The sequence below is a fragment of the Flavobacterium sp. FG68 genome (assembly GCF_057808895.1).
Genome location: NZ_JBMDIY010000042.1, coordinates 1 through 51,212, shown reverse-complemented (window position 1 = coordinate 51,212; position 51,212 = coordinate 1). Strand labels below are relative to the sequence as shown.

The following is a 51,212-nucleotide window of genomic DNA, read 5'->3' as shown; positions in this document are numbered from 1 at the left end:
ACTAATTATAAAAATGTAGCTTAACTTTTTCTCCAGTTTTTGTTTGCATATCCAAAGAGCTGTCAGACAATACAATAGACGAAGTAGATAAGGTTAATAGAAAACTTTCGACAAGTTCATTTACTATAGATAATGAAATCAGAAAAAAGCATTATTTTAATAAAAACGGTACAATAAAATATTCTGAAATTATAACCAGATTAGATCTTAGTCAAAACGATTCAGTTGGATATTATAAAGATAAATATGAAAAAATAGTAAACGGTAAAGTGGTTATCACAAAAGAATATACTATTATCAACTAACTAAGTTACATCATTTTCCCTTCTTTAGCATATTCCTTTTTAATTCCCTGAAGCAAATGATTCAGGTTGATGCTTTTATTTTGATCTTCTAAAGTTCTCAAACAGGCATACTGAATGATATTTACAATATTGGCGCCCGTAATATCGTATTTTTTTGAAAGTTCGCTAAGATTTACATCTTCGGCAATCTTAATTCCTTTTGGCAGATTATTTTGCCACAGTTTTAAACGTTCGCCGTAAGAAGGCACTTCAAACTCAATTATAGATTGAAATCTTCGGGTAAAAGCGGTATCAATATTTGCTTTAAAATTAGAAGCCAGAATAACCAATCCCGGATGATTTTCGATACGTTGAAGCAAATACGAAACTTCCTGATTAGCATATTTATCATGTGCGTCTCTCACATTGGTTCTTTTTCCGAAAACGGCATCGGCTTCATCAAAAAACAAAATCCAGTCTTTATCTGCCGCTTTGTCAAAAAGAGAAGAAAGATTTTTTTCGGTTTCACCAATGTATTTCGAAATTACCATTGATAAATCAATTCTATAAACATCTCTTTGGGTATATTTTCCTAAAAGTGAAGCCGTAAGCGTTTTTCCTGTTCCCGGCGCACCGTAAAACATCACTCTAAAACCGGGTTTTATTTTAGATTTCATATTCCATTCATGAAGTAAAATATCATTGAATTTAAGCCATGTTTCTATTTCTTTAATTTGATTTAAAGTAGAAGTATTCAAAACCAAATCATCCCAGTCTAATTGGGTTTCGATTAATTGGGCAGGGAAAATACTGCTAAGCTGTGGTTTTAGAATTTTTCCGGTAATGAATTTCTCGATGTATTCATCTTCTAAAATCAATAAACCGCTCAGTTTAGGTTCACCATTTGGAACAGCTTCTATTTTGATGATTCTTTTCTGATAAAGAAAAGACTGATTGTGCAGATAGTCATAAAATGAAATTCGTTTATCGAGATCATTTCCCGCAATTAAAAACTGAGCCGTTTCGCCAGTTGGTAAAATGCCGCGATGGTTTTTTGTTTTTATTCCGCCAAATTCCGGTAATTCACCGCCATTTGGTAAATATTCGGCAATAATCGAACTTAAAAAATCGGGTTTCAAGTGCGGCGCAAGAGCTAGTCCCAACAAAAGAGTATCGATTTCTGTCAGGTTATTTTCAATGATGAATTCGTTTATAAACCCATTCGAATCAACTTGATTCAAAACAGGTTTTTCCATTGGGTTTTCGGCCTGAAAAAGAGTATCAAGCTGAAATACGAATTGGTTTTTTAGGTATGTGAATACATTTTCCATTTTATATTAATAATTCGATTGAAAAAAATCTATTTGATTGTTTAAAATTTCTGATTCTGTTTATGACAGGGTTTTGTTTTCATTTTGCATAGCAAATAAATTAAACCAGAACTACAACCAATGATGTCAAGATTTCAAGTTTTTATGAATCCATTCATCACGGTAGATCATTGATTGATTAACTTTATCATCAATATTTTTATTCCAGTTAATGATCAGTAAATCATCTTTTTTTGTTTTTTTTACATTTGGTTCAAATTTTCCCTCTGAGAATTTTTTAAAATCATCTGGTTTTCCTACTTCGGAATTTATATGATAATCAAGACTTAAAAAATCGACTATTTTATAGGTCTCCCAATAATCATTTATGATAGCATCATTTGGGGTGAATCCTTTTAACTCATATAATTCGATTCCTAATCTATATCCTATTAAGAAATCTGTATGAAATTCACAGTATAGATCAAGGGTCAAATTTATCATGGGTTCTATAACAGATTTATCGAGTTTGTCCTGACTTATATTTTCGAAAATAATTAAACTGAAACCAGAATCATTTACATTAAGATATAAACCACATGAAGGAGTTCCAGACGTTGAATTTTGTAGAACATAAGTGTCGTATTTGTTCTCAAGGACAGAGCTGATAATTTCATCAAAGGACTTAAAAGGTCTTACCTCATCATCCTTGAATCGATAAAAAAAGTTTAATTTTTTACCCCAAACAGATGTTTCAATGTGCTTGATAATTGTTGAAATGAAACTACTTTTTTCAATCCAGTTTTTTTTCGGTTTTTTTAGTTTAAAATCTTCTAAACGCAGGATAATTTCCATTTGACTGATTTTTATGATTGAACATTTGTTTCCCATTTTGATCCACCAATAACCCTTCTCAAGTGAGGTACCCATAAATCTTTGACAGACTCTCGTGTAAAATTATACTGTACTTTATCAAAAGTTCTTTTATCGTCTGGTTCCTTTACCCAAGGTATTTTTGGTGCAGTTATTATTTTTTTGTAATCTTCCATCTGCGTCTGCTCTTCACCACTTGGACCACGGTCTACGCTAATTGCTTTTGCCTCTACCAGATTAGAACCGTCGTATCCGTCAGCATCTCTGTCTTGTGTGAGTTTTTTTGACTTGTAGTAGTTCTTAAAAAACATTGGTCTTGGAGTTCTTGTCATGACACGATTGCGCACAAGCCATAATTCGAAAATTACCCCTCTTACAGCATTCAATTCAGCAGGAATATCGGTTGATTTTATTACATCATTATCTAAGTCTTCAAGACTGTCTGCATATTTATCAACAATTAAATCTCTGAAGTTTTCTCTGTAGGTGTCAATTTTGCTTTGTTTTTCGGTGTCTGCCCAAGTTGGATCCCATTGTAAATTTCTTCTGGATTTAAGAACGTTAGTATACATGATACGATATTTTGCAATTAAGGCATCAAAATCGGTTTCACCGCTTCTTCTCGAAGCTACCCTGTCTTCGGTATGAGAAAGATCAAAAGTATATTGCCCTTCAGTATCACTCGTTGATGTTGAAAAAGAAATTACCAATCCTTTTTCTTTCCATGAACTTAGATGCGCTCGTGTTGTACTCGAACCAATATTTATGGTGCCTTCCAATTGAGCTCTTGAAAAGAGAACATTTCCAAATGCTCTATGAGCAGTTTCGATATAGTTTAAAGTAACGCCTGTTAATCCGGCTTGTTCAGCTCGTAATCGTATGCCTGCAGCTGCACCTCTTTTAGAAGTTTTTTTAACTGCTCTTTGAACATAATTATAATCCCAAGTTTCCCCGCCATCAGTTACAGAAGAAATATTTATAACAGACGCCTGGTCAGTATTCACTTTATTTTTGATAGCCTGAGCTTCTTCAAGAGTTATTTGTCCTTCGTCTTTTTCTTTTTCCGATTCTGTATCAATTTCTGCTAAAGCTCCTGCAACTGGTCCCGATGGTGTTGCTGCTGCAGCTTCTGGCTCACTTCTTCCCATCACTCTGTCTAATAAGGCCATTCCCGTATCAACAGCTTTATTCACCAGCCACGTAAGTGCTTCATCAACCATTTGTTGTACAGAAATAATCATTTCGCCAATTCTTGCCCCAATTCCAGTTAAACCAACCTGATTAGCCAGGAATCCTATCATAACCGGCATAGCTTGTCCCATAGTTCTTTCGAGGTAATCTGCGGCTGTGGTGACATTGCCTCGGGCTAAATCAGCTACACCGTTGACAAATGAATTGACAACTTCGAGCATTTCACGCAAGTATTTTATAAAACTTTGTATCGCATTAAAGAACGCCATTGCACCGTTTATCACCGCCATAATTCCGGTTGGGTCTAACATGCTTAAAAGTCTGGCTGTAATTCTGTTCACAATGCGTTCCATGACAAAGTTTTTCACGGCATCGAGAACGGTATTCCACAAGTTACTAAGCTGTTCTTGTATTTTATCCCAAATAGCAGCCATACCTCGTTCCTGAACATCTTTAATGAATGTCCAAATACCTTCGAGTGTATTAATCATGCTGCGGATTCTGGCAACTCTTGCAGGCCCAATACGAGGATGTGCGGCGAGTTTTTCCCAGATTTTTTCCATCGAGATATTCAACACTTCCATTACCCAGGTAATAACACCTTGCAAAGAGAAATCAGTAAGTACCGGAATATTAGCATCTTTTAACTCGCTCATTAACCAGCCTGTTACACCATTTATTAAATGGGTTACAATATTGTCAAAGAATTGTATAAATCCTTGTTTAAGTGCTCGCAGTATATTTTTTAAGAAACCAATTGGATCTTTCTTAATGTCATCAATAGCTTCTAATGCTCTTGTAATGATATTTCCGATGAGGTCGAATGGGAAATTCATAATCTCAAGAATGGCTATAATAACGATTCGGACAATTTCTGCTACAAACGCAATTAATCGGCCTATAGGTTCTCCAAATTTGTCAATGATTCTCAAGAAAGCATCTATCGGATGGATGAGGTCATCGATACTCATAGAATCCCAAATGTCGGTAAACAATTGAATTATAGATTGCGGCGTCATGTTGAGTGTCGCTACTGCGGCTTCAATTTCGCCTACAATTCTGGCTATTGCACCAGATTCAACCATTTGTGCATATTGTTCTTCTCCGCCATCCATAAGGCTCATAAAACCTCGTATTAGATTTGGAACTGTGCGAGGTACAGCTTCTTGTGTAAAAGGATCTCTTCCTATAATTACTTTAATAAGCGAATAACCTCTTACAGTTGCAGCTTGAGAAGACAGCCATCCTAATAATGACTCCTTAACAAGTTCTAATACTTTTAGTGCAACGCCTGAAGCAAAATCCCAAACTCGTTGCAGAAATCCTCCAGCTTGGGCTGCAAGTGCTGAAAGATTATCAGCAATATTGACCAAATTTGCAGGCTGAATAGCATCCCAGGCTGCAGTTATGAGTCCGCGAAGCTCGCCTAATAGCGAATTGAAAGTTCCAACCTGAGTGTCAAGCCAGTCAGCAGTTTTTTGCAGCGTGCCTTTTTCACGCATTTGCTCAAGCTCTGTTTGCTTGTCTATAAGTAATAAGAAATCTTCTAATATTTCGACCGTTGTGGCGTTGACTGCTTCATCGCGTAACGGATCGTATTTGATTATTTTTTTGATTAATGACCAGGCTTTGTTTTCTGCCAGTATAGGTTCTGCTACACCAATTAAAGCTTCTTTTATCCAGGTAATAACCTGATCTACAGTTGCACTTACAAAAGAAGTTATTCTGTTAACTACTTCATTAAATTTTTCAGTAACCAAATCAATTATACCAGTATAAGGGAATGATATTTCGTCCCAAACTTCTTCAACTAAATCTAAAATACTGTCGATTGTTAATCCGAGTTCGCTTAATTTTCCTTCTACCCAGTCAAAAACCTGCTGTAGTATTCCATATTCCTGAAGCTTGTCGAATATGGCTGTTCCAAAAGGAACAAGACCCATTAAGCCTTCAACCAGGTTAATTGGAGTTCGTTCTACATCAACTTGTCGCAAGGGATCATAACCAATAATAACGGTAAAAAGAGTGTAACCCGGAACGTGTCGCGCCCCATCGATGATCCAGTCTGGAACTAAATCCAGGAACGAACCCTGAACCATTTCGGGAGTAGGGGAGATAGTAGGTTCTGGTTTTTTTCTAATGGCAGCTCCCTGCTGTACAGTATGTGTTAATTCGTGGGCGAGTAAATGCTTGCCCTCTTTCGAATTTGGATTGTATTTTCCTTCGTTAAAATAAATATTATTTCCGGTTGCAAAAGCCTGAGCACCTAATTGCTTATTCATTTGAACAGCGTTAGAGTCATTGTGTATACGGACATTGCTGAAATCGGCTCCAATGCCGGATTCCATTTCGGTTTTTACTTTTCCGGATAGTGGAGAACCTCCGCCTTTACTGCTGTTTAAATTCCATTCTAAATTTGAGTTATCGCCAGGATTGGCATCGCCAGCAGGACTTTTTTGTATTTGTTTTTCATCGTCTTTGGCTTGTTTTTCTTCTTCTTTTTTCTGCTGTACATTTTCTTCTTCCCCTTTATTTTGGATTAAAGGTTTGAGTGAAAGCGTTTTTGTTTTTGAGGTAGTTTCTGTTTTTTTGACTTCTGTCTTATTCTGAATTGTCTCCTCTTTTTTCTGGATTTTATCTTCGAGTTTATGTTGAATTAAAGTTTTTGAAGAAAAAGCCGGATTGATTTCTCGTTTTTCTGGTATTCTGGAATCAAGTTTGTTTTGGATTGATTCACCATTTAATTCTCCAACAGGTGTTATGGTTTCGGCTGCCGTTTTTTGCTGAATTTCTTTGTTTTGTTCTTCTTGCTTTTGAACATCAACCGCTAATTTCTTTTGCATTACCGGCGATGGCGAAAAGAAAGTGTCTGTTTTTGCTGTTTGTTTATTGGCAACTACTTTGTCTGCGACTCTATCGGCTTCTGCTTCAAATTTATCGTTAGATTTTCCTATATTCAATTTTGCCTGTACCCCAAAAAAAGATTCCTTCCCTTTGTCATGATGTGACGCAGAGTGCGAAGGATTCGTATTTGTTTTTTTGGTTAAAACTGGCATGAATAAATTTTATTTAATTGATACAGATGCTTTTATTAGTGCGTTACAAAATGGAGGAATTGTCAAAGAGATTGTATGTTTTCCTTTTTTTAAACCGGGTAATGAAACGAAAGTTGTTTTCTTTTTTGTTGTTGGATTAATTGTATCTCGCAATTTTCCATCTACATTAACTTCAAACGCATTGCAACCGCCTGTTTCTGAATTATCATGTAAATCTTGTGCGATGATTTTTAAACGATTCTCACATCCTTCTTCGGCAAAAAAAGTACCTGATATTTGATTAGTGAACGTACCTCCAAGAATAGCAACGAAATCTTTCCTGCTGCATGGCGGAGGTTCTTTTTTACCTCCTTTTTCTGCCACCAGTACATTGTCTAACGCTCCTATAGTTTCCGGGCCAACAAGACCGTCAATTTTATTCAAATTGTTATCTGTTTGAAAGCCTATTACCGCATTTCGTGTTTCGCTTCCAAAATCTCCGTCTGCTCCAAATTTTGGTAAACTTTGACCTGCTTCCAATAACCCCTTTTGCAATTCTGCAACATAATTCCCTTTTTGACCAGTAGAGATCAGCATTTGATTATCATTGGCTTTTTCAAGCGGAGGGTTGCCTTTAAACTGTGGATTTTGGGGTCTCTCTGCTTGTAAATCTTCAGGATGATTTTCAATAGATGATTTTTGTATTGTTCCTGATTTTTGTTTGGCTCCGGTTTGCTGCACCGTATGGGTTAGTTCATGCGCTAATAAATGTTTTCCTTCTTGAGAACTTGGATTGTATTTCCCTTCATTAAAGTAAACATGATTACCATTGGTAAAAGCCTGCGCGCCTAATTCCTGACTCATTTGAACAGCACTGGCATCGGTATGGATTTTTACATTACTGAAATCAGAGCCAAAACCAGATTCCATTTCTTTTTTGGTTTTTTTGTCTAATCCGGTTCCGCTTCCTTTTGAGCTGTCGAGCTTTCTTTCTAAAGCATTGTTCTGAATTTCAGTTTCTGAATTTTGCTCTTTCTTTTGAACCGGTTTTTCTTCTTCTTTTTTATCTTTTTTCTGAACGTTTTTGTCTTCGCCCTCGCATTCGGCACATTTTTTTTGTACTTTCTTGTCTTCCTCTTTTTCTCCCTTTTTCTGTACTTTTTTATCTTCTTCCTTATCGGATTTCTTTTGGACTTTTTTGTCTTCTTCTTTTTCTCCTTTTTTCTGTACTTTTTTATCTTCTTCCTTATCGGATTTCTTTTGAACTTTTTTGTCTTCTTCTTTTTCCTTGCCCTTTTTTTGCAAAGGCTTTTCTTGTGCCAGATCTTGTTTTTGAACTGTTGAAATGGTTTCTGAAATAGGTTTTTGCTGAATAGCTTCTTCACTTCTTGATTGCAAGAGTCCTCCCGTTTTACGTTTGTTCACTACTTTATCAGCAACATTATCTGCTTCTGTTTCGTATTTGTCTCCTACAGTGCCTGTGGTTAGTTTTTTTTGAATTTTTGGTCCAAAAAAAGGAGAAGGTGAGGGGTTAGCTATTTTTTTGTGTTCAAATTCTCTCATGATATATTATTTTACCATTTTTGGTTAATAATTTGTTTGACTAAACAAACTGCGGATTATTCGCGATAACATCTTCTTTCTCTAATGCGCTTTTGATTTGCATATACCAATACGGAAATATTTTAGAGAGCCGAAGTTCAATTTCATCAACAACATATTTTTCATATTTTTTCATTCCAAAAAAATGAGAATACCCAATAGTATCGGCATATCTTCCTTGCTCTGTTATGTTTTCTCCTTTTAATAGTATTGCAGGATTATTGTTTTTATAATTCAATAGCGATGCAAGCGTATATTGTTCTGTTAAAATACAGGTTTCATAACCTTCTTCTTTCAATACAGAAAAGTTGTTTTGATTTTCAAAATATATTTTCTCTAAATCATAATAGCTTTTTATAAATTCATCACGGAGTTTGAGATCGTTAAAACCAAAAATTCCGCAATTATAGGAATAGCCTAAATTGGGATGCCAATAAGGTAAGTTATTGGTGTATTTATTAAAAAATTCTACCTGCTTCTTATAATGGATTTCATAAGTATCTTCTTTGCGTTCTACTATTACATCATCAAAACTAAAATCTATTTTTTTCTTTATAAATATGTCAGTATCTACGTGAACAAATGGTTTTGTCTGCTGTTCCATGGCATTAATTTTAGATTTCATCCAAAGTTCTATTTTGTTGTCATTATTCACTTTAGTAACAGCACAAGGAAGCATATACAGGAACTTAAAGCCTATTTCATCTACATAAAGTTCAATTTCATCATACCACATATGGCTGTATAATATACTTAGAGCAGTCATGTAGATCGTTTCCTTTAGTTTGTCTCCCATATCCCACCTGTTATTCATAATGGGAAGTACATCAAGGCTATAAATGATCTTGTGTGTTTGTTTCATATACAGCTATTTATAGTTTTTAAAAGATACCTTCTTTCTCTAATGCATTCTTTACTTCTTTGTACCAATACGGAAACAGTTTAAAAAGCCTGTTTTCTATTTCCTGAACAATGTCACTTCTATATTTTTTTTGGCCTACAATGTGTGAGTAACCCATTTTATCTGCCAGCTGAAAATTTTCGAACAATGTTTTTTTCCACAGCAATAATGTTGGTTTAATATTATGATGAGCTAATAATGACGCAAGATTATATTGTTCTAAAACAATGCAGGGTTCTATTTTTGCTATTTTTGGATTATGATTTTTTATAAAAACTTCTTCTAAATCATAAAAAACTTTTAAAAACTGGTCCCGAAGTTCCAAATCTCTAAAACCTAATACACCACAGTTAAATGCATATCCTAAATCTGGTTTCCAATGGTCTAAATGTTGAGTATATTTATTAAAAAAATCTACACGGTATTGGTACATACCGTATAATTCGTAATCGTTTTGTTCAACAATTACCTTATCAAAATCAAAATTTATTTTTTTCTTTATAAAGACATCATTGTCAAGATGCACAAAAGGTTTGGTTTGTTTTTCCATCACATCAATTTTCGATTTCATCCAAATAACTTTGTCTTTATTACTGCTAATTTTAGTAACTCTGCAAGGAAGCATATAAAGAAACTTATACGCAGTGTCATCAGCATAAAGTTCGATATCCTGATACCATAAATGGCTGTATAGTATACTTAATGCAGTCGAATAAATCGTTTCTTTAAATTTATTCCCTTGATTCCATCGATTATTACTAACAGGAAATGCATCTAAGCTGTAAATTATTCTAGGCTCTTCCTTCATAAAATATTTTTTTTAATAGTATGAATTAAGTTTTTCTCTTCCAGAAAAGTTACATTGTTGTACAAAGAAGCTTTTCGGCTGTGTTTATATAATCGTCTCCATTCGTAATTTATTCCTGCTATTTTCGAGGTTTTTAGATGTATCTCATTGTTATGAAATTTTTTCATTTCATTAAATGAGGAGTGCCATACCATTTTGCCCAAAAGAGGTGATTGGGTAAGGCTTAATCTCGAAAAATCATTGGGGAAATTATCTACATTTATTTCCTTGCCATAGATTTTGAATTTATAAACCAATGTTTCTCCGTTTTTGGTTCTGTAAAATTTAGAGGTGTATCTCTTTATGTCAACTTTATGCTTAATTGGGTTTAAATCTTCTTCGTTTTCATACATTATATCCAAATCATTTACGCGCATTTGATAGTACTGACGAAGGTTCAAATAATCTGCGATTCCTCCGCAAAAGGCGATTTTCGACAAATCAAGATTATCGAATACAAATCCTAACGCTTTTTGCTGTTCAATAAAAATATTTTTTTTATCGTATTCTAAAAAAGAGGCATTCTCAATATTCATACTTTTAATTTTTACCAGTTAACATATATGATTCGTTTTTTCCAGGCCAATTTTATAATGCTCAAATTCCAGCTTAATTTGTCTAATAAAATATCTTGTGTTTTTCGCTCTATAATTATTACAGGACTGTCGTCTCCATTAATATTCAGTTTTCCGGGGCGTTGCAAAAATTCGTTTTGGAGCAATTCTGCCGATGATGTTTTCATTATATCCCAATTACTTAATACCGCTTGAAGCATTGCTTCTCCTTCTTTTTTCATTTCTTCAGAGAGTACAATGTTTCTTTCAATAGGTTGCGCTATTGGAATATTACATAAGAATTTTTCGAAAGCCATAGCGTTCTCATAATCCTGTTCTTTTCCTGTGGCGATGTAATGCAAAAGGTGCGTGGCAACTTCGGGATTATTTATAGTATTGTCTTTATTGAGTAGTTTGCAATTATCAAAAAGAGATTTTAAAAAGGGATGAATCAATACTAAACCTGCATTGTCAAGATATAATTCGCTAATATCTGCAGCGAATATCTCTTGTTCTTTTTCTTCTTTTTCAAGAGAAAGCTCTTTTTTATTAATTACTTCTTCGTAATTATCCGGAGTTTTTTCTTTTGAATTATTGGATAAGGCTTCGATATTTTTATCGTCGCTGTCAACAGACGCCTCTTTGTTTTTTAATAAAATCAAATCCGAATCGGGCGATGTCTTTTCATTATTTTCCTGAATTTTTTCTGATTCTATTTTTGTTTCAGTTTCAGTTTTTATTTCAGTTTCCTTTTCTATCTCTTTCTCCTTTTTTATTGAAGCTTGGTTTTTGAGAAAAGTTTCTTTTCCTGTTTCTTTTTCTTTTAAAATAATGTTGTCTAATTTTTTTTCGATAATCAAAACAATAGCATCAAGATTAGCCAGCAATTCCAGTTCGTTTTGGCTTTCAATCTGATTTTCAATTTCTTTTAGAAAAAGTGCTTTGTGTTCTAAAAAGTTATTCTTTTTATGAAATTCAAATACACTGCAAATCAATCTGGAAAGCTTTTGTTTTACAATTGCATTTTTGGTTTCCAAAAGACTTAAAACAACTATTTCCCATATTAAAAATCTTTGATTCGGAATCAATTGATTCTTTGTGATACTGGTTTCAATGTGTTTTTTTATGGCTTCAATTCTGATTATTTTGGCACTGCTGTCAGCGCTGTTTTTTTTAAGTAATATTCCTTTTGTAATAATGGTTACAATTTGATTGTCACTAAATTGTTTGATAAACCTTGTTCTTACAATTGGTTTTTGGACTGCATTTGTCCACTTAAAAGAAAAGGTTTCATCATTTAGTATTTCATCAAATGTGGTATCGTCAACTATTTTAAAATCAGGATTTAAAGTTGTCCACCAGGCATTTGTGCCAGTTTCCAGGAAATAAAAAAAGCTTTCTATTTCTTTTTCTTGTGGTTTGATGACTTTATAGCCTTCTATATTTGCATCTTTTTTTTCAAAAACTTCTTCAACTTGTTTTGTGATTTTGTTTAGGATTTGTCCTTTAAAATCTTCAAAATCCAAATTTTGATTGATGGAAATATCAAGATTAAGTTTGTCTAATTGTATGCTGTGCGAAGGGTTTTTCGAATCTAATTCATTAAAATAATTTTCTAAAAACGAGAATATTTCCTTTTGCAAAAACGCATCAATATTGTCCTTGAGATAATACCCTTTTTCTTTAGAATTGGTATTTATCTCAAGGAAAACTTTATTGATTATATGTTTATTTGAATTTACCATCAGATGTAAGGTCTCCTATTTGTATATTTAAATTAGTGAGTATAAAATCGACTTTTGGGAATACTTTTAACATGCTTGCTAAAAAGTCTTTTAATGATCCGTCCTTATCTGCATTGAATTTTATTTCTACGAAACTTTTAAATAAATTATTAAAAAGTAATCCTGCCGGGAAAATTTGTTTTTCAGAAGCCTTAAGCGTTTCCGGATCCTGACATCTCAAAATAGTGTAATACAATGAAGTATTCAGCTTTATAAGTGTTTGTACGGCAGCAATCTGATTTAAATTTTGCAATCTAATGGCAGCGGCAACAACTGCAGATATAGAATTGAAATATTCCTGTGTAAATAAATCAGATAATCTATCATTTGACTTACCGATGATGTAACTATCAAGGTCTTTTTGAACTTCTGCAAATCTGCTTTCCGTTTCAGAAATGAAGTTAATAGTATCCTTATTGAATTTATTTAAAACAGAAGTTTCTTTTAAATTAGAAGTAATGCCAATTGAATCTTTTACAAACAGGTCTGCATTGTCAAGACATCTATTTTCTTGAGGCGCTTTTCTAATCTCAATTGACCTTGGACCATCGGTTATTGGACCGCATTTACTTTCGGCAGTTAATGAAACTAAAATAGAAGGTTCATTAAATGAAGAAGTTAGTCTTTTTATTGGATCTTTTTTGTCTGTACTTATTATTTCTTTATCAATTTCCCAAGTGTAACTATCGGCGTTTTGGCAATTGTTGGTTAAGGTTAACATTCCCGTTGGATCTATAACAAATGTAAAATTGGCTGTAGCCAGATCTAAAAGTGAAATTACAAGATTAGATGGTTTGCCGTCTATTAAAATAGTTACGCTTTTGACAGCCGCACCTACAACAGCTGGATTAAACTGCACTTGTCCTCCTTTTGTTATTACAGTAACTCCGTCTCCAGAAATAACTGCCCCTTTTATATTTGGTTCAAGGGTAAGAATCACCGGTTTATCGTTTCTGCAAAAAGATACTTTGTTTACCAATTTTCCATCTACCAGTACTTTTGGGTCTTCAATTTCAAAACTTACTTGATGACTGATGTGAAAACCACAATTGCCATTATCTGCATTAAGAGTAACATCAAATGTGAATTTTTTCTGCGATTCACTATTATACTTGTAGGTGTGTTTTATTTCTGTTTTATCATCTGCTACAAGAGTGGTTTTATCTCCAAAATCCCAGATATATTTATTGCCTTCAATATTTTCTCCGGTTACGGTAAAAGTAACTATGGTTTCGTTAACTCCTGAAGGTTTTAAAGGAACAGCAACAAAATCGAATTTTGGTTTTTCAAAAATGGTAATGGCACATTCAGTATCAAAATTATTAACTGTAAATGTTATGGTTTGGCCTATTAATTCTTTGCTTACTAAATTTGGATCAAAAACAAGTAATTCATATTCATTTACTGTTACTCCTCCGTTTTGATCAGGTCTAACATTGGCTTTTATATAACCTCCTGCGGGAGATACTTTAAAAGGCAGAGGAGGTGTTTTGCTGTCAAAGCAAATTTTGTCTACAGGTAAAGTAAGTCCTATATTATTTTCGTCACAACATAAATACGGCAGCGAAAAATCAGCAACAACCGGATTTAAAATAGGGATGCCTTCAGCAAATTTTTCAAAGTCACCGGTTAAAGATAGTCTGCGGCTTTTATTATAATAAGGTATTTTTTCTTCCAGATATATCATTATAAATGTACCGCCGGGAACTACGCCTGCTTTATGCTCGTAACCATGATTTTTGTTGAGGTAATATTGGGTGAACTTTTGGATCGTTTTATCCTGTTCATCAGCATTTACTGCCAGGATCATTATATTAAATCCCAGTCCGTTTTCTAATCTAATTTGTTGAATATCTTTTAATGCTTCTTTGTAATTGCGTCCCTGATGTCCTTCAATTCTATAAAAATCACTGTCAATATGTATTTCGAGCGGTTTTTTAGTATTCAATAAATCATCATGATAACTAACATTGTTTTTTTGTAATCCTAAAATGGTTTTATCAAAATCCCAGGCGTTAATAAGCGAATCGTTTACATTATTGTAAAACGGAATGGCTTTTTTGCCCAATTTACCTAATTGTAAAGAGGGTGTAATTTTTATAACATCGTATAAAGGATTGTAGTTTTCTAATAATTGTGCGCTTCGCAGAATAAGACTGTATATTCTTTGTCTGACTGTGTCTTCGCCGTAGCATATATTTATTTCATCTGCTTTTTCCTCTTTTTTCTTTTTTTCTGAATCTTCACCAGGAACGGCATCATCTGCAAGGCAGTCATTACAAGTGCTAAGGCTTTCTCCTGTAAGCAAAGGCGATTTGTAAAAAGCATGGCGGAATTCAAAACAAGGTTCTGTTTTTATTAGCTCGCCCAGCATTAAGTGTTTTGGAAAAGCATTAATATCTGGAGAACAATAACTATCGTCTATAGTAAGCAGCAATGCTCTGGTTTCGTTGTAAGTATCAACAAGATCATTAAGAAGATCATATAGGTATTGAAAATCGGGAGGAAGTACTGGGTTTCCTTCAAAATTAAATAGCTCGGCTATCTTTTTTTGAATAGCATCTGAAATGATTGGCATATTTAAGCCTGTCAACAGTTTGTTGTATCCTTCCTGCAAATTCTTAACAACATCGTTTTTGAAAATTCCTTTGGTAAAAGTTTGTTTTATAGCATCAAGATGGATAAAATCTTCTTTTTTTAGTACAATTCTGTTTGATTTTAGGTCAGGTAATGTATAGTATAAATTAGAATAATTGATTTTGCCAATCATACTGTCATGATTCATTATTTGTTTGGCAACGTCTTTGCTGACAATTAAAACTTTATAATTGCCTACAATTTCTAATCCCTGATTGTCACATGAAAGACTTACGCAAAGGTCAGATTCCTTTTCATACGACTCCAGATACAAAAGAATTACGGCTTCTTTAAACTCAAATTTTGTATTTGCGGGAAATTCTGCTAAAGAAAAATAAGGGTCTTTTTCTTTTTTTTTCTGTTCTTCTGTCAAGAGTTCAAAAAGAGGCCATTGCTTGTTTGACCCATCATAAAAAAATGGTTTATAAGCCGCTTTTGTATTGTCATAAATTTTGCAATGCGTATAAGTTTTGGAGTCAAAATCAATTTTTTTGTTTCCTAATGCATCTGCCTGATATAATTTAAAAAGATCACCATCAGTAGTCACACCAGTTCCCTGCGTTATTGAAATGGTTTTTTGATCCGCATTATAAGCAGGATAAAATCCGCAAACTATACCAACGCCACTCAGGTAAATGCGGGACAGGCGATCCTGATCGTCAAAAAAATCTACTACCTCATTAAGGTTTCCTTCTGTAAGTACCTGATTCTTTGTGAATCGACGGTATTGTGTTGTTATTGTTGAAAGTTTTGCTGACATGGCAATAGTTTTTATAGTGATCCTAAATTCGTTTTTCCTAGTATAATTTTATCTGACAATCGCTCGTTTTCATCGCTGCAGTCAAACAGTCGCCCTGTTGGGTAAACATTGTCCAGAACGGTTAACGCTTTAATAAAACTGATTAATTGGGGTTCTGGCTGCTCTTGATTCAAATCAGTTTTGGCGAACAAATATTCTTTGTATGTTTTTTCAAATTGAACAAGCTGGTTTTCTGCGGGGTCTTTTACATCTTTTTCCCTATATCCAATCCAGCATATTTTTGCCAGAACGTGAGCGGGTAATTCTTCCTTAATTATTTTTTCGATATAATTTCTAAAATCGGTATTGGCAAATCGCAATGTATATCCCGGCAATACTACGCTCACACGATAGGAGTAGGGATCTATAGGTTCGCAATTATCGCACTCATCGGCACAGATAGGCATGAAAGTATCCGGATTTACGGTTGTAAGATTTACATCCGGGCGAAGCATCATATGTTCTATCAAAAACATTCCTTCTTCTGTAAAATCTTCTTTCATGAAGTGAATCAAGTCCAGAATCGATTTTTCTAAATCTGCCAAATTAGTGTAGTATTCAAATCTGCGGGCAATAATGCGGTTCGGGTTTTTCTTGTCTTTAATTGCGGGATTTATAATGTCATAAGAATATTTTCCGGCATCTGATTTTTGGATTAAAATATTGTCAACAATAGATAAATCTGTTATTGTACCTTTTTTAAAAGCCTCTTTTATTTTATATTCCCTAGTTTGGATAATTTGTAATACGGCAAAATAAAGCTCCTTATTTGCTGCCGAAGTATCGAAATATTCTACTGTTGAAGAAAGTACAATTTCCTTATTAGTGTCTACAATACGCCATCTGTAAACCGATTGATTGTCTGTATCAATAAAATTGTACATTTCGACAAACGAATTAGAAAGGTTCCTGCGACTGTAATCTTTAATGCCAATGAGTCTCGAAATCCTTTTTTCTGCTCCCGAAACATTATTCGTATCCCATAAATTGGCAATGGGCTGCTTGTAATAATCGAAAGCATTGCCGCGCTCTTTGCTTACTACTTTATAATCTTTCAAAAAGTTTTCTTTGTCGCGCAATACTACCTGATCTGTAGTGTTGCCGTAAATGGTTTTGTTCACAAATACGTATTCCGAAAAATTCTCGGCAAAACGGGACAAAAGATGGTCTAAAATTTTATTTCTTCGTTCGATATTATTGTCCTGCTGATCAAAAAGCAGAGCTGTAATCGTTTCATCGTTGTAATCTTCATATCCGTTTACAATGTCATCAGCGCCTTCAATATCTTTAACGACTTGCGTAAAAAGGGTTCGGGACAAATTCCCGCTTACCGAAAGTAACTCGCTTACCTGACCTAATTGTTTAAAATAACTTCCTAATATCTGATCAAAAAATAAAAGATATCCTTTTAATTGTTTTGCTTTAGCTTTACGTTCAACAGATGATCTGGAAGGAAGTCCCACTTCACCAATCCCATAGGTTTCAGGGAAATCATTTTGTATGGTGGTATAAAAATCAGTGTTCAGATATTCGCCATTTGGAATATCTAATTCTTTATCCTGACTGGCGTTTGTTGTAGCTTTGTCTTTTTCTGCTTTTATGACGTCTAAATAAATTTTTACCTGAGCCTGATTGATATTAAGCGGCAATAATCCTTTGTTGTAATTGAAAACACTTTTAGCACAAACAACAGGTTTTTCATAAGGTGAAAGGCAAATAAGCCATTTGTTTTCGAGATCATCACCTCCGCAATTTCCTAAAGAAATATCTTTAATTAAGATTACATCCGGAACCGACATTATTATTCTCATGATATCTGAAAGACGTACTTCGTTTCTCAAATCGGCTGTAAGTAATTCTTTTGTATCAATAAAACCATTCTCTAAACTTGGACCGTCAAAAATTTCCAAAGTTGAATATCCTTTGTCAATCATTTGTTTTAGCGAATAAAAATTGACCGTTGTCGATAAGTAACTTTCCAGAGCGTCAATCACATTGGCATGAACCAGTTCTTCATCGGCTTCTGTATCTACTTCAATATCTGCACATATTTTGATAGGGTAGTCTACCACTTTTTTTATCTCAACAAGATCTTCACAAAGGTTTCTGTTTGCATGATACTGCTTTCTTATTTTTTCTTTAACAGCCTCTATTTCTGAAGGTTTTGAGCTTTCAAAATCTACATAAAGATCATATAAACCATTGAGCTCAAAGGATTTTCTTAAATTATCTGGCAGGTTTTCATAATCCTTAATATCATATGATAGTTTATCTTTTTTGCAGTCCACATACACTGTTTTTTTATGTTTTGCAAGCCAGCAGTTTCTAACTCCTTTTATGTCTATAAATAATTTTCGGTAATCATTTTGAGTGACTGGACTTGATGACAATACTTCTGAGGCTTTAAAAAACTGTTTTGGAATGCCTTTATTAATGTCATTAGATTCTAGTATATTTTCTATTGGGAGATTTAATCTCATCCCAAGATCAGAAATGGCGTAGCAAAGCATCTCCAGCATCGTAATTCCCGGATCATGCTCATTAAAATCAGTCCAAAATTTACTGCCAAAAGATTCGATATATTCGATTCCTTTTTTTCTCAAATAAAAGAAATCCAAATCGTCTTCGGTTGCTGATTTTTTAGGAATGGTGATATGTTGGTTTAGTATCGACATTTTTCAGGTTCTTCTGGGGTTGTTATTGTACAAGTTATTATGTCAGTGCTGATAATGTGGTTTTTAACAGAGACTAAAATGTTTTTTGGGCTTGATGGGGACAGCGTAGTTAAAAAGTCTAAAAGATGTACATTAGCCTTGTTGTTTTCTGTATCTTCTAATGGCTTAGGATGTTCCTTATCTGTTTTCTTATCGATATATATTGCCATTTCAAGCGTAGATAAAAAATCTACGTAATATAAATTTTCGATATATTCAATTACTATACTTCGCTGCAGTTCAACTCCAAATATGATTTGTTTAGAGGTATCAAATGCCCAGGGAGATAAAAACTTTATAAGATCTTCGTTGAGCTGTTTCTTGTAAAAATTCTCATCGTATTGTGGATAAAACTTTACATCCAGTTTTATTATAACTTTTTCATAATCAGGATTAATAACTTTTGCAGACACTTGCATTGAGTTTTTAGAATTAATAAAACTCTCTATGCTGTTCAATGTAGCTGTGCTCACTCTTGGCTCATAAATATCGAATACATTTTTGTCTATAATATCCGGAATTACTACCAGCGTTACTTTTCCCGGGGATAAAAATGAGGTATTTGTACCCGAAATAAAAGTATGATTAAGACATTTTACTCTAAAAACAGATGGGAATTCCTGTAAAATAAGATGCTCATAATCCCAAAGCGTTATAGCTCTGTTTTTGTGGCGCAGGCGTTCACTTACACGCAGATAATAGGAGGGATCAGACTCCAATGGTTTTCCATCAAATGAATTAAAAGGCTGTTCAATACTTTTAATCTGCGGAACTCTGGTAATTAATTTTGATATTGTTTTGGCAGGTAATGTGCTGTCTAAATGTGCTAAATTGTTGTTGTTATCAAAAAATTGGGCAGTAACAACCTGAGTTTTCACATCGATAACTTTGCAAACTGCATCATAATCTTTGTGCATTTTTGCTTTTACCCAAATGGTATCGGCTGGAAACAATGTATTGTCATTAGTTGCCTGCTTTGGAATGCTAAATTTTACGATACCCGATTTTAAAAAGTTATCGATACCATTTGCCAAAATTTCCTTATCCAGATTTTTCCAGTAATTATCGCACAATATGTACCATTCTACTTTTTGTTTTCCTGTAAAAGTGGGAACGCTGATATTTTCGCTTCCTTCTAATATTTGAAATAATAATGAAATTTGCTGTTGTATTTCGGCATCCTGAAGCCCTACATAAAATTCGCCTCCATCGCAATAATCCGGAACCAGACAATTTGTAGTTGGCGTGCCGGTCTCTAAAATTTCTTTATTGATGGCTTGTTTTTTCAAATAAGAATGCTCTTCGCGCTGACCAAAAGGAGCTTCATGAAACAATTTTATTCGGTTAGATTCGTAGGCAGAAATACTAAAATCAGTAGTTTCCTCAGCAGAATAATTTAGGCTTATGCTTTCTACAACTGGTGTGTAAGGCTCATTTGGGATAGGCGTTGTTGGGTCTGTCGCCACATTCATTATGGCCAAAGTATATATTTTTGGAAATAACGAATGTAAAAATGATTGATTTAATGTCAATCGTATAGGGCCGCTTTTGTCAATGCCATAAGTGTTCCCTTTTACATTGATATTACATTCATATACTTTATCACCATCAGTATCATCAAATAAATTGACAATTTTATTTTGTTCATCCCAAACTTCTTTGTTTAAAACAGATAATGTTGCTTTAAAATAGCCCTCTTCAACAATTGGATCATTTGGGTTTATTTCAGGTGGTTCGGGTGTTTCTTCAACAGCTTCTATTGCATCATTAATTTCTATAGGAGCTTTTATTTCTGAATTGTTTTTTTTAGGAATTCCATCTTCAGGCTGGTTGGCATGCATTATTTTTTTAACGTTGTCCTTGATGAAAATGGCATCAAGAAAAATCTGTTTACTTATGGTTTCAAGAAAACTATTTTTGTAGGCTGCGTAATGAGTTTCAAATGATAATGGAGTGTTTTTCCACTTGATGTTAATATCTGCATCTATCCATTTTTTAGAAAAGATTTCGGGATAGTCTATTATAAAGGAACTGTTTTTTTCAGGTTGAGGTGTAAAAGGGTAAAAGGGTTTTGCTGCATTAAGTAAACCGTTATCACTTTCTAATAATAGCGATTTTACATCCTTAACCTCAACTTTTGTGGTAATGCTGGTGATTGTTTTTGTTACTAAAGCTCTAAAAAGAGTATGCCCTTTTACATCTTGTGTATTGATTAAAAATCGAATTACAGGAAGTTCTGTCGAGAAAAATTCGCCTAAAACTTTCTGGTCGTAGTTCACAATAGCCGGATCATCTTTAGGTACCTGAAAAACCAATCTTAATTTGTTGGCGCCAATGCTGGAAGATTGATTTCCAGCCTTAAAAAGAACGGCTGTGCTAAGTTTAAAATTTCCAATCCAACCTTTTTTTCCACTGTACAGAATGCTGATGTTTTTTAAAAGATCATCTGTATTAAATGGATTATGAAAAGTTAAATTTTGATAAAAAGTAATTGTGATGTCAATATTTCTGTCGCCTTCCTTAAGATTAAATAATTCTGAAGCTATTGCAAAACCTAATTTTGCATCGTCTAATTCCGGGTATTTTTTTTCATTGGATGTATATCCAAAAGGAAACCAATAGGAAGCTTCTTCTTTTAGCGGTTCCCCTTTTCCGTCAAGGGAATTGGCAATTTGACTGCATTTTATTTCGCCCAAATCAACATCATTATAAACGTTTTTTAGATACGCTATATGGGCTTTATTGGCAATAAATTCTTCTGTGGTTTTGTATATTAATTTTTTGCCATCGGGATCTTTTCCGGCATCAAGTTCTGTATTTACGGCGATTTTTTCTTCGGCAATTTTTTTAGCCAGCTCAAAAATAATACTCACCTTATCCGCTTTTGCAGGCAGTTTTTCGATTTGCAATATGTCTTTATAAAAAAAGTCTAAATGCTTTTTGGTAATAAGATTAAGTTTGTTTTGAGATAATTCCAATAATTTCAGGAAACACACAAACAATGTCATGTGAGGCGTAAGGTCCTGATTGAGATTAGAAGTAGATAATGTTTTGGTAATGCTTTCTTTTAAAACAGCATATTCTTTTTCTGTTCTTTTCGGAATACCATCCGGATGATCATTTTTTGAAAAACCGAAATAGGTAAAAAATTCCTGCCAATCGCCTTCTGGGGTTTTATCGTTATTTGTGTCGAAAAAGTTGACTTGTTTTGCAAAGTTATAAGCAAATAGCAGCCAGTCTTCAATAGTAAAATCATGAAGCTTCAAGTTGCCCGGCTCTAGTGCGTCACTAAAGCGTTCTTCCTGATTAACTCCATTTCTTTTAAAAATAACATTGTCTATTTGGCTGTTGGTACTCATAGCTTATAAACTTTTAAATATTAGTGCCTTCTCCTTTGTAAAATGGATAAACTAGATTGCTTCTTGAGTTTGTACTTCTTATTCTGTAATCGATTATGACTAATAATTCTCCTTCTAAATCATCACCTTGTGTGATGTCAATTTTGTCAACATCAATTCGGGGTTCGTAATATAAAATGGCCGTTTTTATTAGTTCTGAAACATAAGTTTTAAGTGTTCTGTCTAATGTTTCAAAAAGTAATTCATCCATATTACAGCCATATCTGGGCAGCATAATGCGTTCACCGATTTTGGTAGAAAGCAATATCTCCAGACTGCTTTTAATATCTGCCTCGTCAGATGTCATTACGACTGCTTTAGTATTTTTTTTAAACTCTGGCGGAAAACTCCATCCAGTACCTAAAAAAGCTTCTTTACTTTCCATAATTAGCCTATTAAAACGGTTGGACATCCTATTACAATTGTTCCGCCATGCGCAGTTGAATCTCCCATTCTTGCGGCTGGTTTTCCTCCAATAAGCACGGTACCTGAACCCGCTATAATACTATCAGGAGGGCCTGAGCAAGTGATCATATCTCCCAAACAGGCTGCCGGCTGGCCGCCTATCAGTACTGTAGGTGCGCCTGGCGGTAATATTGGGCCGCCTACATGAGGAACAGTTGCTGTTACCATTGGGCAAACATGCATATCGTTGATTCTTGCGGCTGGTGCTCCCATAATTGTAATTATTAAGTTAGTTGTAATTATTTTAACACATAGAAACATAGTTTTCTGTAGCTTTAAAAAAAAGGCGTTTCACTAATTTAAATGCACATAGTTTAGCTATGTGTGGAAACTTGTTTCTTTTACTTTCTTTTTTCGACATAAAAACCTATGTTTCTATGTGTTAAAAGATTTTTAATGGAAAGCAATAGAAATAATTTAATTTATCTGAACAATACTGCCTTTTACAATCGCTACTGCTGCCGACGACATTTCTGCGCCAGCACTGCCTTCGGCTTTAAATTGAGCAGTTGCTTTTAGATTTACATTGGTGCCTTCAATTTTTACATCGCCTGTTGCCTTTATTGAAATATTGCCTGCACTTTCCATTTTTATTCCTGCGCTGTCAATGGTAATCACGTTCGAATTTTCGTCTTCAATAATTATAGATCCTTTGTCTTCGTCGAGTGTTATTTTTTTGCCAGCCGGAGTTTCAATAGCTATCGATTTTTTATCATCATCAAACAGCACTTTCATTTCGCTTCTTGTAAAAATCCCTTTTTGATGGTTATCGTCAGCTGCTTTTAGCGGAGCAGGTTTTGCACTGCTGTGGAGCATTCCTAATACAATGGCATCATTGGGATCTTCGTTGATGAAGCCAATAATTACTTCGTCTTCAATTTCGGGCCTAAAAAAAGTACCTCTGTTGTCACCTGCATCCAGAGCAGCAACTCTGCACCAAATACCTTGTTCTTCGTTATTGATAATGGGTATTTTTACCAAAATTCTGTCTTCACCATCGGGATCGTCCTGAAGCTGGGTTACAATACCAATATGCAGTCCTTTTATGGATGGAATTATTCCTGAAGCCGACGGTGTATTGACATCATAAGTTTCAGAAAACCATTCAGGATTCAATCCAAACTGTGCGTTTACAGTCCAATTGCCGTTTGCAATTTCATGGAAAACTCCTGTAATGTATGCTTTGCCATTAAAACGATCTCCAACGCCTTCAAGCGTAATAATCGTGTTGGGTTTTACTGCGGGAATACCTTGAAATTTTACTCTTCCGCGAACTTTTGACAGTTGTTGAAATAATAATTTTGCATCGGCCCAATCTTGCAATTCAGTATCGGTAACATGACCGCCGTGACGCAATTCTAAATTTTCCAGTTTTACTATATCAGATAAATCCGAAGGAGATAAATTTCCGTTTAAACTCACGCTAGGATCTTTGGCTTCAATTTCTAATAATTCCTGATTGGATGCATTCCAACTATAAGATGAAACTTTAGCAAACTGATTTCGAGCATCAATTTCGGCATCAAAATCGAGCATACTGCTGCCAAAAGAAACTGTTTCTACTGCTTCAGAAGCCAAATCTGGTTTTTTAATCGAGATTTTGCCGTTTTCAACAAAACATAATTTTCCATTTGCTTGTGCACGAGAGACCATAAAATCCCAATCGGAAGTATTGTACTGCACTAACTCTTTATGACTATAATTAGTGCTTTCTACCTCTTTTTCTAATCCATAAGTACCTATAATGTCTTCAAAAGCATCGCTGTCTTTTACGTCATAAAAATATTTGCTTTTTCTGCCAATGGTCATTTTTACTGCTTCGTCTTTGCATTCCACAATTAACAAGGACGAATTGTCTTTTATTTTTATGGAATGTTTTACAACTATTCCTTTATAAATAGTTTCTTCGTCACTGTGATAACCCGCTTTTATCTCTATTTTTTTTCCCGGAATGAGCAAATCTTCATTGCTTAATTTAAAATCTCGTGAAGCAGCATCTCCATCAGTCAAAATAATTTGCGCCATAGGTATTCTGTTAACTTCATTATGAACTACAATGCTCATTACTTGGTAAATGCCAGACAGCTCAGTTCCCTCAATGAGCAATTTGTGCGTTACTAAATCTGCACTTTTACTGGTTTGTATGACGCCGCTATTGTTCATCTATTGTTGTTTTTGTAGAGGAGGGAAAAATATTTTTTGACCAATTTTTAATTTTCTGAAATTGATAAGCTTGTTGGCTCTTGCTACTTCGAGATAATATTTTGAATCGCCATAGATCTTAAAAGACATTAAAGGAAGCGTATCGCCCGCTTTTACAATTCTGGTATGTGTTAAATCTGGAGATTGATTGTTTTGCTGTTTTGCTCTTAACTCATCCTCAACAACTCCTTTGAATTTTCCTTTTGCAATGGCTCTAATGGGTGTTCCATCTGGCCTGAAAAGTTTATATTCAATGGTCATTTCTGTGAGAGATCCTTTAAAAAGCAGACTTCCCCAGGCAATTTTTAAATAGTTTGGTTTATGTTCAGTTCCATTATATTCTAAAATAACCTTTCTGAAATGCTCAATGTCTTCAATAACACCATTTTCGGTAGTTTCCTTGCCGGCAATAACACCTGTTCTGTCAAAAACAAAGTCCAGTTCTAATTCCTCCGGAGCAATTGCTGTAAATCTTGGCGCAGGACTGCTTGTTCCGGCAGCTTGCGTTGTATCTTGCTCTATCTTGTAATGAAAAGTATATTTTTCGGGATTCATCAGAGTAATGAACTCTTCAATATCCGAAATTGGATTGTTGAATTGAGGATCGCTGTAAGCAATGATCTTCAGTTTTTTTAATTCACCATTAGTCGTTGTCATATCAGCGTTCTTTTTTTCGTTCAATAATTTTCATTACTTGCTCGACACACTCAGCCACATTATCTTTTTCAGCAGATGATGATGCAGCAACTGGTTTTGCACCCGAATTTGAATTTTCGCTCACGTTTATTTTAATGTGAAGCTCTTTGATTTCAATTGGCATGGTAAAATTATTTTTTATGAAGCGTGAAATAATTATAAGCAAGCTCAAAGCTTTCAACAACAATTTTGCTTTCTAAAGCACTAAAATCTTCCACTGCCCATTTTACGGGATAGGCATGTATAACTTTCCAGTGCATTAAAGGCTCATGGTCCTGATTCAAGAGTTTTACAGTTAAATCGACAGGCTTAAACTCGAAATTTTCTAATGCTTTTCGACACCACTCAATTACGTCAGAGTCAATAAGTATCCCCCTTTTTAAAACCAAATTGGGATATTTGGTTTTAACGGGAAGTTTGTGTTTGAATCTGTTTTCTCCACCCTCAACAATTTCTTCTGTTTCAAGATCTACAGAAAGTCCTGATACGGATTGAAATTGATGGTCTTTTTCTTTTGTGCCCAGTTGATCAAATTCAACCAGAAAATGAAAGCCTACGGGTGGATAATAATTAGCCATGACTAGTCATTTTGAATAGATAAACCTTCGTGAACCAATTCAATTGATTCGATAGCTACTTCGTTTCCGTCGGCTTTTAAATCAGTTGACTGAACTTTTGTAGGCCACGCATTTTTTACTTTCCAGGTAATCACTGGTTCGTGCTCCTCATTAAGTAATTTGATGGTAATATCCCTTCTTTCGATAGTGTTTAGTTTTACCGTATTCCACCAGGCATAATACTCATTATCGCTTTTAAAAGTTCCTCTTTTCATGGTAATGTTAGAGTACTTCTGCATGCCCGGCATCTTAATTTTGCTGTATTCCGGACTTGCACCCTGACGGTACTCAATAACTTCAGTTTCTACATCTAATCCGGAAACTTCTGTAAACCCTATTTTTGTTCCTCCCCAGTCAACTGAGAAATGGAACTTTGGTAATGGATAACTCATGATCTATATTTTTTTAAAGATGATTTAATTAAGATTCCTGCATTTTGTGAGAGAAACGAAGAATGATGAACTCAGCCGGACGAACTACTGCCAGACCAATTTCGATGATCATTTTACCGTCTAAAATATCCATCGCTGACATGGTTTGTCCCAGTCCGATTCTAACATAAAAAGCTTGTTCTGGTTTGGCTCCTGCCAAAGCTCCGGCTCTCCATTGAAGAATTAAGAAATTCTCAATCATAGCTCTTACTCTTATCCAGGTATTGGCATCGTTAGGTTCAAAAACAAACTGTTCGGTTGCTTTTTTAATGGATTCTTCGGCCATATTGAAGAAGCGGCGAACGGGTACATAACGCCATTCACTATCGTTACCGGCTAAGGTTCTTGACCCCCAAACCAAGGTTCCTTTGCCGGTAAAGGTTCTGATAGCATTGATAGATTTACCTGCAACAGTATCAATATTTAAATTGTCCTGAATGGTATTTGTTATTTGTACGGTTGGTTTTATTACATAGTTCAAACTTACATTTGCAGGAGCTTTCCATACGCCTCTGTCTCTGTCAACTCTGGCATAAACTCCCGCAATAGCAGAGCTTGGTGGAAGTGTTATTGACAGGTTGTAAATTTCAGTAAGTATCTTATTAAAAGTCGCATTGTCGATGCTTTCTAAAGTGCTTAATTTTCTTCCGTTTAATGCGCCATTATTTACATCTTTTCCGCTAACAGATTTAATAGCATTTACAAGTGAAAGAAGGTTTGCTTTAATACCCGAAAAACTATTTGTAACTATCGTAATTGCAGTTTGAGTATTCAAATCAGTATAGTTTACCAATTTTTTTAATTCCTTATCAAAACTTACAGTATCAGTAGATATAATTTTAAGCATTTTAGCTGGTGTATTCTCATCCTGTATTTTTTTCTTTAATGTTTTTAAGTTTTTATATACAGAGTCAATTTTATTTGCAGCAGTAAAATTTGCATTAAATGCAGTCAGAGCACTTGTAATGTTGTTTGCAATAACGGGATCTTCATCAATTGTACTGATTGCTGCATTTGCTTCGTCGTTAAGCGAATTCCTTAAAAGAGATAAACTTTCTAAAGAAATTAACAGAGCATTTAGTTTATCTAAGAAAGCTCCTTTTTTTGCAGGATTACTAACAAAAGTTCCGCCTAAATCAAAACCGGTTGCATCATTGCTGTACATCTGTAAAAGTAAATCACTCATTTGACCGGAAATATCTCCGGGAACAGTATCAACGTCAATCAATTTAGCTACGGTCGCATCAATTCCTGTAGTTGGATTTTCGATAGTTGCCAGTCCTGCAGCGATTTGGTCATACGCTTTTGCCGTATAGGAGAAATGTTTTAATATAATTTTACTGCTGTCAAAAGCATAATCCAATATGGTTTCTAAATGCGGATAATAAACAGCTCCGTATTTAATAGTATCTTTTTCAGAACTAATTTTATCTCTCAAATCATCTATATTAGTATCTGTTGGGCTTGATTCATCATAACTTAAAGTATCAATTAAGGTAAATCTGTCCTGCAGGTTTTGACATTGCATTAATGCATTATTGTATAATCCGTAGAAATCAGTTGTAGTTATTCCGCTTACTTTTGTGGCATCAGGAAATAAAATTAGTGTTGGTTCGTCTACCTTTTCTAATTCTGCTAATCCGTCGTTTAATGCAGTACTGTTATTGATTGCTGTAATCTGAGTGTCTGCCTCATCTAAATCATTTCCATAACGCCCTACCGAAATAATGTAGCAAGGACCACCGCCATTTGCAAAAAACAACTGCAAGGAATAATACATCAAAAAAGGCTGTTTTGAAGTTGGCTGATCTACAACAATAGATCTTGTGTCTCCATTATCTGTTGAAACATCATTAATGGTAACACTAATTGTTGTTTCTGGTTTAGCAAAGCCAAAAAAGCGTTCGTATTCTAAAAGAGATGTTATTCTTGTTGGTTTCAATTTCAAATCTCCATTAATCTTGTTCGTGGCTTTTTCTGTATAGCCAATAAAAGCAGGAATCGCTGTCTCTACCTGGGCAACAGAAGGAGGAAACTTTACGATTTCCTCAACATATACTCCAGGCGTTTTGTAAGTTGTTGCCATAATTGATTTGTTTTTTAATTATTAAATAAATATTTCCGAATAGTAATCACTATTGATTTTTGTTATTGACTTTACAGATGGATTTGGGTATTGACTTTCTGCCGGTTGTGCAGGCGTAAAATCGGTAAGCGGGTCAATTTCAACAAAACCGGAGCGCGTTAATGGTTTTGCAGCATTGGTTTTAATTTCGGTTCCTGCTTTACGGTTGATATATTTCCAAAGTGTTTTTCGATTATCAAAATGAATTTTAAAATTTGGGCTTATCATTTTGCCCAAATTATTTATAATGTTTCCTGAACTGTTGTCGCCTTTAGCTGTGAGCGAAATAATCCCAAAGACATTTTGTTGTTCTGACGGCTGCAGTGTTGAAATTAAATTGACAGTGGTTTCTTCAGATACTAAATACGCATTTGAAATTAGCTTGTTGTCATTTATTTTTGGAAGATATTCAAATGAAACGGGTTCAGTCAATGGTTTTACATTACTGAAAAGATATGCCTGAGTAAGAGCAAAATCAAGATTAGTATAATTTTCAAATTGGTAATCGTTTATTTTAATTAAAAACTTTAAGTTCAAATCAACAGGGACTTTTATAAATGGGTCCAGTTCATCTTTCACTTTAACGTATACTCCGAAACCTGTTTTGGTTTTTTTGAATATCATTTTGTAGTTTTTAAGTACAATATTGGTTTCCAGAGTTGGTGTTATTGCTGTAAATGCATCTGTATTAAAGGACTGCAGCATTTTTTCTTTATCAGCATTTGTCATGCTTGCAAAAGTTTCTTCTCCGTTATTCAAAAAATAATTATGAAGAAGCGTTACTTCAAATAGCAATTGATATGTAGCAGCAAAACTCATGACTGTTCTTTTCTTTTGGTTGTTCCTGAAAATTCACCAATAACTTGTCCTTCTGCCTGTACAATATTGCGTTCAATTTGTATCATACTCACTTTATATAAAGCAGATGGAAGCTGTTTACCTCCCAATGTTCCCCAGATATAATTTAGTTCTTCAAAAGTGGGAGTATAGAGTTCAACCGTAAATCTAAAGTTGTCTACATTGCTCATTGCGCTAGTGCTCCTGTTAAAGATGGTATTGGCTTGGGTAAAAAGCCTTTTTCCCTGAAAAAATTCAATTATTTTCGAAATATCCTTAAGTGAGTTGATATATTTATCTCTGTTAGCACTAAAAAGTATATACAGATTTAAATTGACGACACTATTTTTATAAATTGTTTTAGTATTTTCAACAGTATGATTTGGGAAGTTTTTTAAAGTAGCTTCTTCGGCTAAGTTGATTACTGTAAGTGCCACGGCATTTTTTAATGCATCGGTGATATCATCATTTTGAGATTCTAAAAAAGCAATATTCTCAGGAACAACAGATTTCTCTAACCCAATTTCGTCGAGATAGTTGTTTACTTGTTCTGAAATTATTTGTATTACTTCAAAAATCATCTTTTGATAAAATTTATTATAAATACTAAATGAAATGTTTACTGAATAAGAATATGATTCAGGCGCAGATTATAATTAGAAATGGGGGCTTCTGACTGTGCTTTAAACTTGGTATGAAAACAAGGCTGATAAGATTTGACTAAATTAGATAAATGCAAGGGTACCAAAAAAGGGGAAAATTCCCCTTTTTTTATTTATTTAAAATATTGGTTTTTAGTTAGTTGTTGTGGTATTGGAGCTTTGTTTTAATTCTTAGTAAAAGCTGGGGCTTGAAAGAAAAAACATTCAAAAATTTACAGAAAAAAGGATCAGTTTTTAGGTTTTAAGAGCGAAGTAAAAGGTTCATTATAATTAAACAAAAGAGAAAAAGACATCTTTTTGCAACTTAATTTCGAATAGTTATAACGGAAATTTGTGAGAAATGACCTTCTGACCTGTATATCTCACAGAGTATGTTTTTAATTTTTAAAAACGGTAAATGAGTATAGAAGAATGCTTTCAATTTATACCCAATTACTTAATATAGAGCAAACATTAAATAAGAATTAATGTACTAATATTGGCTTAAATTTTTATGACCGACTAAAAAATACCGAGCAAAAATTATGAAAATACAATTACTATCTAAAATTTTGTTACTACTCAGCGTTAGCATTGCTTTCTCACAAAACGCACCGAAAGTGATGCCTCCTTCACCAAATGCTGCTGCATTAGCACAATATGCAAATGTGCCAACAAATAATTATACTGGGATTCCTAATATATCGGTACCCTTATATAATATAAAATCAGGAGAAATAGAATTACCGATTTCATTAAGCTACCACGCTTCCGGAATAAGAGTTTCTCAAGAGGCAAGTAACGTTGGTCTTGGCTGGGCATTAAACGCTGGTGGTGTTATAAGTAGGTCTGTAAATGGTTTAGACGATTTAAAACCTATTACAGGATATACCACAGTTAGCGATTTGCCTTCTACAAGTACTGATGTAATTATTTATGGAGATAATTGCGAATATTGTAATTCTTACAGGGAAATTAATGAAGGGGCAAGGGATGGAAAACCAGATATACTGTATTATAATTTTTTGGGAGAATCAGGAAAAATGATTTTCGACAAAAGACAGGGCGGTAATAATAAGATTAAAGGAATACCATTAAAACAAACCAATTCTACATTTGTTTATGACGCAGATAAAATGGAGTGGGAAGTAACGGACGGTAATGGCTGGAAATATTACTTTAATGTAAAAGAAGTGTCGCGTGCCTACACTGCTTCTGAGAATGGTGGAATTTCATCTTATTTGGTAGATGATGTGTTACGTGAAGATAGATTTTCCAGATTGGATCCCAATGTTAATTTCGAAGAATATATATCAGCATGGTATATTAATAAAATAATCACTCCAAAAGGAGACACAATAACTTTTGAATATAATGATGCAGCAGGGCGCCGAAGCATAAGCCAGTTAAGCTTTTATGAGCAGGAGAGTTATTTTGGGGATCCTCTTGTTAAATCTTCAGAATACTATAATTTATGGTATGGTGTTTTTAATGAAAAAAAGTACAATGTTTCCACTAGTATGTCATCAGCTAGTGATATTAATTTGACAAAAATAAAATTTAAAAATGGTTATATTGATTTTACTACAAGCGACAGGGAAGATCAGCGCCAGAATAATCACTTTGGAATTATTGCTCCAAAATCTCAAAAATTAAATTCTTTTGAAGTATTTAATTTATATGGAGAATCTGTTAAAAAAGTAGTATTTGACTATTCTTATTTTAACGGAAATGTAACAGGAAAAAATAAAGAAAATTATTGGAGACTGAAATTAAATAGTATTCAGGAATCATTTTATGATAAGGTATCTAATACTTATAAAAAAAATCCTCCTTATACATTTACTTATAATTCAATGATGCTTCCTGCAAAAACATCTACTTCGACAGATCACTGGGGATATTATAATGGTTTTGACAATGATCATCTCCAATATTATAGAGATGTAAGTACATCTTTATACAGGTACAACTCATCTGATTATGATTACATACGAAATCCTATTGTAATAAGAGATGACAATGCACCTGAATATAAAATAAGCCATACTAGTTTTTTACCTTTTCAAATGGAGTGTGGCCCGGCATCAAGTTCTACCTGGTATCCTTTTCTTAATGGTGCTTACAGAGAACCTAATGAAACTAACGCGCAAGCAGCAATTTTAAACAAAATTAATTATCCTACAGGAGGAGCTGCAACGTTTACTTATGAATCAAATAAATATGATCCCAATGGTGATCAGGATGTTTTGAATTATAATTACCAACAATATGGAATATGGCATGATGGCGATTCTGTAGATGATGAATCAAGTGGATTTTATTTAAACGATTATACTATTGTAAAAATTAATTGTAATATCACTAATAATTCAGGTACCTCAAGTACATTGGCAAATATTAAAGCTTTACTAGAAACCTCTGCTGGTGAAACTATAATGCGTTTTAGTCCGAGTATTAATAATTTTAGCTCAAACGTTCAGTTGATTTTACCTCCCGGATTTTATAATATTAGAGCCAATACTAAAGCATATACAGGCTATGCAACAATTTCTATGCGTGTTAGTTTTACCCAAGGACTTAGATCTGACGGGATAATTGGCGGCGGTTTAAGACTCTTGAAACAGGAAAGTTTAGATACTGATGGCACCGTTAAACTGAGAAGAGTTTATGATTATAACTATAAAGGGACCACGTGGACTTCTGGGGTTCCTATGAGTGATATTCAGCATTTTTATTTAGACTCAGGAACAAAGCAATATACTAGTCCGGAAGGTTATTCAGGTTATGATTTTACGAAAGTTGTTGTGCGTTCTACAGAAAATAGCACACCTTTAAGTTCTTCGGCTCAGGGAAATTATATCGGATATACAAATGTATCAGTGTCAGATCAGGATTCATCAGGAAATACGCTGGGAAAATCTATTTATTATTATTCCAATAATCCTGATGCAGAAGGTTTTTTTAATCTTCCTGGAATGCCGTTAATAACGCATATGAATAATGGTGATTTGATAAAAAAAGAACAATATAATGCTAAAGGTGACCTTGTAAAAACCACTGAAAACAACTATATACAAGACAATCTTTCATCAAAAATCATAAAAGGAATTTCGACCAGAACTATTTTAAAAGATCGATCTAGTTCTGAACCAAAACAGGGTGTTTTAATAAATTATTATAGGTTTTATTCAGAATGGTGGCACCCTGAGAGCACTACAGAAACAATTTATGATGTAAACGGAAAAGATCCTGTCACGACAAAAATTACATACGATTATGAAAATCCTCTGCATAAAAATTTAACTAAATCTACTACCACTAATAGTAAAGGGAAAGTAATAATAGCTAAAAACAAATATCCGCAAGATTTAATAGCTGGTATAGATGAAACCCCTGCAGCTACTATTTCAAGTATGATCGCAGCAAATGTTGTTAATCCCGTGATACAATCAGAAAATACTGTTGATGGAAACTTATCACAAGGAATGATCAATAATTTTAGTGTTATTTCTTATCTGGATGAAAATAATGTTTCTAAAAATATGTATTTGCCTAAAAACATTAAAACCATAAAAGGAGGCTTTGCAGATTATGACAAAAAGATAGATTTTGTAGGTTATGGTAAATATGGAAATCTTGCTGAATATAAACCAAGTGATGGAACGACAACTGTTTTTCTCTGGGGATACAAAGAAGAATATCCCGTTGCTAAAATAGAAAACACATCTCTGGCTTCTGTTGTGGCTGTTTTAACACCAACTGAACTATCCAATATTAAGAACGGAACATACGATCAGGCTGCAATGAACACTGTTTTAAACAAAATTAGAACAGCATTAACCAATGCCATGGTTACTACATATACCTACAAACAACTTGCAGGAGTAAGTACAATGACTGATTCTAAAGGATTAATTACTTATTATGAGTATGACAGCAGTAATAGATTGGCAGTAGTAAAGGATCAGGATCTTAATATTCTTGAAACATATTGTTATAACTATGATGGGCAGTCTGTAGATTGTATTACTGTTAATCAAATACCTACAGCATTAACAGGATTATCTTTTTCAAGTGCTACTTCAACAACTTTAAACTTCACCTGGAATGCTGTTTCTGGTGCAACAGGTTATAAAATATATAAAAATGGAGTATATGTTAGTTCCACAACTACAACATCCGGTTCCTTATCAGGTCTGGTAGGAGGAACTTCTTATAACGTGCAGGTTCTTGCTTATAATGGAACTGGCGAGGGAGCCTTATGTCCTGTTGTAGTAATGAAAACTATTGCGTTGGTAAACGCTTGTAGTATAGAATTTTCAAGCTATAATAGTTCATCAGAATCCTGTGCTTTTTATAAAAATAGCGTTCCATATTTAACTATGACAAGTACTGGATATTCAACTGGTACCCTCACGGAAGGAGATACTTTTTATGCTACCATTTCAGCTAACCAGGATACTTACGATAAATATTTAAAAGTGACCAGTTCTGTAAGAGGTGTACTATTTAACGGTTACGCCAGCAATGGAAGTGGAAATGTACTAAGTTCAGGAACATTTACAAAAATAGGCTCTGAGGTAATCTCGGTAACTTGCAATACTGTATTCAGAGATTAGTAATAATTAAATAAACGATTATAATGAAAAGATATCTATATATATTATTACTATTTCCAATGATAATCATTGGACAAACAGGTAATTTCGTAAAAACTACTACTTATAAACAAGCTAGTTCATCTACTATTGCAAACCCAACTTCTGCTCAGGTTACTCAGAATATCACTTATTTTGACGGACTTGGAAGACCTATTCAAAAAATCGCTAATGCTCAATCGCCATTAGGAAAAGATATTATTACACCTGTAGAGTATGATGACTTTGGACGCCAAAAGAAGGAATATATGCCTTATGCTTCCTCCCAAAGTAATATGGCCAGAATAAATAATAATACTGTTATAGCAGCAATTGCCAGCCAATCCCAAACATTTTATAAAGATGGAAATCCTTATTTTGAAAAGGATTTGGAAGCTTCACCTTTAAACCGTGTTATAAAACAAGCGGCTCCGGGAGCTGCTTGGGCAATAGGTTCTGGACATGAAGTAAAAATGAATTATCAAACCAATGCAGTTAATGAAGTTAAATCGTTTACAGCCAATGCCAGTTGGGATGCCATTCAGAAACTATATTCTATTTCATTAACAGATAATGGATATTACTCAGCCAATGAGCTTTATAAAAGTATTCTCTATGATGAGAATACTGCAGCTGTGCCATCTGAAAGTGACGGATCAACGATTGAATTCAAAAACAAAGAAGGACAGGTAATCTTAAAAAGAACCTATGGAAAGGTTGGAACTGGAACTGTTAATGAAAAACATGACACCTATTATGTTTATGATATTTACGGAAATCTTATTTATGTAATTCCTCCAAAAGCAGCAGATTTAGTTGGCAGTACAGCTGCCCTGCAGCCAGATGTCACATCAACAGCTGTTGTTGCTTCGGGAAACACTTTAAATCTTACTGCAATCAATTCTATAACATTATCACTGGGATTTAATGCGAAGTCAGGCAGTACTTTTACGGCTGTTATAGACAATAGCAGTCAAAGTGTTTTGGATGATTTATGTTACCAGTACAAATACGATTATCGCAACAGGCTTGTAGAAAAGAAGCTTCCGGGCAAGCAATGGGAATATATTGTATATGACAAACTAGACAGACCTATTTTAACTCAGGATGCTAATTTGAAAGCCCAAAATAAATGGCTATTTACTAAATATGATGTTTTTAGTCGTCCTGTTTATACAGGTGAATATACTAAAACAAGTCAAAATAGTCGTGTAGAGCTACAAGGAATAGCAGATTTAAATACTGTGTTGCTTGAAAACAAAGAAGGTAGTAATACGATTAATAATGCAACTGTATATTACAGCAATAATGCGTTTCCTAATACAGACATCAACTTATTTACGATCAATTATTACGATGATTATAATTTTGATATAAATGGGGGAGTTTCTGAAAATGTTGGTTCAATCACTCCAAACACAGTAACGAAGTCTTTAGCAACAGGAAATAAAGTACGTATACTGGGAACTAATAATTGGACAACTAATGTGATTTATTATGACCAAAAAGGCCGTCCAATATACAATTACTCCAAAAATGATTTTTTAGGCTTAACTCAAAAAGTAAAAATCGAACTCGATTTTATGGGTAAGCCAATAAAAATAACGACTAAACATATCAAAGGAACTACAGTAGATATTATAGATACTTTTACTTATGATAATCAAAGTCGTTTATTGACTCAAGTTCAGAAAATAAACAGCCAGGCAGAAGAAATCATAGTTTCAAACAAGTATGACGAATTAGGCCAGCTTATTCAAAAAGGAGTGGGAGGAAAACTATCCGTTACAAACCGTTTACAAACTGTCGATTATGTTTATAATATTCGTGGCTGGCTGAAAGGGGTAAATGATACCGACACAAATAATGGTGCTATTACTATGGCTTCCGGAGATTTATTTGGGTTTAAAATTAATTACAATAATCCTTCTACAGGCACTCCATTATATAACGGAAATATCAGCCAAACATTTTGGAAAACTGCAAATCCAACAGATACCAGCCTAAAAAATTATGATTATAGTTATGATGCTTTAAACAGGTTAACTCAGGCTACCGATAATTCAGCCATAAACGCCGGAAGATATAATGAAGGAGCAAAGTATGATAAAAATGGTAATATTATCCGTCTTGTAAGATCAGGAAACAGAGATTCTGCGGCTACATCATTTGGTACTATGGATAATCTTGTTTACACGTATGATGCTGGAAACAAACTCATAAAAGTTGATGATCCATTAGGCAGTACTGAAGGATTTAATAATGGAAGCAACATAGCTATTGAATATACCTACGATGATAATGGCAATATGAAAACAGATGCAAATAAAGGTATTACTGCAATAATATATAACCATTTGAATTTGCCTACAGATGTAACCCTTGCAGGAGGAATTATCCATTATGACTATGATGCCAGAGGAGTAAAACAACGTAAAGTGGCTGGTACAATAACTACTGATTATGCAGGAGGTTTTCAGTATGAGAAAACAGGAACGACGGAAACGTTGAAATTTTTTCCAACTACAGAGGGTTATGCCGAGAATAACAGTGGAACTTTTTCGTATATTTATCAATACAAAGATCATTTAGGGAATGTGCGTTTGAGCTATAAAGAAGTAGGAGCATCATTACAAATAGTAGAAGAAAGCAATTATTATCCATTTGGAATCAAACAAAAAGTAGCTGGTGAAATAATATACCAAACAGGATATAAGTATAAATACAACGGCAAAGAATTACAAGACGAACAGGGACTTAACTTGTATGATTATGGAGCGCGTAACTATGACCCTGTATTAGGCAGATGGATGAATATGGATCCATTAGCAGAAACCTCAAGACGTTTTTCTCCTTACACATACGCTCTTAGTAATCCCGTATTTTTTATTGACCCTGATGGAATGGAGGCAGTTGGCGCTGATGGTTTAACAAATGAACAATGGCTGCAAACTTCCAGACCTGATGCAGATACAAATTTGGCTAGACAATTTAGAAATGAAAATATAAATCCAAATAAAAAGAGTGAATCAAGTGTTACTGTGGGCGAAGTTCAAAAAGTAGATGAAGAAAATAAAGGAGGTAGTGATGGAAATGGAGGCCAATGGATAAAGGGAATTGATGGAAATTGGGTACATATTGACAGCAATGATGTTATTAGTGCAAAAAGTTTCCCGAATTTTGCTACTTTATTAAGTAATTATCCTATGCCATATACTCCAGGTCCATATTCGCGAGATTTATATTATAATCAATGTGCCATCAGATTAAGTATTGCGTTAATGAAATCAGGTGTCGATTTAAGATCAACAACCAATATTACAAATCCTGGAGGACAAACATTTACAAAAAAAGGTGAAGTATTAGGCGCTTATAATTTAGCTGTATTTCTAAAAAGGAAAGACGTATTAGGAAAACCCGAACGATATGATGGAACTAAAGAATCCGTACCAACTCTATTAGATAACCGAACCGGAATAATATTTTTTGAAGCATTTGTAGAGGATGGTGTACGTACAACTAGCGCCAGACATATCGACTTATGGAATAAAAATGATCTTAGATCTCCCTATCTTACGCAGATGATGGATTCGAAAGTAATATGGTTTTGGCCAATTAAATAAATTATAACAAAATGAAAAAAATAGTCTTTTTTATAAGCTTTATGCTTGCCACGTTAACGGCTACCGCCAACTCGGGGACAGAAAACCTATCAGGTTCATGGATCAACAGTAAAATAATCCAATATTATAAATCCGATAATATTCCACCATGTAATAACAATTTCTACGCTAATGATGAATTTATTCCTTTGTCATTATCATTTAACAATAAGAATCAGATAAATATAATTTTTCGCTATGAACAAAGAATACTTACTTATGATATAAAATCAGTTAGAGAAAATACTATTATAATTTCCAGAGGAAAAAACGTATTTACACTAACATATACTGATGGAGCATTGAAATTAGAATACAATAAACACACTATATTTTTCACAAAAGTTTCAGATTCTTATACTATTGATGCATTTGCTGAATTTATAAAAAGTGAAATTTTTAAAGAATATGATAATTATTTGATCACCGCACTTTCAGAAAATAAAGATTTCAATAATACAAAAATTAGCAGAAATAGCTTTGAACCGATTTTTAAGAAAATTTTTAAATGTAAATATGTTAATGTTGTTCCGTTAGGCTTATTTAATTACAAAAATTATTGTTTGCCGGAAATAGCTTTATATTATGATGAACAAAGCAAACAATCCGGGCCAAAAATATTTGGAGTATTGAAAGACGAAGAAGGTGTTAAATTTATAGATGCCTCGGGGATAGTTGCATTAATAATTAAAGGAGTTAAAAAATAAAAAATTAATATATGCTAAAGAGGCATTTACACCTGGAGAAACATCTCCAGGTTTTTTTCGTACACACAAACTAGAATCTTTTATAAAAAACATTAAACAATTTACAGAAGGATTTTTAAGTGGAAATACTAAAAAAAGTGTAATAAACTCTTTTATAGAAAATATGAAAAATAATTACGGAGTAAAAGTAACGGTTGAGTAATAATGAGTATTTTAAAGATTATCTTGTGTGTGATTTTAAATATAGTATTCCCATTTTTATTTATTAATTTATTGATGTTTATAGATTTTTTTGCAAATGGTTCAGGAATGCAATCAGAAGTAAATTATGAAAAATATAAATTTATTTGGATAGTTGTTTTTATTTTTCCTGGTGTTGTTCAATTATTTTTTGTAAATAAGTGTTTAAAATTAAACAACCTCAAATATATTTTACAATTATTAATTTTCTTTATTTATTGTTATATTGGATATAAATATTTTGGCAATGCATAAAACTTTAGAGTTGGTGAAATAAAATTCTATATTTCTAATACGTTGAAAAATTATAGTTATTAAAAATAAAAAGGATGAGCATTATAGGATTTATACTCAAAATTTTTAATAGTGTTTTATATTAGCTGTTTTTACAAAATTGCAATGTAAATCGCTCTCCAAAATGTTCAACTGAAAAACTGCGCAAATGTCTCTGACTTTGCGCATTTTTTATGTTTTTTATGAAAATTAAAACCAAATAAAAGCCTCCTGACTTCGTTTGAAATAATTTATATATTCTCAAATATTATAAACAAAAAAAGCTCCAGATTTCTCTGAAGCTTTGTGTTAGTAGTCCGTGGGGGAATCGAACCCCCCTTACCAGGATGAAAACCTGGCGTCCTAACCGATAGACGAACGGACCTGTTTTGCTAATGCGGGTGCAAAAATGGAACTAATTTTTGAAATGTGCAAAAGGATTTTGAAAAACTTTTTTAGTTATTTTGAAGAAGTTAAAGACCAGTAATTTAGAGATTATAAAAGTTTAAAAAATATCTGACTTTTTTTGTTTTGATACATTATTTTGGTTGTTTGCTTGGTTCTTTCTTTTTCATTGTTCCCAAAATCAGAAATACTTTTTTTAAGTCTGCGGCAGAATTTGCACTGGCAAAAGCGTGAATATATTGGTTCCAGCCTTCATTGCTTCCGCTTTCAATAATCGACTGGATCGAATATTTGCCTTTGCAGTTATATACTGTCCAATCGGCATTTTTGTTTAGAATTTTACGCTGCATTTTTTCTGTTTTACAACTATCACCTGGTTCAAACTGACTTGGATGATTCCCAAAATATAAACCGCCTGAAAAAGCTACTGTAGCTGTCGTGTCTGTAGGATAGAAATAATAAACAGAAAAATCAGGCCCTCTGTTTTCTTTAATTGTATATTTTTTTGGGATAGAAATATAGTAATTGCTGTCTCCAATTTGCTTTTCGGTTAATTGCTTTAAATAAGGATTTTCTGGAATGTGTTTTGTTTTTTTATCAGAACAGCCTAAAATGGTTAAAATTAAAAAGACAGAAAGAAATGAAATTTTCAGATTCAAGTTCATATTTATTTAAATAGTGGTTAGCAAATTTTATTTCCCCATTGCATATGTAATGCCTCCAAGTAAATGCTGTGTAAAAAGAGGATCGCTGTAACTTTCAGGGCTGTGTCCTAAAGCGGTGTAAAACGCTCTGCCGCCATCATATTCGTGATACCAGGCCAAAGGATGATTATCGCCATGTTTACCGCCTTTATACGAAGTTTCATCAATTTTGATAAGCACATTTACATCTGGATTCAAATTTTTAAAATTGTACCATTCATCTTTTCGTTCCCAAATTGCCGGAAGATGTTTTGTAGATGGATGTTCATGATTGACAACTATTAGTTTGGCATTCTGCGGTTCTGGATGGCCGTCAAAAATTCCGCCAATCATTTGTGTATACCAAGACCAGTCTGGTTCGCAGTTTGTAGCCGAATGAATGCCTACAAAACCATTTCCTTTTTCTATAAATTTTTGCAAAGCCAATTTCTGACTTTCGCCCAAAACATGACCAGAAGCGCTTAAAAATATAACGGCTTGATATTGTTTTAAGTTTTTTGAATTAATTGCCAGAGAATCTTCGGTAGCATCTACCAGAAAATGATTTTCCTGTCCCAGTTTTTTAATTGCTGCGATTCCGGCAGGAATGCTTTCATGCCTAAAGCCGTTAGTTTTTGAAAAAATCAGCACTTTTTTGATTTTATCAGGAGTGGTTTGTTCTTTGTTTTTTAGGTGGAAAGAAACTAGAAAATAGCTTGTCAGTAAAATGAAGCTGAATAAAAATGACTTTTTTATTAAAAACTGGTGGTTCATTTTGCAAAATTTTATTTTGGGAAGATAGAAAAAAATAGTTTCTGATGACTGTATTTTATATGATGAAGGTTTTAATTTTTTTCGGATTGTCAGTTCGCTGGAAAATACGTTGTAAGGAGATTTAAAGTTGTTTCATAAATCGTTTTTCGCCTCACTTTTGCAAGCAGCCAGGATAAAAAACTCATAATTAAAATATCTTTAGGGCCGTTTTGAGCAGTAATTATGAAATCTTCTATTGCATTTTGAAATTTTTGTGTTTGTATAATTTCGGGTTTCATTACATATTGTTCTACAAACAAAAGGTATTGAATAACACGTTCTTCATTTACCGTTAAAAGATATTTTTTATAACGTCGTTTAAAACTTTTTATTCGGGATAAAGCCAGTTCAATATTTTCTTGCTGAGTGTGCAGAAGGATTTCGACAACATGCTTTTTTATTGTCCAGTCCATGCCCATTTTTTTTTCGTACCAACTATCAGTATGGTTTAGTTTTGCCATTTCTTTTACGGCATTACGCCCGGCATTTTGCTGTATATAAAAAACGATAAGCATAAGACGAATGTCGTTACTGTCGTTAGGATCTGCTTTTTTGTTTGAAGAAAGAGACTTTTCTGCAATCTCAATTGCTTTTTGAGGATTACCAATATAATTTTCATTGAAGGCTAATAATAAAAAATACCTAAGACAGAAACGCTGATAATACTTCCCAGATTGTTTCTGAAGTTCTGTAAACATCAATTCAAGATAATTCAAAGATTCGGTAAACTGGCCATTTCGGAAATAGAAGTTAGCTATAAAATACAAAATGTATATATGATAGTATAAATGTCTGTCTGTCAGATCGGTTTTTTGGCTAATAAATCTATAGCTTTTAACAACAAAAGGTTGTATAAGTGAGTAATTGTTATTTATAGAAGCATATTCGTTGGCAATAAATAATATTTGATATAGAGATTTAAAAGTTAATCCCTGTTTTAATGATATTCCATGTGTTTCAATAGTATTTTTTATAAGTGCCTGAAAATCTACTATTCGGCCTTCGTGATAAATAGCAGCAAGTTCGCGACGCAAAATGGCATAACCTAAATTGAGCTGTTCCTCATATTCGAGCTGTTTTTTATTTGCTTTAAATTTTTCTATTATTTTTTCAATTGGTTCTGACAAATTGAAATGTGCAAATTGTATCTGAGTCAGATAAATTTCATTAAGAAGACTAAAATGCTCAATATTCAGTGCTATTTCTTCGGCTTTTGCAAGACATTTAAAAGCTGTTTTTATAAGTTTATGTTCAAAAAATAACCGACTTACAACAATAAAACGAAGTATTGTATTTTCTTCTGAACTATCATTCTCAAAACTTCGATTAGCCATGAAATTAATCATGTTATCATAAAGTCTTTTTCTAAGAGCATGGTAAGCATCGGTAGTTTTTTTATCTTCAAAAATTTTTTTATTAAATTTTATATCATCAGTTTTTAATAAATTGAATAACTCTATATTGCCAGTGTCTTTGCGCTTGTTCTTTTTTGACAGATACTGTATAAATGCTTTTTTATCAGCATAATTCATCATATTTGATATTTCCTCGAGAGCATTCATAAATAAGATTTTATCAGGATAAAAATAGTAAAATGTATTTTTATATCATCAGTTTTGTAAATAAATTAGTTTTTACAACTCCTTTTTCATGCTGACATTTGCCTCATAATTATAAAACATAAAATTATGGAACCGCTAAAATCAAATGAATCAAACAACAATTCAGAATCAAAAAATGCAAAATCAAATTACGGAAATAACCCTTTAAAGCCAAGTGCCGCTTTCGTTGGCGCATCCTGGATGACATTACTTATAGGTATGACCTCCTATTGTATTGGTCTTTATAATTCGGCTATGGCTTACAACGAAAAAGGATATTATTTTACCATTCTCCTTTTTGGTCTTTTCTCTGTAATATCAGTACAAAAAAGTGTGCGAGACAGACTGGAAGGAATCCCCGTAACCGATTTATATTACAGTATAAGCTGGTTTAGTACTATTGCTTCTATAGTATTATTAATAATCGGACTTTGGAATGCCAGTTTATTACTCAGTGAAAAGGGATTTTTCGGAATGTCGTTTGTATTAGGACTGTTTTCAGCCCTTGCAGTACAAAAAAACACCAGAGATCTCAAACAATTTGAATCGACTAACCTATAGTTTTAGCGGGCCTCATTACTGTCACAAATTGTACAGTTTTGAGGTTTTCTAACTTTTAAAACCTATGTATATGAAATCTAAATACAAATCACTTATTTATATTTTTGGAGTATTGCTGCTAATAATTAGCATCTTAAATAAAATTTGCTGGATATATATTTGCACGAAATACACGGAATTTGAAGAAACCAAGACAGCTTATCTCAGTTTGTTTCCTAAGTTTATTGCTAATGCTTTTTTCTTGACTATTATTGATGTAATCGCATCGGGAATCGCTGCAATTATCTTTTTTAAATTTAAAAAGAAAGGTTATTTAAAAAAGACATCAAAAATTTTGATGATAATCGCTTTCATTCTTTGTGGATGGAGTATCTTTTCGTTGATGTAATAGCTGTTTTTTTTTAATAAGTTTTCACCTTATTGTTCACTAATTTCAAAATAAAGTTCAGGTAAGATTATTTTGGTTTCCTGCGAAGCTCCTTCCTTATGCCAGTACAATATGAAATTTACCTTTATATTTTTTAGTTCATAGTGTTTTGATTTCATTTCCTCAATTTTCTTAATAAATGACTTTGAGAATTTCAACACAGATTGTCCATTTGAATTTAAGCATTCATCATCCTTAACATATAACGTTTCTCCACACGCTAGTTGAGAAACTAAAATTTGTCTGTTAATAAAATAGTCTAACCAGATATCTTTAAAAGTGGCATGTACAGCAATTTTATCAGGAGCAGTGTAAAATTCAAAATTGTCTATTTGTTCCAGATTTTCTACAGTCAAATGATTGAGATTATTTGCATTTAAGTGAATATTTAAATTGCGTTTAGCTCTGGTCATTGCTACGTATACTTGTCGTTTAGCTTCATCTGCAGCCAGATTAAAGTTCTCAAGTAAAAGAAATACATTATCAAACTCTTTTCCTTTGGCTTTATGAATGGTTGATACAAAAATTGTTTCACCATTTTCATTATAAAAATCCTCTAATTTAGATTCCCGAATTAAAACTTCTAAATCAGATTTGTACTTCTTATTAGGATTAGTGCTTTCAAAATCTTTGATGATATTCTGGCAAATCTCTAATTTGTTGCTGTTACGGAAGGTGTTAATTAGCTCTTGTTTAGCATTGTCCCAAACTTCATCACTAATTGTGTAAATATCAGCACCAACATTTATTTTATCTAGTAAAAATCGAACTTCAACAAGATTGTATAAACTAAAATCATCGTTAGATTGAATTAATTTTGCCTTGATGCCATTTTTTAAAAGCATCCCTGTAACTTTTATAGCCTCCTCGTTAGTTTTTGTGAGTACGCATGTAGTTCCTGAAAGATCTGCGTTAACGATATCAGTTACAAGAGGCGTAATCAAATTGCTGCTTTGATATTTAACAACTTTGATTTTTCCATTATCGGTTTGATTAGCAATGATTGGTGTTTCTTTTAGGCGGTGTTGAATTTGTTGTACGAATTGATTCGAAAATGCAACCAGATTACTTTTACTGCGGTAATTTTCGACTAACTCATGTTTTACGGCCTTGTTATCATAAATGAATTGTTCAAGATATTTAGAACTCGCTCCCCTGAAATCATAAATATTTTGGTCATCATCTCCCACAGCAATAACCCTCATTTCTTCATTCTGTTCCATCAATGCATTTATAAGAGCAAACTCATCTGCATTCATATCTTGTGCTTCGTCAATTACTAAAACAGTCTTCGTAATTTTATTAGCCTCAACATCACCATTTTTAATTCTTTCAACCGTTGTGTTTAAAATATCCGCCGATTTTTCTAAAGTGCCAACTTTACCCAAAAGATCAAAACAGTAAGAATGAAATGTTTTAATTTCAATAAAGTTCGCTGCATTACCAATCAGTTTTAATAAGCGTTTTTTAAATTCGACAGCAGCAGCTCTTGAAAATGTCAGCATCAGTAACTGCTCATGCTTAACATCTTCCATTAAAAGGAGCGAAGCCAGTTTATGCACTAATACCTTTGTTTTTCCACTTCCGGGACCGGCAGCAACAACTATATGTTGTGTTTCATTATCATTAATAATCTTCAATTGTGTAGGGGAGAGCTCACCAAAAAGTTGTCTGAATTTTGCCGGTGTAATATTCCGCTTAATCTCATTTTGTCTGCTGCCTTTAAAATATTTGTTCAAAAACGAACCATAATTCAGTTGGAAATAATCTTCTACAAACTGAAGCGCATTCCTATAATCGGTAATCATTCTTTGGGCATATTCGCCTACAATGTGAATTTGCTGGACTTTGCTCTCGTAAAACTGGTTGAGCTTTTGATAATCGTCTTTCGTATATCTTTTCTTATTATCTTGTTCCGTTCGCTCAATCGTTAAGCTATTATAAACTACAAGAAAACCACCTTCTATCTTTATTGCCTCAATTCGTGAAAGATAGAACAAGGTATCTTCAATATCATAAATGCTTATTTCTTTTTTGAAAAGGCTTAAGCTAGTATCATAAGCAGCTTTTAGTTCATGTACAGAAAACTCCACCAAACTTTCATCTTTATCTGTCTGGTCTTTTGGTGTTTCAGTGGTAGTTTTATCATAACAAAAATCAATGATAAATGCTGCAAGTTCATGCCGCTTTTCAAGTTTATCTTTTAATAATTCTTTGTTTTGAAGGCAGAGAACAGCAATATGATTTCTGGCATGGTCTAAGTTTTTTCTTTTAATCCAGTTTTTAATAGACCAAAAGTTAATTATAGTTTTTAGTTTATTAGTGTTTACATTATCACAATCATTTTTTTCAGCCTGCTCATTTAATTCTTTCAAATGAAAAATACTTTCTTCTTGTTTAAAAACCGAGAGTAAAAAGTTTTCAATTTTGCTGTATGACTCGACTATTGAAAGAGAGCGGTTTTTATTATCTGCATTTTTTATAAAGGCAGTCAGATCCTTAGCATCTGCCAGGATATTTTCCTCACGCAGTAAGTTTATCACATTAATGACTTCTTCTTTTACAATGCCCAAATGATCGCTAATATAGTCTACTCTTGATTCTGGAGTTTCGTTGTTGGCCTGCTTTCTGCTTTTGCTTGAAAAGAGTTTCTTGATAATACGTACACCTTGCTCTTTTTGCTTTTCTTCAAATTTTTGCGAAGTGTTTATTTTATCAATAGCTTCCTGGGTATTTTTAGACAAAATACTGCTGGCAAATATTCTCGGCATATTTTGTCCGCGTTTTAAATATCCTGCGTCTTCAAGGGCAGCAATTGCGGTAGTTACGCGTGTTTCTATTTCTACAACAGTATCATCCCAGCCTGCTTTTCGTGCGATTTCTAATGCTGAATTGGATACTTTAGAACGAAATCTTGTAATGTTCTTTATCGCTTTCCACACCTGCTGGATTTCTTTAATAGAAAGTTTGGTCTGATTTAGCAGAATAAAATGCTTACTAAGATCTTCTTCGTTAAAAAGTACAAAACAATCAGCTGAAATATTTTCATCCCTGCCTGCACGTCCCGCTTCCTGCACATAGTTTTCAAGTGAATCTGAAATTTCATAATGAATGACCAAACCCACATCTTTTTTGTCTACTCCCATACCAAATGCAGAAGTGGCTACCATAATTTGTGTTTCACCACCTAAAAAGGAATTTTGATTCTCGGTTTTCTCCTGTTTATCCATTTTTCCATGGTATGGTTTTGCATTAAAACCATCTTTTGCCAGTTGCTCGGCAAGTTTATAAGCTTTGAGTGTTCTGGATACATAGATAATTGTCGGACAGTTTTTTTCTTCAATTAAATCTCTGACGGTCTGATATTTTTCATCTTCATTTTGCTTTTCAAAAACCTTATAGTGAAGATTAGTCCTTGAAGCTTTTGAAGTGAAAACTTCAAGATCCAGCGATAATTTTTCGCTAAAATAATCCCGTATATCTTCAATTACCTTTTGTTTTGCCGTTGCTGTAAAACAGGACACCGGTATGGCATCTTCAAGATTTTTCTTTTCCTGAATTAACTTTATAAAATCACCAATATATAAATAGTCAACCCTGAAATCTTGTCCCCATGATGAAAAACAGTGTGCTTCATCAATTACGAAACGGGCAATTTTTCGACCTAAAATTAGTCTTTCGATAGTTTTTGAACGGAGAGATTCAGGTGAAATATACAGAATAGAGGCAGAACCATCTTCAATTCTTTCAAATGATTTAGCTCTTTCAATAGGGTCTAAAAGCCCATTAATAGTAACTGCTTCTGTTATTCCGTTTTTTTCAAGATTGTCAACCTGATCTTTCATTAACGACTGAAGCGGAGAAATTACGATGGTTAATCCTTTAGAGTTTTCAGCACTCATAAGTGCCGGAACCTGAAATGTAATTGATTTTCCGCCGCCAGTTGGGAAAACAGCCAGTACCGACTTGTTGTTAACAGCAGCCTTAACGGCTTTTTCCTGAAGTGGTTCGCCGCCATAAGTTCTATAAGAATCAAAACCAAAGAACTTTTTTAATCCTTTATAGATATCTAGAGCGTTGTCGCAGTAAATACAGCCAGTTACACAAGGTTTGCTCCGTAATAATAGCATTACACGTTCCACATCGGTGTAATTTTTAAGAACCCATGGAGGCGTAATGGAATGAACTTTTTTATGAATGATAAATGAATTAATCAGAGACAGGCAATATGCCAGTTCAATAGGATTTTCAGAAATTATTTTGGCTAAATCTGACTGTTCACAAATTTCACCGCGGAATTTTAATCTAATCTCAGCTTCTGGATCAGAGCTTATATTTTTATAATTCACAAACCGAAAAAAAGCTCCAAATTCTTTTGTACGATTTAAAAGGAGATAAAAAATTTCCTTAAGTGTTTTATCGGTTTGCCAAAAAGCGGCAACTTCACTATTGAATAAATCTCTTGCTTTAATAGAATCGTTTAACGGGTTGTTTGTGTCTTCAGTCTGAAGTTTATCATCTTTTAATAAGGAATGGTAAGGCTTAGTTGGAAATAACAAAGGAGATAAATGTAAAGTGTCAATTATATTTGAAGGGTTAATACCAGCATCATAAATTGCTTTGCCTATATATTTTATATCGTGATTTAAAATGTTGTGACCGCATACATAATTGTCACCTTTAAGGAATTCAATAAAATCTCCTATAGATGTTTTATGAAATTGATTGCCGTTTTCTTTAATTGCACCTATGTCAAGGATTTTACCTTTTGTAGGTTCAATTTCGGTATCAATGAAGGTAATTAAACGGGTATTATTTTGTTCATCTATTAGCATTAAACTCAATAAGATTATGTTTTGGTTTTTTATTAAGATGTAAAGACGCAAATATTTAAAGGCGAGGATGATAGATAGCTAATTTAGGGTTTAATTTCTAAATTTGAAATAGTTTAAATAAGATTTTTTATGTTAAATGGATTTAAGAGATGGATATAGGTCCTCTCAATAATAAGTAAAATAAAAAGCTTCAGAGAAATCTGGAGCTTTTTTATTGCAGGAACCATTCTGACAAAAACTTTAGAATTAAAAACTGAATTCGTATATTGTTCTTCTAAAATTAAAATAGTTGCCTTCAAACTTTTTCAGTTCATTTTAATAGAAATCATCTAGATTATGAAAAAAACATTAATGCTCTTTATTGCAATCTTAGCTTTTACAGCGTGTTCAAAACATCAAGAAAAGAAAAATGTTGCTATCACCGGAATAGATTCTACATTGCGGCCTGGTAATGACTTTTTTAAATATGTAAATGGCAAATGGTACGATTCTGTATCAATACCTGCATCTCAGGCAGGAGTTGGTGCTTACATGTTTATGAATTTTCCACAACGAATGCGCCTGCAGGGAATACTGGATAGTGTTTCGAAAAGCAAAAATGCAACAGGAAGTACAGCACAAAAGGTAGGAGACTTTTATGCATCTGGTATGGATACTGTAACCATTAACAAACGCGGTTATGAACCTGTCAAGCCTCTACTTGCAAAAATTGAAGCAATTAAAGATTTGCCGTCATTAATGAACTTTGTAGTTAATGAAGTAAAAGTGGGCAATTCTTCTATTATAGGTTTTACAGTCACACCCGATGATAAAAACAGCAAAATGAACATTGCTCAACTTTATCAAACAGGCATCGGATTGCCTGACAGGGATTACTATTTCAAGTCAGATTCATCAACTGTTGCCATACAGGAATCATACAAAAAATACCTTACAGCCTTATTTCAACAAACAGGAAGCAATGCACAAGAAGCTAAAAAGAATGCTGATTTAGTTTATGATATTGATAAAAAACTTGCAGTTTCGCATAAAACAAAAGTTGAACTTAGAGATGTGCAGGCAAATTATAATAAAATGGCTGTGACAGATCTTGTAAAAAAACATCCCAACATAAACTGGACTGCTTTTTTAAATAATTTAGGTGCTAAAACCGATTCTATTAATGTTGGCCAGCCTGCTTATTATGATGTCCTAAATAAACTTTTAAAAACCATTCCTATTGATAATTGGAAAATTTATCTGAAAGCAAATTCTCTGGAACGATATGCAGATGATTTAAGCAAACCTTTTGTAGATGCTTTATTTGAGTACACCAAAGTGCTTTCTGGTCAGGCTGTTCAAAAATCACGCGGCGAAAAAATGGCTAATGTTATTGACAATTATTTAGGCGAAGCGCTAGGCGAATTGTATGTGAAGAAATATTTTTCTGAAGATGCCAAAAAACGTATGCTGGTTCTCGTAAATAATTTACAAAAAGCCTATGCCAAAAGAATTGATAAATTAGAATGGATGAGCCCTGCTACAAAACAAAAAGCAAAAGAAAAATTGTTTGCCATTACTAAAAAAATAGGATACCCAGATAAATGGAGAGACTATAGCAATGTGCAAATAGGCAGGGATACCTATTTTGAGAATATGGTTTCGGCCTCTAAAGCTGCATATCAATTTCAATTGGCAAAATTGGGTAAACCAGTCGATAAATCAGAATGGTATACTACAACTCCAACAGTTACAGCTTATAATAATCCTACTGCAAATGAAATTGTTTTTCCTGCAGGTATTTTACAAGCCCCATATTTTGATAATAATGCAGATGATGCACTTAATTATGGAGGAATTGGAATGGTTATAGGTCATGAAATAACGCATACTTTTGATGATCAGGGTGCTCAATATGATAAAAATGGAAACCTGAAAAACTGGTGGACAAAAGAAGATTATGCACAGTTTAAGTCAAGAATACAACAGGTTATTAATTTGTATAATACCTATACTGTTTTAGGAGATTTACACATTAATGGCGCAATGACAGTTGGCGAAAATACGGCAGATATTGCCGGAATAGCAGTTGCTTATGATGCTTTTAAAATGACCGAACAAGGAAAAGGAAACACAAAAATAGATGGTTTTACGCCAGACCAGCGCTTCTTTATTTCTATAGCCAAAATTTGGAGAGTAAAAATGAAAGACGAATTCCTGCGTTTGTGGATTAACAATAACCCACATTCGCCGCCAAACTGGCGTGTTAATGGCCCTCTAATGAATACGACACCTTTTTACAACGCATTTAATGTAAAACCTGGAGATAAAATGTTTTTGGCAGAGAAAGACAGAATAACGATTTGGTAATAATCTAGTTTCTGTAAATATGTCTTGTCCTGAAATAGCGATACAAAAAAAAAGATCGTTATGGAAAAACAAA

General features: G+C 33.6%; 31 protein-coding genes and 1 tRNA gene. 6 read left to right on the top strand and 26 right to left on the bottom strand.

What is annotated here, in order from left to right; translation table 11 throughout:
• Positions 1-310 precede the first annotated feature (310 nt).
• From ACODSB_RS21280 to ACODSB_RS21180, 21 genes are all read right to left on the bottom strand, one after another.
• Positions 311-1,615: an ATP-binding protein gene (locus tag ACODSB_RS21280; protein WP_488938498.1), complete on the bottom strand. Its 1,305-nt coding sequence runs from the start codon at positions 1,613-1,615 to the stop codon at positions 311-313.
• Between the two features lie 126 nt (positions 1,616-1,741).
• Entirely contained in the window at positions 1,742-2,449 is a 708-nt protein-coding gene (locus tag ACODSB_RS21275) for a hypothetical protein (RefSeq protein WP_488938497.1), read from the bottom strand.
• 11 nt (positions 2,450-2,460) lie between these two features.
• The gene (locus tag ACODSB_RS21270) at positions 2,461-6,714 is read right to left on the bottom strand and encodes an eCIS core domain-containing protein (protein ID WP_488938496.1); all 4,254 of its coding nucleotides are present in this window, start codon (positions 6,712-6,714) and stop codon (positions 2,461-2,463) included.
• A gap of 9 nt (positions 6,715-6,723) precedes the next feature.
• The gene (locus ACODSB_RS21265; RefSeq protein WP_488938495.1) at positions 6,724-8,256 is read right to left on the bottom strand and encodes an eCIS core domain-containing protein; all 1,533 of its coding nucleotides are present in this window, start codon (positions 8,254-8,256) and stop codon (positions 6,724-6,726) included.
• 40 nt (positions 8,257-8,296) lie between these two features.
• On the bottom strand, positions 8,297-9,157 hold the full coding sequence (locus ACODSB_RS21260) for a DUF6734 family protein (RefSeq protein ID WP_488938494.1): 861 nt from the start codon (positions 9,155-9,157) through the stop codon (positions 8,297-8,299).
• A gap of 19 nt (positions 9,158-9,176) precedes the next feature.
• Positions 9,177-10,004 (bottom strand): DUF6734 family protein, encoded by an 828-nt coding sequence (locus tag ACODSB_RS21255; protein WP_488938493.1) that lies wholly within the window; start codon positions 10,002-10,004, stop codon positions 9,177-9,179.
• Positions 10,001-10,579, bottom strand: a complete 579-nt coding sequence (locus ACODSB_RS21250) for a hypothetical protein (RefSeq protein WP_180860407.1) — start codon at positions 10,577-10,579, stop codon at positions 10,001-10,003. Before ACODSB_RS21250 ends, ACODSB_RS21255 begins: the two co-directional genes overlap by 4 nt.
• Before the next feature lie 11 nt (positions 10,580-10,590).
• Positions 10,591-12,342 carry a contractile injection system tape measure protein gene (locus ACODSB_RS21245; RefSeq protein ID WP_488938492.1) on the bottom strand — a complete coding sequence of 584 codons (1,752 nt, stop codon included), beginning with the start codon at positions 12,340-12,342 and terminating at the stop codon, positions 10,591-10,593.
• Positions 12,326-15,778, bottom strand: coding sequence for a hypothetical protein (locus ACODSB_RS21240; protein WP_488938491.1), 3,453 nt, complete (start codon positions 15,776-15,778; stop codon positions 12,326-12,328). The genes ACODSB_RS21245 and ACODSB_RS21240 overlap by 17 nt, the downstream gene beginning before the upstream one ends.
• 11 nt (positions 15,779-15,789) lie before the next feature.
• Positions 15,790-18,492 (bottom strand): hypothetical protein, encoded by a 2,703-nt coding sequence (locus ACODSB_RS21235; RefSeq protein WP_488938490.1) that lies wholly within the window; start codon positions 18,490-18,492, stop codon positions 15,790-15,792.
• The gene (locus tag ACODSB_RS21230) at positions 18,480-21,890 is read right to left on the bottom strand and encodes a baseplate J/gp47 family protein (protein WP_488938489.1); all 3,411 of its coding nucleotides are present in this window, start codon (positions 21,888-21,890) and stop codon (positions 18,480-18,482) included. The genes ACODSB_RS21235 and ACODSB_RS21230 overlap by 13 nt, the downstream gene beginning before the upstream one ends.
• A gap of 13 nt (positions 21,891-21,903) precedes the next feature.
• Complete coding sequence (locus ACODSB_RS21225; RefSeq protein WP_053470587.1) at positions 21,904-22,314, bottom strand: GPW/gp25 family protein; 411 nt, start codon at positions 22,312-22,314, stop codon at positions 21,904-21,906.
• A 2-nt stretch (positions 22,315-22,316) separates the two neighbouring features.
• Positions 22,317-22,607 (bottom strand): PAAR domain-containing protein, encoded by a 291-nt coding sequence (locus ACODSB_RS21220; RefSeq protein WP_488938488.1) that lies wholly within the window; start codon positions 22,605-22,607, stop codon positions 22,317-22,319.
• Positions 22,608-22,811: 204 nt separating this feature from the next.
• Positions 22,812-24,557, bottom strand: coding sequence for a type VI secretion system tip protein VgrG (gene vgrG, locus ACODSB_RS21215; RefSeq protein WP_488938487.1), 1,746 nt, complete (start codon positions 24,555-24,557; stop codon positions 22,812-22,814).
• Positions 24,558-25,253, bottom strand: coding sequence for a CIS tube protein (locus tag ACODSB_RS21210; RefSeq protein ID WP_180860426.1), 696 nt, complete (start codon positions 25,251-25,253; stop codon positions 24,558-24,560).
• A 1-nt stretch (position 25,254) separates the two neighbouring features.
• Positions 25,255-25,416 carry a DUF5908 family protein gene (locus tag ACODSB_RS21205; RefSeq protein WP_488938486.1) on the bottom strand — a complete coding sequence of 54 codons (162 nt, stop codon included), beginning with the start codon at positions 25,414-25,416 and terminating at the stop codon, positions 25,255-25,257.
• Between the two features lie 7 nt (positions 25,417-25,423).
• Positions 25,424-25,870: a phage tail protein gene (locus ACODSB_RS21200; protein WP_007806489.1), complete on the bottom strand. Its 447-nt coding sequence runs from the start codon at positions 25,868-25,870 to the stop codon at positions 25,424-25,426.
• A gap of 2 nt (positions 25,871-25,872) precedes the next feature.
• Complete coding sequence (locus tag ACODSB_RS21195) at positions 25,873-26,301, bottom strand: phage tail protein (RefSeq protein WP_007806487.1); 429 nt, start codon at positions 26,299-26,301, stop codon at positions 25,873-25,875.
• A gap of 28 nt (positions 26,302-26,329) precedes the next feature.
• On the bottom strand, positions 26,330-28,426 hold the full coding sequence (locus tag ACODSB_RS21190) for a phage tail sheath C-terminal domain-containing protein (RefSeq protein ID WP_053470583.1): 2,097 nt from the start codon (positions 28,424-28,426) through the stop codon (positions 26,330-26,332).
• Between the two features lie 21 nt (positions 28,427-28,447).
• The gene (locus tag ACODSB_RS21185; RefSeq protein WP_488938485.1) at positions 28,448-29,284 is read right to left on the bottom strand and encodes a hypothetical protein; all 837 of its coding nucleotides are present in this window, start codon (positions 29,282-29,284) and stop codon (positions 28,448-28,450) included.
• Entirely contained in the window at positions 29,281-29,883 is a 603-nt protein-coding gene (locus ACODSB_RS21180; protein ID WP_053470581.1) for a Pvc16 family protein, read from the bottom strand. Before ACODSB_RS21180 ends, ACODSB_RS21185 begins: the two co-directional genes overlap by 4 nt.
• Before the next feature lie 605 nt (positions 29,884-30,488).
• Between ACODSB_RS21180 and ACODSB_RS21175 the strand changes: the two genes are divergently transcribed.
• Genes ACODSB_RS21175 through ACODSB_RS21165 form a run of 3 tightly spaced genes read left to right on the top strand, consistent with a single transcriptional unit; the run spans position 30,489 to position 38,952 of the window.
• A complete protein-coding gene (locus tag ACODSB_RS21175; protein WP_488938484.1) occupies positions 30,489-34,565 on the top strand; it encodes a fibronectin type III domain-containing protein in 4,077 nt (1,358 codons plus the stop codon).
• Between the two features lie 23 nt (positions 34,566-34,588).
• Complete coding sequence (locus ACODSB_RS21170; protein ID WP_488938483.1) at positions 34,589-38,206, top strand: T6SS effector amidase Tae4 family protein; 3,618 nt, start codon at positions 34,589-34,591, stop codon at positions 38,204-38,206.
• An 11-nt stretch (positions 38,207-38,217) separates the two neighbouring features.
• On the top strand, positions 38,218-38,952 hold the full coding sequence (locus ACODSB_RS21165; protein ID WP_488938482.1) for a hypothetical protein: 735 nt from the start codon (positions 38,218-38,220) through the stop codon (positions 38,950-38,952).
• Between the two features lie 826 nt (positions 38,953-39,778).
• Here the strand turns inward: ACODSB_RS21165 and ACODSB_RS21160 are convergent.
• From ACODSB_RS21160 to ACODSB_RS21145, 4 genes are all read right to left on the bottom strand, one after another.
• Positions 39,779-39,850 (bottom strand) — tRNA-Glu (locus ACODSB_RS21160).
• Between the two features lie 154 nt (positions 39,851-40,004).
• On the bottom strand, positions 40,005-40,535 hold the full coding sequence (locus ACODSB_RS21155; RefSeq protein WP_488938481.1) for a hypothetical protein: 531 nt from the start codon (positions 40,533-40,535) through the stop codon (positions 40,005-40,007).
• Positions 40,536-40,562: 27 nt separating this feature from the next.
• Positions 40,563-41,327 carry a ThuA domain-containing protein gene (locus ACODSB_RS21150; protein ID WP_488938480.1) on the bottom strand — a complete coding sequence of 255 codons (765 nt, stop codon included), beginning with the start codon at positions 41,325-41,327 and terminating at the stop codon, positions 40,563-40,565.
• A gap of 89 nt (positions 41,328-41,416) precedes the next feature.
• Positions 41,417-42,898, bottom strand: coding sequence for a hypothetical protein (locus ACODSB_RS21145; RefSeq protein ID WP_488938479.1), 1,482 nt, complete (start codon positions 42,896-42,898; stop codon positions 41,417-41,419).
• A gap of 156 nt (positions 42,899-43,054) precedes the next feature.
• On the opposite strand from ACODSB_RS21145, the gene yiaA reads away from it, so the two are divergent.
• Positions 43,055-43,528, top strand: a complete 474-nt coding sequence (yiaA, locus tag ACODSB_RS21140; protein ID WP_488938478.1) for an inner membrane protein YiaA — start codon at positions 43,055-43,057, stop codon at positions 43,526-43,528.
• Between the two features lie 70 nt (positions 43,529-43,598).
• The gene (locus ACODSB_RS21135; RefSeq protein ID WP_488938477.1) at positions 43,599-43,916 is read left to right on the top strand and encodes a hypothetical protein; all 318 of its coding nucleotides are present in this window, start codon (positions 43,599-43,601) and stop codon (positions 43,914-43,916) included.
• A 29-nt stretch (positions 43,917-43,945) separates the two neighbouring features.
• On the opposite strand, the gene ACODSB_RS21130 is transcribed toward ACODSB_RS21135, so the two are convergent.
• Positions 43,946-48,790 (bottom strand): RecQ family ATP-dependent DNA helicase, encoded by a 4,845-nt coding sequence (locus ACODSB_RS21130; RefSeq protein WP_488938499.1) that lies wholly within the window; start codon positions 48,788-48,790, stop codon positions 43,946-43,948.
• A 336-nt stretch (positions 48,791-49,126) separates the two neighbouring features.
• Here ACODSB_RS21130 and ACODSB_RS21125 point away from each other — a divergent pair, with 336 nt between their 5' ends.
• On the top strand, positions 49,127-51,139 hold the full coding sequence (locus tag ACODSB_RS21125; protein ID WP_488938476.1) for a M13 family metallopeptidase: 2,013 nt from the start codon (positions 49,127-49,129) through the stop codon (positions 51,137-51,139).
• The last annotated feature ends 73 nt before the right edge of the window (positions 51,140-51,212 follow it).

What these genes read in the sequence shown, in the direction of transcription:
- ACODSB_RS21230 (WP_488938489.1), bottom strand. Translation starts at nt 21,890, where the DNA reads ATGAGTACCAACAGCCAAATAGACAATGTTATTTTTAAAAGAAATGGA.
- ACODSB_RS21180 (WP_053470581.1), bottom strand. Translation starts at nt 29,883, where the DNA reads ATGATTTTTGAAGTAATACAAATAATTTCAGAACAAGTAAACAACTAT.
- yiaA (WP_488938478.1), top strand. Translation starts at nt 43,055, where the DNA reads ATGGAACCGCTAAAATCAAATGAATCAAACAACAATTCAGAATCAAAA.
- ACODSB_RS21175 (WP_488938484.1), top strand. Translation starts at nt 30,489, where the DNA reads ATGAAAATACAATTACTATCTAAAATTTTGTTACTACTCAGCGTTAGC.
- vgrG (WP_488938487.1), bottom strand. Translation starts at nt 24,557, where the DNA reads ATGAACAATAGCGGCGTCATACAAACCAGTAAAAGTGCAGATTTAGTA.
- ACODSB_RS21280 (WP_488938498.1), bottom strand. Translation starts at nt 1,615, where the DNA reads ATGGAAAATGTATTCACATACCTAAAAAACCAATTCGTATTTCAGCTT.
- ACODSB_RS21265 (WP_488938495.1), bottom strand. Translation starts at nt 8,256, where the DNA reads ATGAGAGAATTTGAACACAAAAAAATAGCTAACCCCTCACCTTCTCCT.
- ACODSB_RS21210 (WP_180860426.1), bottom strand. Translation starts at nt 25,253, where the DNA reads ATGACAACGACTAATGGTGAATTAAAAAAACTGAAGATCATTGCTTAC.
- ACODSB_RS21245 (WP_488938492.1), bottom strand. Translation starts at nt 12,342, where the DNA reads ATGGTAAATTCAAATAAACATATAATCAATAAAGTTTTCCTTGAGATA.
- ACODSB_RS21195 (WP_007806487.1), bottom strand. Translation starts at nt 26,301, where the DNA reads ATGAGTTATCCATTACCAAAGTTCCATTTCTCAGTTGACTGGGGAGGA.
- ACODSB_RS21130 (WP_488938499.1), bottom strand. Translation starts at nt 48,790, where the DNA reads ATGCTAATAGATGAACAAAATAATACCCGTTTAATTACCTTCATTGAT.
- ACODSB_RS21225 (WP_053470587.1), bottom strand. Translation starts at nt 22,314, where the DNA reads ATGGAAAGTAAAGAAGCTTTTTTAGGTACTGGATGGAGTTTTCCGCCA.
- ACODSB_RS21240 (WP_488938491.1), bottom strand. Translation starts at nt 15,778, where the DNA reads ATGTCAGCAAAACTTTCAACAATAACAACACAATACCGTCGATTCACA.
- ACODSB_RS21205 (WP_488938486.1), bottom strand. Translation starts at nt 25,416, where the DNA reads ATGCCAATTGAAATCAAAGAGCTTCACATTAAAATAAACGTGAGCGAA.
- ACODSB_RS21125 (WP_488938476.1), top strand. Translation starts at nt 49,127, where the DNA reads ATGAAAAAAACATTAATGCTCTTTATTGCAATCTTAGCTTTTACAGCG.
- ACODSB_RS21200 (WP_007806489.1), bottom strand. Translation starts at nt 25,870, where the DNA reads ATGGCTAATTATTATCCACCCGTAGGCTTTCATTTTCTGGTTGAATTT.
- ACODSB_RS21165 (WP_488938482.1), top strand. Translation starts at nt 38,218, where the DNA reads ATGAAAAAAATAGTCTTTTTTATAAGCTTTATGCTTGCCACGTTAACG.
- ACODSB_RS21185 (WP_488938485.1), bottom strand. Translation starts at nt 29,284, where the DNA reads ATGAGTTTTGCTGCTACATATCAATTGCTATTTGAAGTAACGCTTCTT.
- ACODSB_RS21220 (WP_488938488.1), bottom strand. Translation starts at nt 22,607, where the DNA reads ATGGGAGCACCAGCCGCAAGAATCAACGATATGCATGTTTGCCCAATG.
- ACODSB_RS21255 (WP_488938493.1), bottom strand. Translation starts at nt 10,004, where the DNA reads ATGAAGGAAGAGCCTAGAATAATTTACAGCTTAGATGCATTTCCTGTT.
- ACODSB_RS21155 (WP_488938481.1), bottom strand. Translation starts at nt 40,535, where the DNA reads ATGAACTTGAATCTGAAAATTTCATTTCTTTCTGTCTTTTTAATTTTA.
- ACODSB_RS21235 (WP_488938490.1), bottom strand. Translation starts at nt 18,492, where the DNA reads ATGTCGATACTAAACCAACATATCACCATTCCTAAAAAATCAGCAACC.
- ACODSB_RS21150 (WP_488938480.1), bottom strand. Translation starts at nt 41,327, where the DNA reads ATGAACCACCAGTTTTTAATAAAAAAGTCATTTTTATTCAGCTTCATT.
- ACODSB_RS21260 (WP_488938494.1), bottom strand. Translation starts at nt 9,157, where the DNA reads ATGAAACAAACACACAAGATCATTTATAGCCTTGATGTACTTCCCATT.
- ACODSB_RS21250 (WP_180860407.1), bottom strand. Translation starts at nt 10,579, where the DNA reads ATGAATATTGAGAATGCCTCTTTTTTAGAATACGATAAAAAAAATATT.
- ACODSB_RS21145 (WP_488938479.1), bottom strand. Translation starts at nt 42,898, where the DNA reads ATGAATTATGCTGATAAAAAAGCATTTATACAGTATCTGTCAAAAAAG.
- ACODSB_RS21135 (WP_488938477.1), top strand. Translation starts at nt 43,599, where the DNA reads ATGAAATCTAAATACAAATCACTTATTTATATTTTTGGAGTATTGCTG.
- ACODSB_RS21170 (WP_488938483.1), top strand. Translation starts at nt 34,589, where the DNA reads ATGAAAAGATATCTATATATATTATTACTATTTCCAATGATAATCATT.
- ACODSB_RS21190 (WP_053470583.1), bottom strand. Translation starts at nt 28,426, where the DNA reads ATGGCAACAACTTACAAAACGCCTGGAGTATATGTTGAGGAAATCGTA.
- ACODSB_RS21270 (WP_488938496.1), bottom strand. Translation starts at nt 6,714, where the DNA reads ATGCCAGTTTTAACCAAAAAAACAAATACGAATCCTTCGCACTCTGCG.
- ACODSB_RS21275 (WP_488938497.1), bottom strand. Translation starts at nt 2,449, where the DNA reads ATGGAAATTATCCTGCGTTTAGAAGATTTTAAACTAAAAAAACCGAAA.